The sequence below is a fragment of the Actinoplanes sp. ATCC 53533 genome, assembly GCF_003947245.1.
The window spans coordinates 1-44,714 of the sequence record NZ_QHHV01000220.1; the positions used below are offsets into that span (position 1 = coordinate 1).

Here is a 44,714-nt window from a genome sequence, read left to right on the forward strand (position 1 = left end):
CTGCCGATCGTGACCTCGCTGTCCCGGGAGGTGTTCCAGCAGACCCCGCTGATGAACGAGGAGGCGGCGCTCGCCCTGGGCGCCACCAAGTGGGAGATGATCCGCACGGCCGTGATCCCGTACGGCAAGCCCGGCGTCATCGCCGCGGTCATGCTGGGCCTGGGCCGCGCGCTCGGCGAGACCATCGCGCTGGCGCTGACCCTCGGCATCGTCTTCAACATCTCGTTCAACCTGATCGAGAGCGGCGGCAACAGCATCGCCGCCAACATCGCCAACACCTTCGGCGAGGCCAACGCCACCGGCCGCGGCGCGCTGATCGCCTCCGGCCTGGTGCTCTTCGCCATCACCCTGGTCGTCAACATGGCAGCGCGGGCGATCATCTACCGCCGCCGCGAGTTCCGGGACAGTGCCGCATGAACGAGCTTGCGAGCGAATCATCAACTCTGCGCCTGACGAATGTCATCGCCGGAGCGCCAGCGGAGGCGATGGCATGAGTCTTCTTGAGAGAGAAAGTCCCGGCGTGTTCATGACGCCGGACAACATCCGGTCGAAGACGCTGCCGTGGACGATCAACCTCGGCGTCGCCGTCGCCGCGTTCATCGTGGCCGCCGCGCTCGTGCTCGGCCTCGGGATCGGCAACTGGGTCCTGGTGATCGTCGTCGGCACCGCGTTCTACCTCGGCGGGCTCTTCGCCGCGGCGAGCCGCGTCGAGGGCCGGCGCTCGGCCCGCAACCGGCTCTGGCAGACGCTGATCTACGGCGCCTGCGTCCTGGCGATCCTGCCGCTGGCCTCGGTCGTCTGGACGCTGGTGTCGAAGGGCGCCGCCCGCCTCGACGGCGACTTCTTCGGCAGTTCGATGAACAACATCGGCGCCCGGGACCCCAACGGCGGCGCCTACCACGCGATCATCGGCACCCTGGAGCAGGTCGGCATCGCCACCCTGATGGCCGTGCCGCTCGGCGTGCTCGGCGCGATCTACCTGGTCGAGTACGGCCGCGGCAAGTTCGCCCTGACCGTGCGCTTCTTCGTCGACGTCATGACCGGCATCCCGTCGATCGTGGCCGGCCTGTTCATCCTGGCCTTCTGGGTGCTGATCGTCAGCCCCTGGTTCAACAACGGCACGCCGCGCTTCTCCGGCTTCGCCGCCTCGCTGGCGCTGACGGTGCTGATGTTGCCGACCATCGTGCGATCCACCGAGGAGATGCTGCGGCTCGTGCCCGGGCCGCTGCGCGAGGGCGCGTACGCGCTGGGCGTGCCGCAGTGGAAGACGATCGTCAAGGTCGTCCTGCCGACCGCGCTGCCCGGCATCGTCACCGGCGTCATGCTCGCCGTCGCCCGCGCGGCCGGCGAGACCGCCCCGGTGCTGCTGGTGGCCGGCGGCGCCGCCGCGATCAACTTCGACCCGTTCGCCGGCAACCAGTCGTCGCTCGCGCTCTTCGTCTACGGGCAGGCCGGCGACGCCTCGCGGTATGCCCCGGACCGCGCCTGGACGGCGGCACTGACGCTGGTCGCCCTGGTCCTCATCCTGACGATCGCGGCGAAGCTGCTCGCCCGCCGCAACCGGCTGACCTGAGAAAGAGGTGTCCCCCATGGCCAAGCGCATCGAGGCGAGCAACGTCTCGTCCTACTACGGCTCGTTCAAGGCGATCGACAGCATCTCCATGACCGTGGAGCCGAAGACGATCACCGCCCTGATCGGCCCGTCCGGCTGCGGCAAGTCGACGTTCCTGCGGTCCATCAACCGCATGCACGAGGTGCTGCCGAACGCCCGCATCGAGGGCCGGCTCACCATCGACGACCAGAACATCTACGACGCCGACGTCGACGTCACCGCCGTCCGCCGGATGATCGGCATGGTGTTCCAGCGCCCCAACCCGTTCCCCACGATGTCGATCTACGAGAACGTGGTCGCCGGCCTCAAGCTCAACGGCGTCCGCAAGAAGTCCCTGCTGGACGACGCGGCCGAGAAGTCGCTCAAGTCGGCGAACCTCTGGGACGAGGTCAAGGACCGGCTCGCCCGCCCGGGCGCCGGGCTTTCCGGCGGCCAGCAGCAGCGCCTCTGCATCGCCCGCACCATCGCGGTCCAGCCGCAGGTCGTGCTCATGGACGAGCCCTGCTCGGCGCTCGACCCGATCTCGACGCTGGCGATCGAGGACCTGATGTTCAAGCTGAAGGACCAGTTCACGATCATCATCGTCACGCACAACATGCAGCAGGCGGCCCGGGTCAGCGACAAGACCGGCTTCTTCTCGATCGACAAGACCGGCGAGCCGGGCCGGCTCATCGAATACGACGACACCCAGAAGATCTTCAGCAACCCGGCCGAGAAGAAGACCGAGGACTACATCACCGGCCGCTTCGGCTAGATCACGAGGACGCCGCCGTCTTCCGTCAGCTCCACCCGGGGCATGACGGGATCGGCGGCGTCACGCTCTGCCCGCCAAACCTCCGAAATGCTCCGGTACGCGCACAGATCGTTCAGCATCACCCGCGTAGGTGGGAGCATGGTCAGGCCGTTGGCGTCCGCCGGGCTGATCCAGATGGTCCGGTCGGCCTCACCGGAAACGTCCCGCGCCGTCTGGGCCGGCGGCAGCACAGCCACGAAGAACCAGGTGTCGAAGCGCTTGGGCTCGAACTCCGGCGTGATCCACCGGGCCCACGGCAGCAGCAGATCGTCGCGCAGACGCAGCCCCCGCCGCTCCAGCAGGTCGGTCATGGTCAGCTCCCGCCGCTGCACGGCCACCCGATCGGCCTCCCAGTCAGCACCACTGACATCCCCCACGAGCCCGTCGCCGGCCGCGCCGGCTTCCGGTGGGCCGGCGTCGTCGCCAGGCACCACGACTGCTGCGGGGCCGGCGAGCAGGATGCCGGCTTCCTCGAAGAGCTCGCGGGCCGCCGCGCCGACGATGGCCTTCGCCTCGGCCTCGGGCACGCCCAGCCGCTCCGGCCAGTCCTGCTCGATCGTCTGCGGACGGTCACCGCGGTCGACGCCGCCACCCGGGAAGGCGTAGACGCCACCGAAGACCATCGTCGACGCGCGCCTGAGGACGTACACGTCAAAGGCCTTTTCGTCCGGGCGCAGGAGCACGACGGTGGCCGCCGGGCGCGCCGGGGCCGGGGTGCCGGCGAAGTCGCGGGCTCGTTTCAGCATGGCCGCCGGCAGCGGCATCGATTGACTCACCCGTCGATCCTGCCCCATCCGACCGCCCCACCCACCACCCGGCTGCGGGCTGAGGCGCCAACCCGGCCCGGACGATACGGTGGAGATCATGACCGAGAAGAACGTCCGCTGGGGGATCCTGGGCACCGGCGGCATCGCCAGTACGTTCGCCGCCGACCTGCCGCTCGTGCCCGGCGCCGAGCTCGCCGCCGTCGGCTCCCGCACCAGCGCCGCCGCCGCGGCCTTCGCCGAGCGGCACGGGTTCGCGCGCTCCCACGGCTCCTGGGCCGAGCTGGCCGCCGATCCCGAGGTCGACGTCATCTACGTGGCGACGCCGCACGCCTACCACTTCGCCGCGGCGATGGTCTGCCTCGCCGGCGGCAAGGCCGTGCTGTGTGAGAAGCCGATGACCCTGGACCTGGCGTCCTCCGCCGAGCTGGTGCGGGAGGCCCGGGCCCGCGGCCTGTTCCTGATGGAAGCCATGTGGATGCGCTGCAACCCGGCGGTGCGCCGGATCCTGGAGCTGGTCACGGACGGCGCCATCGGCGAGGTGACGTCGGTGCAGGCCGACTTCGGGCTGCAGGGGCCGTTCGAGGCGACACACCGGCTGCGTGACCCCGCGCTGGGCGGTGGCGCCCTGCTGGACCTGGGTGTCTACCCGCTCAACCTGGCGGAGCTGATCCTCGGCCCGCCCGCGTCGGTGCAGAGCTGGGCGCGGCTCACCCCGGAGGGTGTGGACGACAACACCGGCATGCTGCTGGGCTATGCCTCGGGGGCCGTCGCGGCGCTGACCTGCAGCCTGGTGGGCGAGACCCGCAACGCCGCGTCGATCACCGGCACGCTCGGCCGGATCGACCTGCCGCCGGGCTTCTTCGTGCCGCGCTCGTTCGTGCTCAACCGGGTGGGTGCCGAGGCGGAGGAGGTCGGCTTTGACTTCCCGGGCCACGGCTATCAGTTCGAGGCGATGGAGGTGCAGCGTTGCCTGGCGGAAGGGCTGACGGAGAGCCCGCTGATGCCGCACCAGACAACGCTGGACCTGATGAAGCTGATGGACGAGATCCGCGCCCAGCTCGGCGTCGTCTACCCACCCACCTGACCGGGCTCCCCGCCGCGCCCCTCAGTTGAAGATCGGCCGCACCGCGAAGTAGACGACACAGGAGATCGCCGCCGCCGCCGGGAACGTCGTGATCCACGCGAGCACGATGTTGCCGGCGACGTTCCAGCGGACCGCGCTCAGCCGCTTGGTCGCGCCGACGCCCATGATCGCCGAGGTGATCGTGTGCGTCGTCGAAATGGGTGCGTGCAGCACCAGCGCGTTGAAGAACAGCACCGAGCTGGCCACCGTCTCGGCCGCGAAGCCCTCCGCCGGGCCGAGGTCGATGATCTTGCGACCCAGGGTGCGGATGATCCGCCAGCCACCCGCGTAGGTACCGGCCGCCAGGACCGCCGCCGACGTCCAGAACACCCACCAGGGGATGTGCGTCGCGCTGTCCTGGAAGCCACCGGTGTAGAGCGCCAGCACGATGATGCCCATGGTCTTCGCCGCGTCCTGCATGCCGTGGCCCACCGACATGAACGCGGCCGAGACGGTCTGGGCGACGCGGAAGCCGCGGTTCAGCTTTCCGGGCTGGCCATGGCGGAAGCCCCACATGATCCCGACCATGACGATGAAGCCCAGCAGGAAGCCGACGAAGGGCGAGGCCACCATCGGGATCAGCACCTTCACCACGATGGTGCCCCACTGGACGGTGCCCTCGGTGGCGAACAGTGTCGCGCCGACCAGGCCACCGAAGAGCGCGTGTGACGAGGACGACGGCAGGCCGAAGTACCAGGTGATCAGATTCCAGGCGATCGCGCCGACCACGCCGGCGAAGACGACGCCCAGGCTCGGGATGCCGAGCGGCAGCTTGACCAGGCCGTCGCCGACTGTCTTGGCCACCTCGGCGCCGAAGTGGGCACCGACGAAGTTACCGACCGCCGCCATCGCCAGGGCGACGCGCGGGGTCAGGGCGCGGGTGCTGACGCTGGTGGCGATGGCGTTCGCCGCGTCGTGGAAACCGTTGGTGTAGTCGAAGGCCATCGCGGCCATGATCACCGCGAGGACGGCGATGAGCTCGGGGGACAAGGTCTAGGACTCCTTGACCGTGATGGTCTCGACCGTGTTCGCCACCCGCTCGAAGGCGTCGCACGCGTCCTCCAGCTCGTCGGCGACCTCCTTCATCTTCAGCACCGTGAGGGCGTCGTACTCGCCGGAGAAGAGCCGGACCAGCAGCATCCGGTAGGCCCGGTCGCCGTCGTTCTCCAGCCGGTTGATCTCGATCCAGTACTCCTCGAGATTCTTCATCGTCTTGAGCCGCGGCATCGCGTCAGCGGTGATCTTGGCCTGCTGGTCGAGGACGTTGACCAGCTCGTGCATCTCGCGCGGCAGCGACGGCAGCTCGGTGAGGCCGTACAGGTAGAGCAGGTTGCCGACCGCCTCGAGGTGGTCCATGACGTCGTCGAGCTGCGAGCCCAGCGAGTAGATGTCCTCGCGGTCGAACGGCGTGATGAAGGTCGAGTTGATCTTCTTGTACAGCTCGTGGGTGATCTGGTCGCTGTCGTGCTCGACGTCGGTCAGCCGGTCGCTGACGGACTGCACGTTCACCCCGGGCAGGGCCAGCTCGTTCAGCAGCTCGGTGCCGCGCACGAGGTTCTGCGCTGCTCGGGAGAACAGCTCGTAGAAGGCGCCCTCGGTGGGGCGGAAGGAGAACTTCACGGCGCGAACCTCGTTTGCGGGGTGGACGGGGCCTGGCGAATTCGAGGGAATGCTAGGTAACGCCTCCCCAGGTACAGAGCCCGCCTACCCCTGCTCAACAGCAGTTCAGTGCTCGTTCACCTGTTGTTAACCTGGAACGGTTACTTATCCGGATTATTCAGACTACTGGGGCGATGTCCGGGCGCTGATTGGTGGCCCGCGGGGCCGGGGTGGTGCGGCGGGCCGCGGCCTCGGCCGACACCCGCGTTGGCACCTGCTGCCGAACCGGATGACGGCGCAGATGCCGGGCCAGCCCCACCTGGTCGGCGTCGGCGAGCACGTCCACGCCGGCCTCGCCCAGTTCCGTCCAGACGGCCCGCCGGGCCCGGCGCGAACCGGCCGGCAGCCCGCTGATGCGCACGGTGCGCCCGTCCTCGTGCGCGGAGCGGACCAGCGCGTGCAGCAGGTGCCGCTCCTCGGCGGAGATCGGCTCGCGGCCGTCCCAGCCGAACCGGCGGCTCCACGGCTCGCTGATCATCGGCACCAGGGCGGGCGGGGCCGACGCGGTGCCGATGTCGTCGAAGGAGCCGTCCGCGAACGCGTACCGGCGGCTCTGGGCGGCGAGCAGATCACGCACGTCGACGATGCCGGCGATGGCGACCGTCACCGCACCGGGATCCAGCCGCCCGTCGACGCACCGGCTCAGCAGGGGGGCGTGGTCGCGCAATTGCTGATCAAGCATCCGGTACGCGCGCAGCAACGTCTCCGCGTCCCGGGTCGGCCCGGTGAACTCGACCACCAGCCGGAACGGCACCCGCTGGTCGCGGCAGAGCCGCCCACCGCGCGCCGCGGCCCGCGCGAAGAGCGGGGTGAGCACCATCCGGCGCAGCGTATGGCCGGGTTGCGGCGCCCCGGAGCCGAGGTACAACTCGCCGTGCGGCCCCGGCCGGACGGGGACAGTCAGGCCGGCCAGCCCGCGCCGGAGCACGCCGGGCAGCGGGTCGCCGGCCCGGCTCGCGATCAGCGCGTGCCCGGCGGGCAGGTACGGCCTCGGCCGCCGAAGCACCGCAGCGCCGAGAGTCGCCGCACCGGCGGCTCCCGCCACTCCGGCCAGCCCGCCCAACAGGGTCGCCACGTCGTTCGCCACCGTCCGCCACCGCCCCAGCACCGCGAAATAGGACTAACTACACTTATCGCGCTCACCACTGTGTCACATGGGACACCTGCGATCGGGCAATGTCGCGGAGAATTCCCCCATGCCGCCGGACCCTTTCGAAGCCGAGCGCCCGCACCTGCTGGCGGTCGCCTACCGCATGCTCGGCAGCCGCAGCGAGGCCGAGGACGCGGTTCAGGAGGCCTGGTTGCGTTACCACAAGGCCGTGACCGGCGGTGAGATCCACGACCTGCGCGGGTGGCTGACCACGGTCACCGGCCGGATCTGCCTGGACGTGCTGAAATCGGCCCGGGTCCGCCGCGAGGCCTACCCCGGCCAGTGGCTGCCCGAGCCGGTGGTGTCGTTCCTCGACGACCCGGCGGAGCGGGTGACCCAGCGGCTGGAGGTCAGCCTCGCGCTGCTCGTCGTGCTGGAGAAGCTCACCCCCGAGCAGCGCGTGGCGGTGGTCCTGCACGACGCGTTCGCGGTCCCGTTCGACGAGGTCGCCGCGGTGCTCAACACCAGCGTCGCCGCGGCCCGCCAGCACGCGTCCCGGGGCCGGCGCGCGATCACCGAGGGCCAGTCGCGGCACACCGCGGGCCTCGCCGAGCAGCGCGAGGTGCTGGAGGCGTTCCTGACCGCGGCGGCCTCCGGCGATCTCCAGGCGCTCGCGGCCGTGCTCGCGCCCGAGGTGGTGGCGATCAGCGACGGCGGCGGCGCGGTCAACGCGGGCCGCAACCCGGTCTTCGGGCTGGACCGGGTGGCCCGCTTCTACGCCGGTCTGCTGGGCCGCCGGGTGCGCGACACGCGCGGCGTCACGATCGAGCCGGTCCTGGTCAACGGCGACGCCGGGGTGCTGGTCCGCGGCTACTACCTGGACGGGCGCCGGCTGGTCGCGGTGCTGACCGCCGCCGTCGCGGACGGCCGCGTCACGGCCCTCTACAACCAGCTCAACCCGGCCAAACTGGGGTCGCTAGACGACCGCTGAGAGCCACTTCCGGTAGGCGGAAGCGAACGGCTCCGAGCCGTCGCCCAGGGCCGTGAACAAGCGCCCGGCTGCGGCCCGAGCCTCGGCGACCAGGTCGTCCGGATAGCCGAACCGCACCCGGTGATCGGCGAACTCGTCCTCGTCGCGCAGCTCGATCAGCCCGGTGTCGCGGCGCCGCGACACGTCCAGGTCGAGGTCGACGATGTGCACGGTGTCACCCTCCCAGCGCGCCGGGGTGGTGATGTCGCAGTAGACCTCGCTGGTCCGCGGCGGCGGGTTGAACATGCCTGTCCACCAGGCGTGGTGCGGGATCAGCAACACGAACGGGATCTGCTCGACCGACGGCTGGCCGTGGTAGACGGACTGTGTGCCGCGGATCACACCGACCCAGACGCCCAGGTCGTCCTCGTTGAGCCGACGAGCGGGGTAGTCCCGGTGGGCGGAGCCGTCGTACTTCGTGTAGACGACCCGGACCAACTCGCTCGGCATGACAAGACCCTAACGGTGACATGGTTTCGTCGGTGGTGGCGGGTACGGTCTCCGACGTGACTGCCGCGACCCGCAAGAAGGCCACCGCGTCCCAACTGCTCGCCGCCGCCGTCGGCGCAGTCCCGGGCGGCACATCCCGGCCCGGCCAGGAGGAGATGGCCGCGGCCATCGAGCGGGCCGTCAAGGACCGCGAGCATCTGTTGGTGCAGGCCGGCACGGGCACCGGCAAGTCCCTGGCCTACCTGACCCCGGCGCTGCTGGTCGACGGCCCGGTGGTGGTCTCAACGGCGACCCTGGCCCTGCAAAACCAGCTCGTCGAGCACGACCTCCCCCGGCTCGCTGACGCGGTGGAGCCGGTGCTCGGCCGCCGCCCGACCTTCGCGGTGCTCAAGGGCCGCCACCACTACCTCTGCATGGCCAAGCTGGAGCACGCCGACGAGGAGGCGCCGACCGACACCCTCTTCGACGACGCGCCGCCGCGCGCGACCCAGTGGCTGGGCGAGGCGGGCAAGCTCGGCAAGCAGATCCTGCGCGTGCAGGCCTGGTCGGAGAAGACGAAGACCGGCGACCGCGACGAGCTCGACCCGGGCGTGGACGAGACCGCCTGGCGGCAGGTGTCGATGCCGGCCCGCGACTGCGTGGGCGCGGCCCGCTGCCCCTACGGCGCGGAGTGCTTCGCGGAGGCCTCCCGGGTGCGCGCCCGCGAGGCGGACATCGTGGTGACCAACCACAGCCTGCTCGCGGTCGACATGCTCGCCGACCGCCACATCGTCCCGCCACACAAGCTGCTCATCGTCGACGAGGCGCACGAGCTGGCCGACCGGGTGTCCTCGGCGGCGCAGGCCGAGCTGACCCCGGAGGCGGTCGAGCGGGCGTCCCGGCGCGCCAAGCCACTGGTCTCCGCCGCCGCCGGCGAGGCCCTGGCGGAGGCGGCCGACTCGCTGACCGTCGGCCTCGGCGACGTCCCGGCCGGCCGGCTGACCACCGGCCTGCCCCCGCTGCTGCAGCAGGCCGTGCTGCTGATCGACTCGGCCACCCGGGCCGCCCTGGACGCGATCGGCGACATCAAGAACGACGACCCCGACCCGGTCCGCAAGCAGCAGGCCAAGGCCACCCTGGACGACATCTCGACCACGGCGCAGCGGCTGCTGGAGGGCAACGAGTTCGACGTGGCCTGGGTGGAGAAGTCCGACCTGGGCAACGGCCGCCGCGCCCTGGTGGTGGCCCCGCTCTCGGTCGCCGGCACCCTCGCCACCAACCTCTACGACGAGCGCACGGTGGTCGCCACCTCGGCGACGCTGACCCTGGGCGGCCGCTTCGACACGGTGGCCCGCTCGCTCGGGCTCCCGGCGCCGACCCCGGTCCCGGCCGCCCGCACCGGCGGCCTGACCCCGGAGGCGCCGCCGGTCTCCGGCGACGGGTGGAATTCCCTCGACGTCGGCTCCCCGTTCGACTACCCCCGCCAGGGCATCCTGTATGTCGCCGCGCACCTGCCCCGCCCGGCCGCGTCCGGCCTCCCGGACGCCGCGGGCGAGGAGCTGCTCAAGCTGGTCGAGGCCCTCGGCGGCCGCACGCTGGGCCTGTTCTCGTCGCGCCGGGCGGCGACCCAGGCGGCCGAGCTGCTGCGCGCCCGGACCGACCTGACGGTGCTGCTGCAGGGCGAGGAGTCCCTGCCGATCCTGGTCCGCAAGTTCCGGGAGCAGAAGGAGAGCTGCCTGTTCGGCGTGATGTCGCTGTGGCAGGGCGTGGACGTCCCCGGCGACGCCTGCCAGCTGGTGGTGATCGACCGGCTGCCGTTCCCCCGCCCGGACGAGCCGCTGGCCGCCGCCCGCGCGGCGGCGGTGGACGCGACCGGCGGCTCCGGCTTCGCCGCGGTCAGCGTCCCGATCGCCGCGATCCGGCTGGCGCAGGGCGTGGGCCGGCTGATCCGCTCCACCGGCGACAAGGGCGTGGTCGCGGTCCTGGACTCCCGGCTGGAGACGGCCCGCGGCTACGGCGCCTTCCTGCGCAAGTCCCTGCCCCCGTTCTGGTATACGACCCGCCCGGAGGTGGCGGTCGGCGCCCTGCAGCGCCTGGCGAAGTCCTAATCACCCCTTCCGGACAGCCCGGGACAGACCGTGCCGGGACAACTACTTTCCTCCGACAGACCACCAAAACGCCGTCCCATGCGTCTACGAAGCAGGTGTTGATCGACACCGGCGTGGACGTCGAAGGGACACTGCTCGATGACGGTGGCTGCCGACCCGAAACCGAAATCGCACCGCAAACGGTTCAAGCTGCCGCGATGGTGTCGCCGCTCGGTGGCGGTCCTCGCGGTGGGCGCGGTGGCGATCGGCTGCGGCGCCGCCGGCTACGTCGCCAGCGTCGACCTGCCACCCGATCCGGCGCCGCCGCAGGCCTCGGTCCTCTATTACCGCGACGGCCGCACGGTGCTCACCCGCATCGGCACGACGGATCGCACCGACGTCGGCCTGAGCCAGGTCCCGGTGGCGGTCCAGCGGGCGTTCCTGGCTGCCGAGGACCGCGGCTTCTACGACCACTCCGGGGTTTCCACCCGCGGAGTGCTGCGCGCACTGTGGGCGAACGTCTTCCAGGACGGTGGCCAGGGGGCGTCGACCATCACCCAGCAGTACGTCCGGAACGCCTACCTCACCCAGGACCGGACGGTCAGCCGCAAGACCAAGGAGGCCGCGCTGGCCTGGAAGGTCGAGGATCGCTTCAGCAAGGCCGAGATCCTCGAGCGGTATCTCAACACCATCTACTTCGGCCGCGGCGCGTACGGCATCCAGGCCGGGGCGCACGCCTACTTCGGTACGACGGTCGACCAGCTGACCGGCTTCCAGGGTGCCGTACTCGCCACGCTGATCAAGGACCCGACCCGCGGCGACCCGGCAGTCGACGCCGAGTGGGCGCGGGACCGGTGGAAGTGGATCCTCAAGGCGATGACCGAGCAGGGCTGGCTGCCCGCCGGCGCGGCCGACCGGACGCCGTATCCGGCCGTCGCCGCGGAATCGGTCACGGCGAACGGCGTCGGCGGCGCCGCCGGCCTGATCGCGGACCGGGTCGAGGACGAGTTGGTGCAGGCCGGCGTCACTCGGCAACAGGTCCGCACCGGTGGCTTGCGCATCACGACCACGATCGATGCCACCGCCCAGGACGCCGCCACCCAGAGCGTCAGCGTTGCGCTGCGCAATCAGCCCAAGGAACTGCGGATCGCCCTGGTGGCCGTCGACCCGGCCAGCGGCGGGGTGCGCGCCTACCACGGCGGTGACCGCGGCCGCGGCTATTTCGACGACGCGCTGGCCGCCCGGCCGCCGGCCTCGACCTTCAAACCGGTCGTGCTGGCCGCCGCCGAGGAGCGCGGCATCGGCTACGCGTCGCTGTACAACGGCAGTTCACCCCGTGATTTCCCCGATCGGCGCGGGGTGCCGCTGTACAACCAGCGCAACCTGCAGTGCCCGGTGTGCCCGCTCGACCTCGCGATGGTGCACTCGCTCAACACCCCGTTCTACGCGCTGGCGGAGCAGATCGGCCCGGACGCGGTCCGGCGGCTCGCCCACAAGCTCGGAGTGCCCGAGAAATACGGCAAGCAGGCCACCATGGTGGACGCGGCCGGCGACCCGGCTCCCGGCAAGACCCGATCCGACATCGCTCTGGGCCGCTATCCGGTCGCCCCGGCCGACCTGGCGACCCTCTATGCCACGCTGGCGGACGGCGGACGCCGCCGGGACCGGCACTTCGTCGACTCGGTCGCCACGGCAGACGGCAAGGTGCTGCACCGCTATTCCGGAAAGCCCCGCCGGGTGCTCTCCAGCGCCGTGGCCGCGGACCTGCAGACCGTGCTGGAAAAGGTCGTGGCGCGGGACGGCGAGGTCGCCGGGGTCGCCGCGGCCGCGAAGACCGGCTCACAGCAATGGGGCAACACGACCGACTCCTCCGACGCGTGGACGGCCGGCTGGGCTCCCGGGCTCGCCGCGGTGACGTGGGTGGGCCGGGACAAGCCGGGACCCATCCGAGAGCGGGGCGGCAAGTCCATCAACGGCGACGGCATGCCGTACCGGATCTGGCAGTCGTTCCTCGCCGCCGCCCTGAGCGACCGGCCCGCGCCGGCGAAGACCCCACCCAGCCAGGTGGTGGGCCGGCGGGAAACCGCCGACCTCAAGACTCTCGTCGGTGGCTTCAAGACGCCCGCGGGCATGATCTACCTGGGACCGCAGAAGGGCGACAAGGTCGACAAGTCGAAGGCGACCGGGTCGTGGCAACAGCGAGTCACCCGACTGACCAACGCACTCGACAAATACGCGGCCTCCGTCCCGAAGTTCTCCGTCGCCCTCGAAGACCGCAAGACCGGGCGCCGGTATGCCTATCACGGCGGCCAGCAACAGGAGACCGCCAGCATCATCAAGGTCGAGCTGCTGGCGGCGTTGCTGCTGCGGGCCCAGGACCGCGGTCGCGCACTGACCGCGGCCGAACAGGCCCGGGTGACAAAGATGATCAAAGCTAGCGACAACGACGCCGCGACGGAGGTGTACAACTCCGTGGGCGGCGCTGCCGGACTGCGCGTGGCGGGCCAGCGACTGGGCCTGACCGACACCGACCCCGCCAAGTCCTGGGGCCTGACCCGGACCACGGCGAGCGATCAGGTCAGGATGCTCGTCGCGCTGACCGATCCGGGCAGCCCGCTCAACGAGGGATCCCGGGAGCTGATGCTCCAGCTCATGTCGTCCGTTAACGCCGATCAGAACTGGGGAGTCAGCGCGGCGGCCTTCGAGGGCGACCAGACCTCCCTGAAGAACGGCTGGGTCTACCGCTCGGCCGAGGACGGGCGGTGGATCATCAACAGCATCGGTCGCATCACCGGCACCAACACCGACACGACCGTGGCGGTGCTGTCCCGCGGCCACGGCGACAAACAACGTGGTATCGACGTCGTCGAGCAGGTGACCGCGCTGACCCGCAGCTATCTGGGCTGGTGAGGGCCGCTAAGCGGGGGTGGAGGCTCCCCCGGTCGGCACGACGACGGCGTCCGGCGGGACCTCCGGGCGCTGGCGGGCCAGCCGCCGTATCCCGGTGTTGAGGACCGCGATCAGCGGGACGGCGACCAGCGCGCCGACGATGCCGGCCAGCACCACGCCGGAGGCGATGCCGATGATCACGACCAGCGGGTGGATGGCCACCGCCCGGCCCATGATCAGGGGCTGCAGGACATGGCCCTCGACCTGCTGGACCAGGATCACCGCGCCCAGCACGATCAGCGCGATCACCCAGCCCTGGTCGACCAGCGCGACCAGCACGGCCACCGCGCCCGACACGCTCGCGCCGACGATCGGGATGAACGCGCCCAGGAACACCAGGGCCGCCAGCGGGAACGGGAACTGCACCTTGAGGATCACCAGGGCCAGGCCGATGCCGGTCGCGTCGATGAAGGCCACCAGCACCGTCGCGCGGACGTAGGAGCCCAGCGTCGACCAGGAGGCGTCGCCGGCGTCGGCCAGGCTCCAGCGCGCGTTCACCGGGAAGAGCCGGACCAGGAAGCGCCAGATCTTGCGGCCGTCGCGGAGGAAGAAGAACGTCGCGAAGATCACCAGCAGCGCGCCGGTGAGCACCTCGAACAGGGTCGCCGCGGTGGCCACGCCGGTCGCGGTCAGCGACGACGTGTTCGCGTTGATCCAGTTCTGGCCCGAGTCGATCGCCTGGTCGACCTGGTCGTCCGAGAGGTGCAGCGGGCCGGTGCGCAGCCACTCCTGGATCTGCCGGATGCCGCTGCTCGCCTTGGCGGTGAGATCACCCACCCCCTCGACGAACTGGTTCACCACCAGCGTCAGGGTGCCCGCCACGGCGGCGATGCCGCAGATCAGCACCAGGAAGGTCGCCAGCGACGGTGGCAGCCGGAAGCGGCGCAGCCAGCCCACCGCGGGCGACAGCAGCGCCGACAAAAGCAGGGCGATCGCGAGCGGAACCACCACGATGCTGACCATGCCGATGAAGCGCACCAGCACCCAGCCGACGACCCCGACCACGATCAGCCGCCACGACCACGCGGCCGCGATCCGCAACGAGTGCGGCACCTCGGAATCGTCCCGGCTCGACGTCGACCGATGATCGACCGGCGGATCCGGCGCGGGCAACTCGAAGTCGACCTCGCGGTCGTCCGGCATCGCGTCCTGCATGGCACGGGCCAGCCGGACCGACTCACGCCCGCTGTCGTACGCACGACGCAGATTCGCCCGGACCCGTTGTAAGCGGCTCAACCGCCACCCCCTCGTCCGTAGTCACGCCGGTCCCACCGTAGTCCAGACCCCCTCATCGCCCCGCCCAACCACCCCGGGACTGAAGGCGAAGCTCTTCGGGCGCGGGCGTACCGTCCTGTCGTGAACACCGACACCCGTACCGAGGCCGGGCTGCCCATCCGGATGTTGCATGACCGCGTCCTCGTCCGGCTCGACGGCGGCAACGGCGAACGCCGCTCAAGCGCCGGCATCGTGATCCCCGCCACCGCGTCGATGGGCCGCCGCCTGTCCTGGGCGAAGGCCGTCGGCGTGGGGCCAAACGTCCGCTCCATCGTCGTCGGCGACCGGGTCCTGTTCGACCCGGACGACCGCGCGGAGGTGGAGCTGCACGGCAAGGAATACGTGCTGTTACGCGAGCGCGACGTGCACGCGGTCGCCGCCACCCGCGTCGAGTCGGACGGGACGGGCCTGTACCTCTAGATCCTTGGGTTCGAGATTCTGAACACGAGAGTCGGGTTTCAGGCCGCTGTCGCTACAGCTTCAGCTCAGCTAGCGCTTCAGCAGGGCGAAGACGCCCCAGCCGAGGTACTCGCGCCGGTAGCGGACGTGCGCCACCGGATCCGTGCTGAGCTCCTCGCGGAACGCCGGGGCGAGCTCATCATCCGGGTTGGCGTCCAGCCAACGGCGGATGGTGAGCCAGTGCGCCGCCGCATACCGGTCCCAGCTGTCCTGGTCGGCCAGCACCATCTCGACCAGGTCCCAGCCCAGGTCGTGGAACTGGGCGACCAGGCCGGGCAGATCCCGCCAGTCGTCCCGGCTCTGCGCATGGCAGGCCACGACGGCCTCCTGGCTCGGCGGCTCCCGCCGCCAGTACGGCTCGCCGACGAGCACCATGCCGCCCAGGCGCAGGCTGCGCTCAAGCAGGCTGACAGTGCCGGGCACGCCGTCGCCGATCCAGGTGGCGCCGATGCAGGCGGCAACGTCCACCGGCGCGTCGGAGACAAAGCCGCCGGCGTCGCCGTGCACGAACCGGACCCGATCGGCGACGCCCAACTCGACGGCGCGCTCGCGGGCCTTCTCGGTCGCGACGGTGCTGATGTCGACACCGGTGCCGCTGATCCCATGATCGCGGGCCCAGGTGCAGAGCATCTCGCCGCGGCCGCCGGCGAGATCGAGCAGGGTGTCCCCGGCCCGCAGTCCGATCGCCCGGCCCAGAGTGGCGAGCTTCTCGGCGGTGAAGGGGTTACAAATCCGCTGGTCGCCTTCGCGGATGGGGTGATGACGCGGAAGATCCATGGCTGGTGCTCCAGAAGTCCGAAGGTCGAGGAGGAAAGAGCTGAGACCGGCCGGTACGGACCGGCACACTCGACCGCGGCATCGCGCATCACTCGATTCCTGGCTCGTCGGACTTGCTGGCGGGGTCAGGCTAGGTCGCCAGCCATCCCAGCCCAACCCAATTTCGATTCGGCGGGGGTGTCTGATCCCGATGGTTTCCATCCCTCGGCACCGACCTCGGACTGCGCCGACTGCGTTGAAATCGTGGAAGCCAGTGGCCCTCCTGACGGCCCTCCGGGCGGCCAAAAGCTACCAAGATCTATCAAATTGACCGACGGTTTTTCGGACAAAGACGATTTAGCAGGATTAGACGCCTCTCAGGCCCCGTCTCAGTTCTGCGGGGGAGGCGGGGCGTCCGAAGTCCCGCCCGAGGGGCCGGGATCGGCGGGCGGCGCGGCGGGAGCATCCGGCCCGGTGCCGCCGCTCTGGCCGCTGCCGGGATCCTGACCGTACGACGGTTCGGGGTGGCCCTGCTGCTCGTAGTTGTTGGACGGCTGGGGGTGGGCGGGGTCGTAGCCGTGCGTGGGCTGGACCGTCGGCGGGACGGCGGAGTCGTAGCCCTGCCGGGTGTAGCTGGTCCAGGCATCGCCGCTCGCGGGGATTCCCGGCCTGACGCCCTGGCCTTGGGCCTGCGTCGGCGCGACGCCGTAGCCCGGCGTGTCGCCGGGCTGCTGGCCATAGCCAGGCCCCTGCCCGTGTCCCGGCTGCGGACCGTATCCGGGCTGCGGACTGTACGGCTGCGAACCCCCGGGCTGCGAACCATAACCAGGCTGCGAACCCCCGGGCTGCGAACCATAACCAGGCTGCGAACCGTAGGCCTGTGAACCATAACCAGGCTGCGAACCCCCGGGCTGCGAACCGTAACCAGGCTGCGAACCGTAGGCCTGCGTGCCGTCGGGCTGTGAGCCATAGGGTTGCGTGCCACCGGATTGCGAGCCGTGACCGGGCTGCGAGCCATAAGCCTGCGTGCCGTCGGGCTGTGAGCCATGGCCAGGCTCCGAGCCATGGCCGTAGGCGCTGGGCTGGCCATACGTCCCAGCGCCAGCACCCGGCTGGCCGTAACCGGCGCCGTTGCCAGGTTGCCCAGAGCCGGCCTGCTCATAACCAGGCTGACCATAACCGCCCGCGCCGTAACCGGGCTGGCCATAGCCCTGCTCCGAACCAGGCTGTCCGTAACCAGCCTGGCCAAAGCCGGTCTGGCCAAAGCCGGTCTGGCCGTAACCAGAAGCGCCATAACCAGGCGGGGTGTGACCAGGAGGACCGTAACCAGGAGGACCGTAACCAGGCGGGGCGTAGCCGGGCGGGAAGCCGTAGCCGCCGGCCATGGCAGGAACCGGAGCCGGGGCCGCGGGCAGCCGAACCGGCACCGGGACCACCGGCTCCGCCGGGGCGGTCACCGTGCGGGTCACTCCGTCCGGGAACGCGATCTGGTAGCTCGTCCCGTTCCAGAATGCCTGGGGCATCTGCGGGTCGCGGCCCACGAACACCGACCGATAGCCCGAGATCGCCGTCAGCAACCGCTGTTCCTCGTCCGTGGCCCGCTGCTGGTCCTCCGGGCTGCTGCTGTGCAGGCCGCGCTGCATGCCGTCGCGCAGCAGCGCCAGCTTTGTCGACGTTGCCTGGAAGCCGCGCATCGCCCGGACGCCGGTGTCGCCGGACACGCGTTTCGCCCATTGCCGGGCCGAGTGGCGGCGGCCGAGGCTGCCCAGCGTCGCCACTTCCGGTGGGGACAGCCAGCCGGCGCTCACGTAGCCCGGCAGAATGCGCTCGCTCAGTCGGCCTTCCCAGCTGCGCAGGGCGATGGCGAAGCCGACCACCACGAAGAAGAACGGGACCATGAAGCCGAGGTAGCCGTACAGCATGATCAGGGTCTCGCCGGTGGCCACCGACAGCGTCGGCAGCAGGTTGAACGTGCCGTGCAGGATCATCGCCAGCAGCAGGCCCGCGATCGGCGCCAGCCACTTCACCCGGCGGTCCGCCGAGCGGGCAGCCAGGCCCAGGCCGATGCCGGTCATCGCGGTGAACAGCGGGTGCGCGAAGCCGGTGAACAGGATCCGGACGATGAAGATCAGGAAGAGGTTCTGGATGCCGGTCGCCGGGCCGTACTGGTCGGCGCCCGACGCGTAGCCGTGCCCGCCCAGGTAGAGCACGTTCTCCACCATGGCGAAGCCCAGCGCGGCCATGCCACAGTAGACGATGCCGTCGGTGATGCCGGACCATTCCCGGCGCCGGCGCCAGAGCAGCAGGATCGGGCCGAGGGCCTTCATGGACTCCTCGATGAACGGCGCCACCAGCACCGCCACCAGCGCGTCCGGCAGGCCGATCCGGTCGAAGCCCCAGGCGGCCAGCGAGTTGACGCCGATCGCGACCAGCGTCGCCACCGCCGATCCCCAGGCGAAGCAGAAGATCAGATATCGGCTCGGCTCCGGCTCGTAGCGGTCCAGCCAGAGGAAGCAGCCGACCAGCACCGGCACCGGCAGGATCGCCGCGCCCAGCCCGATCGCCAGGCCCTGCGGACCGTTGCTGACACCGAGGATGACCAGCATCGCGACCGCGCAGGCCGCGATGAAGACGATCACCAGGGTCAGCGGCAGCCAGCGCGGCACCCGCGAACGCCCGTTGGGTGGCACCTCCGGCACGGCCGCCGGGCCGGCAACATCGAGCGGCGCGTCCGGCCCGACGGCGATCGCACTGGCGGTCGCCGGGTCGGCAACGCCGAGCGGCGCGTCCGGCCCGACGGCGATCGCACTGGCGGTCGGATCCTGGGCGCTCCCGGCAGGACCGGAGACCTGCGCAGCGGAATCGGGCGCCGGGGAGGCCGGAGCCGCGGAGGTGGGTGCCGGGTCGGGCGACCCGCCATGAGCTACGTCGGCCATGCCGCCAGCGTAGCCACCCCGCCCCGCCCGGTCAGGCCCGCGGCGTCGGAAAGCGGATCAAGAGCGGAAAACCGCCGGAAATGTCAGGACGGGCCGCGACCGGAGCCGCCCGGCCGGGCCCGGGCGGGCTTACGGGCTGCACGCGCCCGCCCGTCCCAGCCGACCGCCCGCCGCACCAGCCGGGGCGCCTCCGCATACTCGATGCCGGTGGCCCTGAGCAGGTCGGAGACCGTCGTCCGGACCTGCGCGACGACCACCCCGCCGGAGAAGCCGACCCCCTCGGCGTACGCCCGCCCGGACTCGGCCGCCGCCCGCAGCGCCCGTTCCCGGGTGGCGACCGGCTCGACGCCTTTCGCCCACTCCTGGCGCAGCAGGTCCACGGCGTCGCCGAGCAGGCCGATCGAGCTCGGCAGGCATTCCGGGATCTGCTCGCCGTCGTCGAGCGCCGTCATGACCCGCCGGGCCAGCACCCGGACGTTGCGCAGGGCGTACGTCACGTGGTCCGCGCCTTCGACGTACTGGCCCAGCGCACCGCGGGCCCGCCAGCGGGCGGGCGCGAAGGCCACGTTCTCGCTCGCCGCGACCGCGGCCTGGTCGAAGCCGGTGAAGTTCGCCTCGGCGGTGCGTAGCTGGTCGAGGGCGCCGCGCACCACGCCGGAGTCGCCGGACTTCAGGCCGTCCGCGATCGTGCGCAGGCCGTCCGTCAGCGTCTGCAGCGCCGGATTCGCCGCCCGGCGGATCACCGTCAGCGGGTTGAGCGGCAGCAGCACGGTCATCACGACCAGCCCGACCACGCCACCCACGAGCGCGTCGAAGAAGCGGGTGTACGGCAGCCCGGCGCCCGGCGTCGTCAACGTCGCGACCAGCACCGCGGACGAGGCGGACTGCACCACCAGGGGCGTGCCGCCGCCGACCGCCGCCGCGGCCACGATCGCCAGCACCACCACCAGGCCGACCTGCCACGGACCGGTGCCGATCAGCAGGATGATGCCGTCACCGATGCCGATGCCGATGGCCACGCCGACGACGAGCTCGATCGTCCGCTTGGCGCGCTGCCCGACCGACGAGGCGAGGGTGATGACGGCGGCGATCGGCGCGAAGAACGGGCTCGGCCGGCCGATCACGTCGTGCGCGATGAACCAGGCGATCCCGGCGCCCAGCCCGGCCTGCAGCGCGAGCGCGAAGCCACCCCGTACCCGGGACCAGCCGGCGCCGATCCCCGACCGGGACCGGCCGCGCAGCTCGGCGAGGACCGCGGTGAGCCCCCGCTGCGCCTCGGCATCCGTCATGCCGGGCCCACCCTCGGCATGACGGACCGCACCGGAGCGAGCCGGTGAGTGCGGGGGCGGGGCGACATGCCTAAGCACCCTAGCCGGACGGCATGCCAGGATGGCGGCCGTGACGACTCTTGTTGACCGGTGGGTCGCGGCAGCCCGGGGCGCCGGGGCGACCGCCGACGACGCGGACCTCGGCGCCGCCGGCGAATATCTGCTGACCCGCTGGTCGGAACCGCAGCGGCAGTACCACACCGTGGCGCACCTGACCGCCGTCCTCGATGTCATCGACCGGCACGCGGAGCTGGCGCCCGGCACGGACCGGGTGCGGCTCGCGGCCTGGTTGCACGACGCCGTCTACGACCCGCGGGCGCTCGGTGACGCCAACGAACGGGACAGCGCGGAGTTCGCGGCCGGGCTGCTGGCGACGCTGGGGACGCCGGACGAGGTAGCCGCGGAGGTGGCCCGGCTGGTCGGGCTCACGGCCGGGCACGCCACCGAGCAGGACGACCCGGACGGCGAGTTGCTCTGCGACGCCGACCTGGCGATCCTGGCGTCCGGCCCGGACGAGTACGCGGCGTACACGGCCGCGATCCGCCGGGAGTATGCCCACGTGCCGGACGACGCCTTCCGCGGCGGCCGGAGCCAGGTGCTGAAAGCCCTGCTGGAGCTGCCGTCGATCTACCGGCACGCCCCGCTGCGGGCGGCCTGGGAAGACACGGCCAGGGCGAACCTGGCAGCCGAGCTCAAGACCCTGGGCTGACTCAAGACCTGGGCCGACTCAAGACCTGGGCCGACCCGAGACCCTGGGCTGAGGTGCTTGGGCCGGCGCAGCCCGGCCGCGCGCAGCCGGGCGGACAGCTCGCGGGAGCGGACCAGCGTGGCGCCGAGCCACAACGCCATCGGGAAGCGGGCGTCCGGGATGTCGTAGTGGTCACGGTCGAACGCCCGCCGGGGCGCGCCCAGCATCTCCGCGAAGGCGTGCAGCTCCGCATATGACACGTCGCTGACCAGGTGCGACCAGAGCCGGCCGCGGGCCGGCCAGCGCGGCTCGTCGACGAGGATCAAAGTTCCACTTCGAGCAGGTCGATGCCGCGGTCGGCGGCATAGCCCCGAACGTCGGGCACGCCCAGCCGGGCCGCGTCGGCGGTGAGGTCGTCGGGCATCTTCTGCGACTGCCGCTCGGCCTCGACCCGGGCCAGGTAGTGCTCGATCTCCCGGGCTCGCACCGCGGCGTCCCAGCCGAGCGCGTCGCCCATCACCGCGGCGGCGTGCGTGACGGTCTCGGCGCCCCGGTGGGCGGTCTCGATCGAGATCCGGGTGCGCCGGGTGAGCACGTCGTCGAGGTGCAGCGCGCCCTCGGCCTGGGCCGCGTACGCGACCTCGGCGGCCAGATATTCCGGGGCGCCGGCGAGCGGGGTGGCCAGCGCCGGGTCGGCCTCGATCATGGCCAGCAGGTGCACGGTGAGGGTGCCGTACCGCTCCAGCAGATGCTCGATCACCCCGGCGGTGACGCCGTGCCGGCGGGCGATGTCCAGCCGGTCGCGCCAGGCGGCGGCGAAGCCGTCGGCGCCGAGCAGCGGGAGCTGGTCGGTGCGCGACGGCTGGGCGGGCCCGCCGAGCCGGCGCACGGCCCGGTTGATGACGTCGGCGGCCATGACCCGGTATGTCGTGTATTTGCCGCCCGCGACCAGCAGCAGCCCGAGCATCGGCTCGACCACGGCGTGCTCGCGGGACAGCTTCGAGGTGGAGTCGGCCTCGCCGGAGAGCAGCGGCCGCAGCCCGGCGTAGACGCCCTCGATGTCGTCGGCGGTCAGCGGCCTGTCCAGCACCGTGTTGACCTGGTCGAGCAGGTAGCGGATGTCGCGCGCGGAGGCTGCCGGGTGCGAGCGGTCGAGCTGCCAGTCGGTGTCGGTGGTGCCGATGATCCAGTGCCCGCCCCAGGGTATGACGAACAACACCGAGGTGGGCGTGCGCAGGATCAGGCCGGCCTCGCCGGTGATCGCCGACCGCGGCACCACCAGGTGTACGCCCTTGGACGCGCGCACCCGGAAGCCGGGCCGGACGCCGACGTCGCTGAGCATCCGCGACATGTCGTCGCTCCAGACCCCGGTCGCGGCCACGACGGTGCGGGCCCGCACCTCGAACTCCGGCGAGTCGGGCGACTCCAGGTCGCGCACCTTGACGCCGACGACCTCGCGGGCCTCCCGCAGGAACCCGGTGACCCGGGCGCTGGTGACCACGGCCGCGCCCAGGCTGGCGGCGGTGCGGGCCAGGTTGACCACCAGGCGGGCATCGTCGACCTGCCCGTCGAAATACCGGATCGCCCCGACGATCTGGTCGGCGCGCAGGCTGGGGAAGAGCCGCCGGGCGCCGTCGCGGGTGAGGTGCCGGTGCAGCGGCATGCCGCGCCCGCTGCCGAAGACACCGGCGAAGACGTCGTAGGCCGCGACGCCGAGGCCGTAGTAGGCCCGCTGCCAGACCCGGGCGGGCGGCGAGGCGGCGGGCAGCGGCACCAGAATCGGCACCGGCCGCACCAGGTGCGGGGCGAGCCGGCTGGTGAGCAGGCCACGCTCGGTCAGCGCCTCGTGCACCAGGTGCAACTCGAGCTGCTCCAGATAGCGCAGGCCGCCGTGGATGAGCTTGCTGGACCGGCTGGAGGTGCCGGCGGCCAGGTCACGGGCCTCGACCAGGGCGACACTCAGGCCGCGCGACGCGGCGTCCAGGGCGGCGCCGGCGCCGGTGACCCCGCCGCCGATGACGAGCACATCAAACTGCTCGTCCCGCAATCGCCGCAGATCGGCGATGCGACGAATGGGCGAGAGCCGGCCGGCGGCATATCGGGAGACGGAGGGAGAGCGCACAACCCCACGGTAGCGCTGCCGGGAGTCACACCGGCGGGTGAAAAAGGATCGGGTCAGGCCCGGGTGCGGGCCTCGTTGAGCATTTCGGTCACCGAGGCCGCCGGGTCGGTGATGGGGAATTGGACTTTTCGGATTGTCGCCGTCGGGTCGGCCAGCAGCGTGAGGCGCTTGAAGCGGTCGGTGCCGGCGGCCCGGAAGGTCGGTAGGCGCAGGCCCGCCGCCAGCTTGACGTCCTGGTCCGAGAGCAGCGGGAACGGCAGGCCGGCCTGGGCGGCGAAGGCTTCCAATTGGTCGGGGCGCTGGGTGCTGACGCCGCGGATCTGGACGCCCGCCGCCGCGAACTCCGCCGCTCTGGCCGCGTACGTCATCGACTCGAGCGTGCAGCCCGCCGCCCCCGGGATGTCGCCCCAGCCGGGCGGATGGCCCGGCGCGTCCGGCGCGAAGGCGCCGGGGAAGAAGTAGAGGACCGTCCAGGTCTCCAGCCGCAGCGCCGGGATCCGGTGGCCGATCAGGCCGTGCACGCGGTGCGCCTCCGCCGAGGTGGGCGCCGCCGTCGCGGTGAGCGAGCCGTCGCCGAGCACCCACCGGTCGCCCCACTCCTGCAGCGCGATCAGCACCGGCAGTAGCCCTTCGCCCTTCGGCGTGAGCAGGTAGTCGTGGCGGGGCGGGTGCTCCGAATACGGCGCCCGGTGCAGGACGCCGTGCTCGACCAGGGCGGCGAGGCGCTCGGTCAGCGCGCGCCGGCTCATGCCCAGCGAACGCTGCAGCGCCTCGAACCTGGTCACGCCGCCGGCGATGTCGCGCACCACCAGAAACGTCCACCAGTCGGTGACGACGCCCAGCGCCTGCTCGATGCCGCAGTCGGCATCTATGAGTTCGACCCTGCGCACGCCCTTCAGTATAGTCCGTTCCAAAAATGAAACCCACTACACCGGGGGTGATGACCGTGAGCGTGTTCTGGCGCTGGTGGACGGCCGGTACCAGCAGTGATCTGGGTTCGGCGATCGGCGGGGTGGCGCTGCCGCTGACCGCGCTCGCCGTCCTCGACGCGACCCCGTTCGAGATGGGGATGATCGCCGCGGCCGGCTACGTCGCCTGGCTCGTGATCGGGCTGCCGGCCGGGGTCATCGTGCAGCGGCTGCCGCTGCGCGGCACCCAGGTCGGCGCGGATCTCATCCGCGCGCTCGCCGTCGGGTCCATCCCGGCGGCCTGGTGGCTGGGCCGGCTGACCGTCGCCCAGCTGGTCGTCGTCGCCCTGATCATCAGCTTCGCGCACGTGGTCTTCTTCGTCGCCAACTCGACCTTCCTGCCCGAGATCGTCAGCCGGGACCAGCTGCAGTCGCGCAACAGCCTCACCTCCGGCACGCACGCCACCACCCAACTCGCCGGCCCCTCCCTCGGCGGCCTCGCGGTCCAGTTTCTCGGCGCGGTGCCGACCCTGCTGATCGACGCGATCAGCTACCTCGTCTCGGCGGCCCTGCTCCGGACCCTGCCGGCCCGGCGCGGCCACCAGCCCGACCGGCCCACGCCGATGGGCGCGATGATCCGCGAGGGCTGGGCCTACGTGACCCGGCACCCGGTGATGGGCCCGGCCATGTGGTCCGCCACCGCGGTCAACTTCGTCAACGGCGCCCACCACGCGCTTCTCCCGCTCTACCTGATCCGGGAACTGCACGCACCGGCCGCCGTCGCCGGCCTGCTGTTGGCCGTCGACGGCGTCGGCAGCCTGATCGGGGCGGCGCTGACGACGCGGGTCACCAACGCCCTCGGCACCGCCCGCAGCCTGATCATCCTCGGCTTCGTGGGGGCGGCCGGCGCGTTCGTCATCCCCGCGGGCACCGGCTGGACGGCCTACGTGGCCTTCAGCGCCGGCGTCCTGATCTTCGCGGGCAGCGTCGTGGTCCTCAGCGTGACCACCCGTACGTACCGGCAGATCGCCAGCCCGCCCGAGCTGCTCTCCCGGGTGATGGCGACGGTCCGTTTTGTCTCCTGGGGCGCCATTCCGGTCGGCGGCCTGGTGGCGGGTGCGCTCGCCGGGCCGCTCGGCGCCCGGGCCACCCTGCTGATCGTCGCGGCGGCCGCGATACTCGCGCCGCTCGCGCTTCTGCTCTCCCCGGTACGGAATCGGCGCGATCTCCTCGACGCCGCGCCGGAGCCGCAGGCGGTCATTGGGTAGGTTCGGCGGTTGTGGACAGCGAGTTCTGGATCTCCGAACTGACCGACGACGACGTGCCCGCCGTGGTGACCCTCTGCCGGGCCGCCCTGGACCTGCCCGAAGACGCCGCCGAGGCCGCGGAGATCGTGCTGCGCCTGCGCGAGACCACCGGCACCGACGGCTGGTCGGCCAAGCCCCGCAGGGTCGCGGGTTTCATAGCGCTGCGCTCGGCCGGCGGCAGCTCCGCCGCGGCCGGGGCCGCGCTCTCCGGCGAGCCGGTCTCGATGAGTGGCGAGTCCGCCGGAGCCGCCCTCGCCGGCCAGCCGGTCTCGATGAGTGGCGAGTCCGCCGGGGCCGCGCTCGCCGGCGAGCCGGTGTCGGTGAGCGGCGCGCGGGTGATCGGCGTGGTGCTGGGTTCGGTGTCGCACCGGGACCGCTCGATCGGCCACGTCGACCTGATCGCCGTCGACCCGCAGGAGCGGCGCCGAGGGGTGGCGCGGGCGCTGGTGGCCCGGATCGAGGGAGCGCTGGCCGGGCTCGGCGCCGGCGACGTCGTCGTCGCCGGCAACGCGCCGTACTACGCCTGGCCGGGCATCGACGTGCGGTACACGCCGGCGATCTGCGCGGCGATGGCATTCGGCTTCGAGCAGGACCAGCCCGCCTGGAACATGACGGTGGACCTGGCCGGGGACGCGCCGGGAGCCACCGCCGGGGACGAGGCGCGGCTGGCCGAGGAGGGCATCACGGTGCGGCGGGCGACCGCCGAGGACGTTCCGGCGCTGGTCAGATTCACGCTGACCAACTTCGGCGAGGGCTGGGCCGGGGAGATCACCCACTCCGTCGGACGGGACCAGGCCGGCTGCCACCTGGCGCTGGCCAAGGACGGCGCGATCCTGGGCTTCGCGGCCTACGGATCGTCGCGACCGACGTGGTTCGGGCCGATGGGCACCGCCCCGGCCGCCCGCGGGCTGGGCATCGGCGCCCTGCTGCTGCGCCGCTGCCTCGCCGACCAGCGCGCCGCCGGCCACAGCCAGGTGCAGATCGGCTGGGTCGGGCCACTGCCCTTCTACGCGAACGCCGTCGGCGCCCGCGTAGAACGAGTCTTTCTGCTCTACCGCAAACAGCTCTGACATCCGGCACGAGCCGGGCGAGGACAGCGAAAGGGCGGGCCGCCGAGGCGACCCGCCCTTTCGTCGTTACCAGGTGGACTTAGAAGTCCATGTCTCCGCCGCCACCCGGGCCACCGGCCGGGGCCGGGTTCTTCTCGGGCTTGTCCGCCACGACCGCCTCGGTCGTGAGGAACAGTGCGGCGATCGACGCGGCGTTCTGCAGCGCCGAGCGGGTGACCTTGGCCGGGTCGATGATGCCCGCGGCCAGCAGGTCGACGTACTCGCCGTTGGCGGCGTTCAGGCCCCAACCGGCTTCGAGGTTGCGCACCTTCTCCACCACGACGCCGCCCTCGAGGCCGGCGTTGACGGCGATCTGGCGCAGCGGGGCGTCGAGCGCGACCTTCACGATGTTCGCGCCGGTGGCCTCGTCGCCCTGCAGGTCGAGCTTGTCGAACGCGGTCTTGCCGGCCTGCACGAGCGCGACGCCACCACCGGGGACGATGCCCTCCTCGACGGCCGCCTTCGCGTTGCGAACGGCGTCCTCGATGCGGTGCTTGCGCTCCTTGAGCTCGACCTCGGTGGCCGCGCCGACCTTGATGACCGCAACGCCGCCGGCCAGCTTGGCCAGGCGCTCCTGCAGCTTCTCGCGGTCGTAGTCGGAGTCCGACTTCTCGATCTCGGCGCGGATCTGGTTGACCCGGCCCTGGATCTGCTCGGCGTTGCCGGCACCGTCGACGATGGTCGTCTCGTCCTTGGTGATGACCACCTTGCGGGCCTGGCCCAGCAGGCTCAGGTCGGCGGCGTCGAGCTTGAGGCCGACCTCTTCGCTGACGACCGTGGCGCCGGTGAGGATGGCGATGTCGTCCAGCATGGCCTTGCGGCGGTCACCGAAGCCCGGCGCCTTGACGGCGACGGACTTGAAGGTGCCACGGACCTTGTTGACAACCAGGGTCGCCAGGGCCTCGCCCTCGACGTCCTCGGCGATGATGATCAGCGGCTTGCCGCCCTGCATGACCTTCTCGAGGACCGGGAGCAGGTCCTTGACCGCGGAGATCTTGCTGTTCGCGATGAGGATGTACGGGTCGTCGAAGACGGCCTCCATCCGCTCCGCGTCGGTCATGAAGTATGCCGAGATGTAGCCCTTGTCGAAGCGCATGCCCTCGGTGAGCTCCAGCTCGAGCCCGAAGGTGTTGCTCTCCTCGACGGTGATGACGCCTTCCTTGCCGACCTTGTCCATGGCCTCGGCGATGATCTCGCCGACCGTGGAGTCACCGGCGGAGATGGAGGCGGTGGAGGCGATCTGCTCCTTGGTCTCCACGTCCTTGGCGAGCTTGCTCAGCTCGTCGGAGACAGCCGCGACGGCAGCCTCGATGCCCCGCTTGAGGGCCATCGGGTTGGCGCCGGCCGCGACGTTGCGCAGGCCCTCGCGCACCAGAGCCTGGGCCAGCACGGTCGCCGTCGTCGTGCCGTCGCCGGCTACGTCGTCGGTCTTCTTGGCGACCTCCTTGACCAGCTCGGCGCCGATCTTCTCGAAGGTGCCCTCGAGCTCGATCTCCTTGGCGATCGACACACCATCGTTGGTGATGGTGGGAGCGCCCCACTTCTTCTCGAGCACGACGTTGCGGCCCTTGGGGCCGAGCGTCACCTTGACGGCGTCGGCGAGCTGGTTCATACCACTCTCGAGGCCGCGACGAGCTTCCTCGTCAAATGCGATGATCTTGGCCATACGGCTTTGTCCTCCTGGACATTCGCGGCGCCGGGCCGGTCCGGCCCGCTTTCCGCACGTAGGAACCATGCGGACGTCACCACCTGGCGATGTGACGTCCTCAGGTCGAGCCGGATAGCCCGCGACGACCGGTCTCGTGCCCCGGCACCGATGGCGATGCCGCGGCCGTGACCCCACCGCCCCGACCTGCTGGCACTCACGTGGCGCGAGTGCCAATCACTTGTTTAGCACTCTGCTGGGGCGAGTGCAAGCAGAACGGACCGCCCGCGCGGGTGCCCACGGCGGTCGTATATCGGCGTCCCGCTTGCCCCCACCTGGGCGACGAGGTAGGCAGAGCAGCATGACCAGCACCATCGCGCCGGCCCTGACCGTGCACCGGGTCACTCCCGCGGACGCGGGCCGGATGCGCGCCCTGCGGCTGGAGATGCTGGCCGACAGCCCGCTCGCCTTCCTGGAGACGCTCGCCCAGGCCGCGGCCCGGCCGCACGCCGACTTCCGGCGGCGGATCGCGCAGGCGTCGACGGGCGGCCAGCTCGCCCAGTTCGTGGCCGACCCCGGGGGCCGGCTGATCGGCCACGCGGGCGGCACGGTGCTGCCCGAGGCGCCGGGCACGACGGTCGTCTTCGCGGTCTACATCACACCCGCCCGGCGTGGCACCGGCGTGCTGGGCGGGCTCGTCGACGCGGTCGCCGAGTGGTCGGTGGCGATGGGCCGCAGCGAGCTGATGCTGGAGGTCGTGGTCGGCAACGACCGCGCGGTCCGGGCGTACGAGCGGCTGGGCTTCGCCGACACCGGGGTGCGGGTGCCGCACCCGATCGTCCCCGGCCTGCTGGAGCTCCAGATGCGCCGGCGGGCCTGACGATGGGCGCGGCGTGGCACACGGCCCGCACCCTGCTGACCGCCGTCAACGGGACCACCCTGGTCGGCCTTGGCCTGGCCGTGCTGACCGGCGCCAAGGTGCGGCGCGGGCCGGGCGGGATCCTGGTCGCCGAGGGCTACCGGCGCAAGGCGCCGCCCGCGACCTGCTTCACCATCGGTTCGGTGATCATCACCAGGCGCACGGCCGAGTGGCTGCTGCACGAGAGCCGGGCCGACCTGCTCGCCCACGAGAGCCGGCACGCCGGGCAGTATGCGGTGCTCGGCCCGCTGTTCTGGCCGGCGTACTGGGCGCTCTGCGGCTACTCGTGGGCGTTGACCGGCACCTACGGCACCCGGAACGCCTTCGAGCGGCACGCGGGCCTGGAGCGCGGCGGATACCGGGTGGCGCCGCTGCGACCGGGGCTGCGGCGGTTCAGACGGTCAGCTGCCACTGAGTCCACTGGTCCACCGCCCGGAAGCCCATCGTCCGGTTGATCCGGAGCATGTGGTCGTTCGTGGCGGCGTTGAAGGTGTCGATCGCGCGCAGGCCGGGACGGCTGCTGCGGGCGTACCGGAGATTTTGGTTTTTGATCGTCAGGCCGAGACCGTGTCCGCGGTGGCCCGGGTCGACGATGGTGATGCTCTGCCAGGCGTGCCAGGCCGTATCGTCCTGGCCGGCGATCGTCGTCCACGCGATGAGCCGCCCGCTGTCCTCGTGCACGGCGCCGGTGTGGAACGCCGTGCGCCGCCGGACGCGGATGGCCTCCTCGGCCGCGCGGACCCGGGCGGCGTCGACCTTCTCGGCCTCCCAGGCCAGGTCCCCGGTGGGGGCGTCGGCGTTCAGCCGGCTTTCCAGGTAGCCGAGGTCGTCCAGGAACTCCGCGGGCGCCACGTTCGTCCACCGGACCAGCCGGTAGCCGGCCGCCACCGGAGTGTCCGGGGGCTCGGCGGTGGCCAGGTCCAGGCGGCTGCGGACCTCCACCAGGCCGGCCGCCGCGCCCATGGCCCTCGCGAAGGCCGCGCCGTCGTCGGTGGTCGGGCCGATGAGGTGCCGGCGGCCGAGTGCCCGGGTGCGCTCGACCGCGTGCCCGAACAGGGCCCGCCCGATCCCGCGCCGCCGCTGCTCCGGATGCACGAAGAGCTGGACGTTGACGTTGGCCAGATTGTCCAGCAGTGGCAGGCCCAGCTCGAGGTGCCCGGCGGGCACGCCGTCGTGGACCGCCAGATATTGCTCCAGCTCGTTACCCGGCCACGGATGCCGCAGGCGAGCGCGGTAGGCCTCGAAGGTGCCCAGCGGGATGTCGGGGGTGTCCGACTCGGCGGCCGCCCGGTCGATCTCGAAGGCCGTCTGATCATCCGCGAGGGGCGCAATCCGTAGCATCTCGACAGACTGTCCTGCCGGCGATCGCGCCGCGACCGAGATTTGGCCGGGAAGTTTGGTCGGGAGGACGCGCGCACAGCGCCTCCGGCACTGGGTCGTTGGGCCCCTAGGAGATTGTCGCCAAGCTCGAAGGTGGGGCCACGTACGGCGTCGCGTCCTCCCGCGTAGAGCATCCTGCCGAGCCTGAGATCCCCGCGCAAGTCCTCAGCGGAAGGAATCTTGACGTTAGGCAGACTGGTGATTACTCTGCGTCACCCGAGGAGGCCGGCATCCCGGGCCCCGCGCAGCGAGGGCTTGATCCGGTGGGTGGGCCCGACCTGACCGGCGACGGCGTCCAGCGTCTTGAGGCCCTCGCCGGTGTTGAAGACGACCGTCTCCTTCTCCGGGTCGAGCTTGCCGCTGGCCACCAGCTTCTTGAGCACCGCCACGGTGACGCCGCCGGCGGTCTCGGCGAAGACGCCGGTGGTGCGGGCGAGAAGCTGGATGGCGTCGCGGATCTCGTCGTCGTCGGCGTAGTCCATCCAGCCGCCGGTGCGGGTCACGGCCTCGATGGCGTACGCGCCGGCGGCCGGGTCGCCGATGTTCAGCGACTTCGCGATGCCGGTCGGCTTCACCGGGATGATCTGGTCGGTGCCGTTGTGCAGGGCGGTGGCGATGGGGTTGCAGCCGGCCGACTGGGCGCCGAAGACGGCCCAGCCGCCCTCCGGGGCCTCGACCAAGCCGATCTCCACCAGCTCGGTGAACGCCTTGTCAATCTTGGTGAGCAGCTCGCCGCTGGCCATCGGCACCACCACCTGAGCCGGGATCCGCCAGCCGAGCTGCTCGGCCACCTCGTAACCGAGAGTCTTCGAACCCTCCGCGTAAAAAGGCCGCACGTTCACGTTGACGAAGGCGGTGTCCTCGAACTCGTCGGTCTCCACCAACTCGCCGCAGAGCCTGTTCACGTCGTCGTAGGAGCCGTCGATCGCAACCAGCTCGCCGCCGTACACGGCGGTGGTGATGATTTTGCCCTGCTCGAGATCACCCGGGATGAAGACGATCGAGGGCACCCCGGCGCGGGCGGCGTGGGCGGCCACCGAGTTGGCCAGGTTGCCGGTCGAGGCGCAGGCGAAGCGGGTGAAGCCCAGCTCACGGGCGGCGGTGAGGGCGACGGAGACAACCCGGTCCTTGAAGGAGTGGGTCGGGTTGGCGGAGTCGTCCTTCACCCAGAGCGGCGCCCGCAGGCCCAGCTCGGCGGCCAGCGCGGCGGCGCCGACCAGCGGGGTCAGACCCGGGTCGAGGGTGACGCGGGAGGCCGGGTCCTGGCCGGTGGGCAGCAGGGCGGCGTATCGCCAGATGTTCTGCGGGCCGGCCTCGATCTGCGCACGGGTGACCGCGGCGAGCGCGGCGGGGTCATAGGCGACCTCGAGGGGGCCGAAACACTCGTAACAGGCATGCTGCGCGGCGAGCGGGAACTCGGCGCCGCAACCGCGACAGACGAGGGCGCGAGCAGGGCTGATGGACTGGCGGGGGGCGTCGACGGCCGACGTCATGACGAGGCTCCTTCTCATCTTTCCCCGGCGTGACAGCCGCGCACGGGGACGGAATTAGCACCTGCCGCGCGGGGCCTCGCCATCGAGACGTGCGTGGTGGTTGCCGGGGCTTCAACGGGCCGTTCCCTCTGCCCCTCTGGATGAGGTATTCAGTTGTTTCCAACACCTTACGGGGTGGGCGCGGAAAGCGCTGCCAAGCATCCCGAGGTGTGAGCCAGGTCCTCTTCGCCCCCGCCGGCTTTGATTGATGTGGGTCGATGGATTCACAGGATTCTTTGAGGTTGGTTCCAGGGGTTCAGCCCTAGTCTCCATTGAAAGTCATGGATTTGTTGCTTGTCGTTCACCCGGCAGCCACCTGATCAGCCTTGATGGAGGGGCCCCGCCATGCCTCGGCTCGTACTGTTCGCGATCGATCTCGTCGCGGTCTCCGTGCTCGTCTTCGGGCTCTACTTCCCGCGTCATCGCCGCCGCGATCTCGTCGTCGCGTACCTCGGTGTCAATGTCGGCGTGCTGGCCGTGGCCGGCTCGCTCAGCTCGAGCACCGTCGGGGCCGGCCTCGGCCTCGGGCTCTTCGGCGTGCTCTCGATCATCCGGCTCCGCTCGACCGAGCTGGACCAGCACGAGGTGGCCTACTACTTCTCGGCGCTCGCGCTGGGGATCATCGGCCCGCTCGGCGGCGGCGAGGTGTGGCTCCCGCCCACGTTGATGGCGCTGATCCTCGTGGTCATGTTCCTCGGCGACCATCCGCGGCTGTTCCGCAGCTACCGGCGCCAGATCCTGGTGCTCGACTCGGCGATCACCGACGAGGTCGCCCTGCTCGCCAAGCTGGAGCAGGTGCTCGGCGCCCGGGTGCACGCCCTGTCGGTCGAGCGCGTCGACCTGGTCAGCGAGACCACGGTGGTCGAGGTCCGGTACTCCCATCGGGCCCGCTCGGCGGCCGGGGCGCTCGCCGCCGCGACGGCCGGGGCCCGCCCGTGACCGCCGCACCCGCCGCGCCCCCGCGGCTCGAAGGGCTGGACGGGCTCGGGCCGATCGGGCTGGATGAGCTCACCGCGCAGGCCGAGCTCCAGGTCAGGCGGGACCGCAAGTATGTGCTTCCGCTGACCGAGCTGGCCGCGCTGCTGCCCGCGCTCGGCCGGGACACCCGGATCCTCGATATCGACGGTGTCCGGCTCTTCCGCTACGCCTCGGTCTACTTCGACACCGACGACCTGGTCTGCTTCCGGCTCACCGCGCTGCGGCGACGCCGTCGCTTCAAGATCCGGACGCGGACCTACCTCGACTCCGGGTTGTGCCTGCTCGAGGTCAAAACCGAGGGCTTACGCGGCAGCACGGTCAAGACCCGGCTGGCGTACGAGCGGCGGCACCACGCCGACGTCGCACCCGGCCGCTGGTTCGTCGACGCCGTGCTGGCGGACCTGGACGTCGGCGGGCTGATCTTCGCGCCGGTGCTCACCACCGGATACCTGCGCAGCACCTTGTTCCTCCCGGCTTCGCAGAGCCGGGTGACCATCGACATCGACCTGTCCTGGGCCGATCTGGACCGGACCGGCGCCGGCGACCTCAGCCTGCCGGGGATGGCCGTGGTCGAGACCAAGACGCGTGCGGCGGCCTCCGAGGTCGATCGCCTGCTGTGGGCCCGGGGCCACCGCCCGACGTCCATCTCCAAGTACGCGACCGGCCTGGCCGCCCTGCGCCCCGACCTGCCGTCCGTCCCCTGGCGCCGGCTGTTACGCCGGCACTTCCACCCCGCTGTTCCGGCCGGCCCCACGCCGGCCGCCGACCGACAGGACCGAGAGATGCATCGTTCCCCCGTCCTGACCGCCGCCGCCCTCGCCGGCGCCCTGGCCATCGGACCAGGCGCCGCCGCCCGGGCCGCCGATCCGGTCCTGCTCGCCGCGGGCCCCGCCGCGGCGCAGGCGCTGGCCGCCAACGCCGCCGACCATGACGATCCGGCCGACCACGTCTGGAGCGAGTCGGCCGTCGCCGCGGTGACCCTGACCGGCTCCGGTGCCACCTCCACCAGCAGCGGCGTCTCGATCAGCGGCAGCACCGTCACGGTCACCGCCGCCGGCACCTACCGCTTCACCGGTTCGCTGACCAATGGGCGGATCGTCGTCAACAGCGCCGGGACCGGCATCGTGCGGCTGATCCTCAACGGCGTGACCATCGCCAACTCAACCACCGCGCCGCTGTCCGTCGTGGCCGCCGACGAGGTCATGCTGGTGCTGGCCGACGGCACCACGAACCGGCTCACCGACCCGGCCACCTACACCACCGCGGTGAATCCCGCTGCCGCCCTGTCCAGCGCCGCGGATCTGACCATCACCGGCAACGGGTCGCTGGCCGTCACCGGCAGCGCCGCGGACGGCATCGCCAGCGACGACGGCCTGGTCATCGACTCGGGCACGATCACCGTGACCGCCAAGGACGACGGCGTCCGCGGTCAGGACTACGTGGTGCACACCGGCGGCACGCTGGGCGTCACGGCGAGCGGCGACGCGATCAAGTCCGACGAGACCGCCGACGCCACCGAGGGATACGTCTACCTGGCCGGCGGTGCCCGTACCCTCACCGCACCCGCCGGCGACGGCATCAGCGCGACCACCGACGTCATCGTCGCGGGCGGCAGCCTGACCGCGACGACCGGCGGGGGCAGCACGACCGCCCCGGGCACGGCCTCCACCAAGGCCGTCAAGGCCGATGTCAGCGTGGTGGTCAGCGACGGCCAGCTCAACCTGAACGCGTCCGACGACGGGATCAACTCCAACAACCTGATCATCGTCGACGGCGGCACCCTGACGGCGGCCAGCGGTGACGACGCGGTGCACGCCGACATCGCGCTGACCATCTCGGCCGGCACGGTGAACGTGACCAGGTCGTACGAGGGCCTGGAGGCCATGCAGACCACGCTCGCCGGCGGCACGATCACGGTGACCGCGACCGACGACGCCGTGAACGCGGCGGAGGAGGGCGTGAACGAGATGCAGGTCGCGCCCAACGCGTTCATCAGGGTCACCGGCGGGACCGTGACGGTCAACGGCGGCACGGACGGCCTCGACTCCAACGGCACGCTGGCCCTCTCCGGCGGCACGGTCATCGCCAACGGCTCGCCGACCCGCGGCGGCGGCGAGGGCGGCCTCGACTCCAACGGCGCGCTGACCATGACCGGCGGCTCGATCCTCGCCACCGGCCTGACCGCGTCGACCAGCACGCTGCCGACCAGCGGTCAGGCGTGGGTCGCCTACTCGTTCAGCGCCAACCAGCCGGCCGGCACGGTCGTGCACCTGGCCACCGCCTCGGGCACCCAGCTGGCCTCGTTCCAGAGCACCCGGGTGCTCAAGGGTGTGATCTTCGACCTGAGCTCGCTGACCCGGGGCACGTCGTACCGGATCTACACCGGCGGCTCGGTATCGGGCACGGCGGCGGGCGGCGGCCTCTATGTGGGCGGCACGCTCTCCGGCACCCTGGTCGCCTCGGCGACCGCAGGCAGCGGCCGCGCCTGACCTTCTCGATCTGCCGTGACCCCGTTTCCCGGTCCCCCGGGCGGGGTCACGGCCCGTTTTCGTGGTGTCTGCCATGAAATGTACATATGGTGACCGGCGTGAGCGCCGTCCTGGAGATACAGGGGCTGCGGAAGACCTATCGCAGCCGCAAGGGGATCCGCCGGGCCCTCGACGGCTTCGACATGGTCGTCGAGGCCGGTCAGGTGCACGGCTTCCTCGGGCCCAACGGCTCCGGCAAGACCACCACGCTGCGCACGCTGCTCGGCCTGATCAGGCCGAACGACGGCCGGATGACCCTGCTCGGCCGCGAGGTGCCGCGGGCCCTGCCCGAGGTCGCCGGACTGGTCGGCGCGATCGTGGAGAGCCCGCAGTTCTTCGGCAACTTCTCCGCGCGCGACACCCTCTCGTTGCTGGCCGACGCGGGCGGCCTCGACCGGGGGCGGGTCTTCGAGGTGCTCGAACTGGTCGGGTTGCGCGATCGTTCCGCCGACCGGGTCAAGACCTACTCGCTGGGCATGAAGCAGCGGCTCGCGGTCGCGTCCGCCCTGCTCAAGCACCCGAGGCTGCTGATACTGGACGAGCCGGCGAACGGGCTCGACCCGGGCGGCATCCGGGAGATGCGCACGCTGATGCGCAACCTGGCCGGGTCGGGCATGACCGTGGTGCTGTCCAGCCACATCCTCGGCGAGATCCAGCTCATCTGCGACTCCGTCACGATCATCTCCGCCGGGCGCCGGGTGGCCGCCGGCAGCGTCGCCGACGTGCTGTCCCAGCACGCGACCTCATCGGTGCGGGTCCGCCTCGAATCCGTCGCCGACCTGACCAGCGCGGCGGGCGCGCTGCGCGACGTCGGCGCCCAGGTCTACGTCGAGCCGGACCACCTCCTGGTCGGCGGCATCGCCCAGCCCAGCGCGATCACCCGGGCGCTGGCCGCCCGCGGCGTCTACGTCAGCGAGTTGTCGCCGGTCGCGGTCGATCTGGAGAGCGTCTTCCTGGAGCTCACCGGCACCGCGCCGGTCGAGGGTGAGCACCGCCAGGTGGACGCCCCGGCCACTCCGGCCGGCGGCGGGTGGGGGCGGTGAGCCTCTACACGGCGGAGACGCGAAGGCTGATCAAGCGCCGCTTCACCAGGTTCCTCGCGCTCGGCACGCTGCTCGTGCTGGCCGCCGTCGTGGCCGGCGTGTTCCTCAGCCACCACCGGCCGACACCCGAGCGGCTGGCCACGGCGCAGGCCCAGGCGGACCGCGAATACCAGTCCGCCGTGCAGCAGGCGACCAGGGATGCGGCGGAGTGCCGGGCGGCCCAGGGCACCCCGGCGGCGCAGAACTACCCGCCCTGTGACCAGATCAGCCCGCCGGCCCGGAGCGACTTCCCGCCGGAGTGGCATTTGGCGCCGGCGTTCGACTTCCGCGAGCAGTTCCGGTACCTGGTGATCACCCTCGCGGCGCTGCTGGCGGTGATGGCGTTCGTGATCGGCGCGAGCTTCGTGGGCGCCGAGTGGAGCAGCGGCGGCATGATGAACCTGCTGCTGTGGCGGCCGCGGCGGCTGGAGGTGCTGGGCACCAAGCTCGCCGCGCTGCTGGTAAACCTGGCGCTGTTCACCGTTGCCGTCTCGGCGGCCTGGACCGGGCTGTTCGCATTGACGGCCGGCACGCGCGGCACGCTGGCCCGGATGACCTCCGGAGCCTGGCAGTCCATCGTGCTCATGGAGCTGCGCGGGCTGGTGCTGGTGCTGGTGGCGGGCGCGCTCGGTTTCGGGCTGGCCTCGCTGGGCCGGCACACCGCGACGGCGCTGGGCGCGGCGATCGGCGTCGTCATCGTGCTCCAGGTCGGGCTCGGCATCGTGCTGTCGATGGCCGGGGCGCCGTTCGTCGAGGCGTACCTGGCGCCGACCTGGATCCAGGCCTGGCTGGACAAGTCGACGGTGGTCACCCACTGGGACTCGTGCTACTACTCCAGCGTCCAGGGCTGCGCGGCGGAGACGCTCACCATCACCTGGCCGGTGGCCGGTGCTGCGTTCGCGGCGGTGGTCGTCCTCGTTGTGGGGGCGGCAATGTGGACCATGCGTAGTCGAGACATCACTTAAGGTAGTTTCGCTGCATCAGGCACAGACGTACGGCGGGGATCGCCGGCTGCCACTATGCTGACGATCTCCCCTTCGTACATCTGTGCGTGCTCTCCCACCGCCCAGGAGCGCCATGCAGCCCGCCGCCTCTGAAAACCAGCAGCACGTGCCCGCGCCTCGCGAGGAGACGCCGGCCGAGCCGACCGCCGACGCGCCCGCGCTCACCGAGCGAGAGCTGCGGATCCTCGCGTTCGAGAGCAAGTGGTGGAAGCACGCCGGCGCCAAGGAGCAGGCGATCCGCGACGCCTTCGGCCTCTCCTCGACCCGCTACTACCAGCTCCTCAACGGCCTGCTGGACAACCCGGCCGCGTTGGTGCACGACCCGGTCCTGATCGGCCGGCTGCGCCGGCTGCGCTCGACCCGGGCCCGCACCCGCCGGCGCTGACCGAGCCGTCAGCCGGGGGCGTGCGTGGAGGCGTAGGCCTCCAGCCAGGCGACCTGCACCGGGTCGAGCGAGGCCCGCACCCGCTTGCGGGCGGTCGCCACGTGATCGGCGGTGACCGTGGAGGCGTCCAGCGACTCCCGCATCGCCGACAGCGCCGCCTCACGGATCAGTGCGGCGCAGTCCGCGGCCGAGAAGCCCTCCAGCGCGGCGCCCAACTCGTCCAGGTCGACCGCGCCGTCCAGCGGCACGGACTTCGCCGAGGCCCGCAGGATCGCCGAACGCGCCTCGGCGTCCGGCGGCGGCACGAAGACCAGCCGTTCCAGCCGGCCGGGACGCAGCAGCGCCGGGTCGATCAGGTCGGGCCGGTTCGTCGCGCCGATCACGACCACGTTGCGCAGCGATTCCACCCCGTCCAGCTCGGTGAGCAGCGCGGCGACCACCCGGTCGGTCGTGCCGCCGTCGGTGGACTGGCCGCGGGTCGGCGCCAGCGCGTCCACCTCGTCCAGGAAGACCAGGGTCGGCGCGGCCTCCCGGGCCCGCCGGAAGAGCTCGCGGACCGCCCGCTCGCTCTCGCCCACCCACTTGTTGAGCAGCTCGGCGCCCTTGACCGACAGCACGTTGGCCTTGCCGGTGCCGGCGATCGCCTTGACCAGATAGGTCTTGCCGCAGCCGGGCGGGCCGTAGAGCAGCACGCCGCGCGGCGGCTGCACCCCGAGCCGGGCGAACGTGTCCGGGTAGGTCAGCGGCCACAGCACCGACTCGGTCAGCACCTGCTTCACCTCGGCCATGTCGCCGACGTCGTCCAGCGTCACCTGGGCGACCTCGAGGGTCGACTCGGCCATCGAGGTCGGCCGGATCACGTCCAGGGCGGCCTCGAAGTCGGCCATGACCACGGTCGGCGACTCGGCCTCCTTCTGCCGCAGCGCCGCGCGTACCCCGGCCTCGCGGGCCAGCGCGCCCAGGTCGGCGGCGACGAAACCGGGGGTGCGCCCGGCGACATCGTCGAGCCGAACGTCCTCGGCCAGCGGCATCCCCCGGGTCAGCACCCGCAGCTGCTCGCGCCGCATCGCCGCGTCCGGCAACGGCACGGCCAGCTGCACGGCGAGCAGATCCGGCGCGCGCAGCCCGGGATCCACCGCCTCGGGCCGGCTCGTCGTGCACACCACGGCACCGCCGGCCCGCAGCAGCTCACCGAGCACCTGCCGGAACACCGTCGCCAGCGGGCCGGGCTCGGCACGCGGCGCGAGCGCCTCGACGTCGGCGATCAGCAGCACGGCCGGACCGCCCGCCCGCAGGTCGCGGGCCAGCCCGCGCAGCCGGGTCGCGGCGGAGTCGTTGGTCAGCGCCGCCAGCTCCGGGCCCCACACCGCCAGCACGGTCGCGCCGACGTTCGCCGCGACCGCCCGCACCAGCGCCGACTTGCCCGAGCCGGCCGGGCCGGTGACCAGGACGCCGAGCGAGACCGTGGTGCCCAGCCGGCCCAGCACCTCGCCGTGGTGGAAGCCGAGGTCGAGCAGCTCGGTCAGCTCGTGCGCCTGGGCCTTGAGCCCGGGCAGGTCGTCCAGGCTGGGCGGGGGCGTCTCCGGATCGGTGGAGGCCGGCTGCCGGGCCGCTGCGGCCGTGGGCGCCGGCTGGTCCCGTACCGTCGAAAACTGCCCGTCCTGCCAGCCCACCACCGTGTCCATGGTGACCAGCACGGCATCGGCGTCCTCGACCGCGACCACCGTGAGCAGCGTGCTGGTCCAGGCGTAGCCGACCCGGTTGGCCAGGCTGCGCCGGGCGGCCTCGACCAGCGACCTGTTCCCGGCGTCCAGCAGCACGTCCTGCGGCAGCAGCGAGACGTTGTCGCCCGCGGTGACCACCTTGCCGAGCAGCGCCAGCCGCAGCATCTCCGGCGACACCACGGCCACGATCTCGGGTGGACCCGCGAGGGTGACCCGCCGGGCCTCGACGACCGGGATGGGCGTCACGGTCACCTGGCCGCCGTCGCGCAGCCCCAGGTTGCCGATGATCAGGTCGTCGGCGTAGAGCAGGGCCCGGCTCGCCGTCGGCTCGGCCCGCGCGGCGAGACCCGCGGTGGTCCGCCGGCCGGCCAGGCGCAGCGGATCGCCCGGATTGATGGCGAGTGCCGCCATCACCTCGGGGTGCAGGCGGACGATGCCGCGGCGCGCGTCGAGTGCCGCTGTCCGCTGGGTCACGGTCAGCGTGAGGTCGTCTGGCACCGGGGAGGCCTCCGTTTGGGCGAGGGGACTAGGTTGACACGCTAGCCGCCGTTCGCCGCCCGGGGAGGCACCACCGCAATGAGGCTTCGTCACGCCACTTTGGCCATCGCCACGCTGACCCTGCTTGGCGTCGCCGCCTGCGGTGACACCAATGACCCGGCACCGGCCGCGCCGGCGCCGAGCGTTTCGGCCGTCCCCTCCACCGGCGGCGAGCCGGGCGGCCCGGGTGCGTCGGCCGGCCCGGCCTCCTCGGCCGACCCGGGCACGCCGCCCACCGAGGGCACATCGACCGCAAAACCGCCTAAGAAGGGCAGCGAGGCGGTCCAGGGTCCGGCCGGCAAGACCGCTACCACACCCTGACGAACGGTTCACAGCTCTCGCTCAGCGGCGCGCCGCTAGCGTGGGCGCATGCCAGCCCTCACGACCCGGCTTCGCCGCGCCCTGCCCCGAGTGACCCGGCGGCGGGTGGTGGCCGGTTCGGTGGTCGTCGTTCTGCTCGCCGCGCTGGTCGGGTGGGCCGCCATGCCCGAGCGCCACTCCTGGACCGCGGTGGACCAGCGGCTGACCGTGCTCTCCGGCCCCTCGGGCACCGAGCCGGTCGACCTGGACACCCGGCTCTACCTGCCGTCCGGCGATGACAAGGTGCCGGCGGTGCTGCTGGGGCACGGCTTCGGCGGCACCAAGAACTCGGTGAGCGACGACGCCGAGTCGCTGGCCGACCGCGGATATGCCGTCCTCACCTGGACCGCCCGCGGCTTCGGCACCAGCGGCGGCGAGATCCACCTGGACAGCCCCGACTACGAGGTCAAGGACGCGCAGCGGCTGCTCGACTGGCTCGCCGACCAGCCCCGGGTGCGGACGGACGCCACCGGTGACCCCCGGGTCGGCGTGGTCGGCGGCTCGTACGGCGGCGCCCTCGCGCTGCTGCTCGCCGCCCAGGACCCCCGGGTGGACGCGATCGTCCCGCTGATCACCTGGAACGACCTGGGCAAGGCCTTCTTCCCGCAGTCAGCGACGGGGGTCGGCGCCGCGGGCGTGTTCAAGAAGAGCTGGGCGGGCCTGTTCTTCGGCAGCGGTTCGTCCTCCACCGACGCGTTCACCGGCGACGGTCCCGCTCCGGCTGCCGCTCCCGTGCCGCCCACGACCCTGAACCCGGCCTGCGGGCGCTTCGCCGCCGACGTCTGCGCCGCGTACCTGAAGATGGCGACCACCGGCACCCCGGACGCCGCGACCACCGCGCTGCTGCAACGTTCGAGCCCGGCGCCGGTGCTCGGCAAGATCAAGGCGCCGACGCTGCTCGTCCAGGGCGCGGTCGACACGCTGTTCCCGCTGTCGGAGGCGGACGCCAACGCCCGCGGCATCGCGGCGGCGGGCACGCCGGTCCGGGTCGCCTGGTTCACCGGCGGCCACGACGGCGGCTCGGGCCCGCAAACGGACCAGGACCGGACCAAGTTCCTCACCGCGCAGTGGCTCGATCACTACGTGAAGAAGGACGGCGCCGCGCCCGCGAACAGCTTCACCTACTCGCGGGTGGCCGGCTTCAGCGCGCTGGACCGGGGGCTGGTCACCAACGGTTACTCCGATCCGACGTACCCCGGCCTGACCGGGACCGGTCGCACGGAGGTCGCGGTCAGCGGGGAGGCCCAGCAGATCGCCAACCCGCCGAACGGCAACCCGGGCGCGCTCTCCTCGCTGCCCGGGGTGGGCGGACAGCTCAGCTCGCTGCTCGGCAGCGTCGCCGGTGACCTCGCCGGCCAGCACGCCGAGTTCGACTCGGCGCCGGTCGCCGACGCGATCGAGGTGGTCGGCGCGCCGACCCTGCGGCTGCGGGCCGCGTCCCCGACCGGCTCGGCGACGCTGTTCGTCAAGCTCTTCGACGTCGACCCGAACGGCACCGCCACGCTCAGCGGCGGCCTGATCGCCCCGGTCCGGCTCACCGGGCTGCCGGCCGACATCGGCGCGGCCCAGCCGGTCAGCGTGACGCTGCCCGCGATCGTCCGCCGGATCGACGCCGGCCACACCATCCGGATCACCGTGGCGACCTCCGACCAGGCGTTCCTCACGCCGCCGGACCCGGCGACCTACACCGTGGCGGTCGAGCCGGCGGTCAGCCTGCCGACGGTGGTGGGCACGCCGATCGCGAACCCCCAGGTGATCTGGCGGTACGTGCTGCTGGGCGTGGTCGCGACCATCCTGGTCGGGCTCGCGGTGGTCCTGATCGTGCGCCGCCGCCGGCTGCGCCGCCACGAGGCCCCCACGGTCGACGAGTACGCCGAGACGCCGCTGGTCGTCCGCGGCCTGCGCAAGGCGTACGCGGACGGCTTCGTGGCGGTCGAGCGGGTCGACTTCACCGTCGAGCGCGGCCAGGTCGTCGGCCTGCTCGGCCCCAACGGCGCGGGCAAGACCACCACGCTGCGGGTGCTGATGGGCCTGACCATGCCGACCGAGGGCGACGCCCTGGTGTTCGGGCACCGGCTGGAGCCCGGTTCGCCGGTGCTGTCGCGGGTCGGCGCGCTGGTCGAGGGCCCGGGCTTCCTGCCGCACCTGAGCGGGTTGGAAAACCTGAAGGCGTACTGGCAGGCGACGGGCCGGCCGACGGCGGACGCCCGCTTCGACGAGGCGCTGGAGATCGCCGGCCTCGGCGACTCGGTGCACCGCCGGACCAAGAACTACAGCCACGGCATGCGGCAGCGGCTGGCCATCGCCCAGGCGATGCTCGGCCTGCCCGAGCTGCTGGTGCTGGACGAGCCGACGGACGGCCTGGACCCGCCGCAGATCGCCGAGATGCGCCGGGTCCTGAAGCGCTACGCCACCGACGGGCGCGCGGTGCTGGTCTCCAGCCACCTGCTGGCCGAGGTGGAGCAGACCTGCACGCACGCGGTGGTGGTGAACAAGGGCCGGATCGTCGCGGCGGGCCCGGTCGACGACATCGTCGGGGAGTCCCCGTCGGTGCAGATCGAGGTCTCCGACGTGGCCGCCGCCGAGCTGGTGCTGGCCGGGATGAACGTCCGGGCGGTCACCCCGGACGGCAACTCGGGGCTGATCGTCGACATGAACGGCACGCCGCGCACCGAGGTGGTCGCCTCGCTGGTGCGCGCCGGCGTCGGGGTGGACCGGGTGGTGCCCCGGCGGCGCCTGGAGGACGCGTTCCTGGCCCTGGTGGGCGACAACTCGCGAGGAAGTGGAGACCGATGAGCGCGGCTGCGACGGGCTACCGGGCGACGGCGACCATGCCGTTGCTGGCCGAGGTGCGCCGGCAGGCCTCACGCCGCCGGACCCAACTGGCGCTGGGCTTCATGGCCCTGCTGCCGTTGATCATTCTGTTGGCCTTCGAGTTCGGCGGGGACGGCGACGACGACAACGGCGGCGGGGCGTTCGGCAGCCTGGTCGACCTGGCCACCTCGGGCGGGCTGAACTTCGCCCTGTTCAGCATCCTGGTGTCGTCGAGCTTCCTGCTCATCGTGGTGGTCGCGCTGTTCTGCGGCGACACGGTGGCGAGCGAGGCGAGCTGGGGCAGCCTGCGATATCTGCTGGCGGTGCCGGTCCCGCGGGCCCGGCTGCTGGGCGTGAAGCTGACCGTGGCGCTGGGCTACTCACTGCTGGCCCTGCTCACCCTGGCCGGCACGGCCCTGCTGCTCGGCACCCTGCGGTACGGCTGGCACCCGCTCGGCAGCACGGTGGCGGCGGAGATCCCGGCGGGCGAGGGAGTGCTGCGCCTGCTGGGCATCATCGGCTATCTGTCGGTGATCCTGCTGGTGGTGGCCGGCCTGGCGTTCCTGCTGTCGGTCCTGACGGACGCGGCCCTGGGCGCGGTGGGCGGCGCGGTGCTGCTCTGGATCCTGTCCGGCATCCTGGACCAGATCACGGCGCTGGGCTCGATCCGCGACTTCCTGCCGACCCACTACAGCGACGCCTGGCTGGGCCTGCTGTCCACCCCGATGCAGACCGACGACATGGTGAAGGGAGCCATCTCGGCGATCTGCTACGCGACGATCTTCTGGGGGCTGGCGTTCTACCGCTTCACCCGCAAGGACATCACTTCCTAGGCGACTGTTCAGCCTCGAGACTGGGCCCGTCCTCCTCAAAAATGCCCTCATCCTCCTAAGATGCTCCTAACCGAGGAGGACGGGATGGATGTTGAGGAGCTGGAGAGCCAGCTAGTGCTGCTGCGGTCGTATGGCGCCGAGGACGGCAGGATCGAGGCCAAGCGGGCCGAACGTAAGCTGCCCGAGAGCGTCGTCGACACCATGTCCGCCTTCGCCAATACTACTGGAGGCTTGATTCTCCTCGGCGTGGACGAGAACGCCGGCTTCGCTGTGACAGGTGTAGCGGACCCTGCGAAAGTGCTGGCCGATCTATGTTCCGTCGCGCGAGACAGACTCATACCTCCCTTGCAGCCCTCGGCCGGACTAAGCGTCATTGAAGGCAAGACCGTCGTTTGGGCTCAGATCAACGAGCTGCCACGAGCAGAAAAGCCTAGTTATGTGGCCAGCAGAGGACTTCACCGCGGCAGTTACCTACGCCTTGGCGACGGCGACCGGCGACTGACCAGCGAGGAGGTTCAGCAGCTGATCGCCGATCGAGGGCAGCCGCGATTCGATGTCGAAATCGT

Annotated in this window: 38 protein-coding genes and 1 riboswitch; of the genes, 22 read left to right on the forward strand and 16 right to left on the reverse strand. The window is 71.7% G+C overall.

Features of this window, described 5'->3' with window-relative positions; all coding sequences use genetic code 11:
- The 3 genes from DMB66_RS49165 to pstB form a co-directional block, all read left to right on the forward strand.
- Window positions 1-417 (forward strand): PstC family ABC transporter permease (locus DMB66_RS49165; RefSeq protein WP_125811004.1); only part of this gene is annotated, 417 nt, incomplete at its 5' end.
- A gap of 109 nt (window positions 418-526) precedes the next feature.
- Window positions 527-1,573, forward strand: coding sequence for a phosphate ABC transporter permease PstA (gene pstA / locus DMB66_RS49170; RefSeq protein WP_370320791.1), 1,047 nt, complete (start codon window positions 527-529; stop codon window positions 1,571-1,573).
- 16 nt (window positions 1,574-1,589) lie between these two features.
- Complete coding sequence (gene pstB / locus DMB66_RS49175) at window positions 1,590-2,366, forward strand: phosphate ABC transporter ATP-binding protein PstB (RefSeq protein WP_125811006.1); 777 nt, start codon at window positions 1,590-1,592, stop codon at window positions 2,364-2,366.
- Here the strand turns inward: pstB and DMB66_RS49180 are convergent.
- Window positions 2,363-3,169, reverse strand: a complete 807-nt coding sequence (locus DMB66_RS49180) for an NUDIX domain-containing protein (protein ID WP_125811037.1) — start codon at window positions 3,167-3,169, stop codon at window positions 2,363-2,365. The two genes, pstB and DMB66_RS49180, sit on opposite strands and share 4 nt — an antisense overlap.
- 100 nt (window positions 3,170-3,269) lie before the next feature.
- On the opposite strand from DMB66_RS49180, the gene DMB66_RS49185 reads away from it, so the two are divergent.
- Entirely contained in the window at window positions 3,270-4,256 is a 987-nt protein-coding gene (locus DMB66_RS49185; protein ID WP_125811007.1) for a Gfo/Idh/MocA family protein, read from the forward strand.
- A gap of 21 nt (window positions 4,257-4,277) precedes the next feature.
- Here DMB66_RS49185 and DMB66_RS49190 read toward each other — a convergent pair whose 3' ends face one another.
- From DMB66_RS49190 to DMB66_RS49200, 3 genes are all read right to left on the reverse strand, one after another.
- The gene (locus DMB66_RS49190; protein ID WP_125811008.1) at window positions 4,278-5,285 is read right to left on the reverse strand and encodes an inorganic phosphate transporter; all 1,008 of its coding nucleotides are present in this window, start codon (window positions 5,283-5,285) and stop codon (window positions 4,278-4,280) included.
- A 3-nt stretch (window positions 5,286-5,288) separates the two neighbouring features.
- The gene (locus tag DMB66_RS49195; RefSeq protein WP_125811009.1) at window positions 5,289-5,915 is read right to left on the reverse strand and encodes a DUF47 domain-containing protein; all 627 of its coding nucleotides are present in this window, start codon (window positions 5,913-5,915) and stop codon (window positions 5,289-5,291) included.
- Window positions 5,916-6,072: 157 nt separating this feature from the next.
- Window positions 6,073-7,041 carry a hypothetical protein gene (locus DMB66_RS49200; protein ID WP_125811010.1) on the reverse strand — a complete coding sequence of 323 codons (969 nt, stop codon included), beginning with the start codon at window positions 7,039-7,041 and terminating at the stop codon, window positions 6,073-6,075.
- Window positions 7,042-7,150: 109 nt separating this feature from the next.
- Between DMB66_RS49200 and sigJ the strand changes: the two genes are divergently transcribed.
- On the forward strand, window positions 7,151-8,035 hold the full coding sequence (gene sigJ / locus DMB66_RS49205; RefSeq protein WP_125811011.1) for an RNA polymerase sigma factor SigJ: 885 nt from the start codon (window positions 7,151-7,153) through the stop codon (window positions 8,033-8,035).
- On the opposite strand, the gene DMB66_RS49210 is transcribed toward sigJ, so the two are convergent.
- Entirely contained in the window at window positions 8,021-8,524 is a 504-nt protein-coding gene (locus tag DMB66_RS49210) for a DUF402 domain-containing protein (RefSeq protein ID WP_125811012.1), read from the reverse strand. The two genes, sigJ and DMB66_RS49210, sit on opposite strands and share 15 nt — an antisense overlap.
- A 20-nt stretch (window positions 8,525-8,544) precedes the next feature.
- On the opposite strand from DMB66_RS49210, the gene DMB66_RS49215 reads away from it, so the two are divergent.
- Together DMB66_RS49215 and DMB66_RS49220 are read left to right on the forward strand one after the other, a co-directional pair.
- Window positions 8,545-10,611 carry an ATP-dependent DNA helicase gene (locus DMB66_RS49215; protein WP_125811013.1) on the forward strand — a complete coding sequence of 689 codons (2,067 nt, stop codon included), beginning with the start codon at window positions 8,545-8,547 and terminating at the stop codon, window positions 10,609-10,611.
- Window positions 10,612-10,749: 138 nt separating this feature from the next.
- The gene (locus DMB66_RS49220; protein ID WP_125811014.1) at window positions 10,750-13,500 is read left to right on the forward strand and encodes a transglycosylase domain-containing protein; all 2,751 of its coding nucleotides are present in this window, start codon (window positions 10,750-10,752) and stop codon (window positions 13,498-13,500) included.
- A 6-nt stretch (window positions 13,501-13,506) separates the two neighbouring features.
- Here DMB66_RS49220 and DMB66_RS49225 read toward each other — a convergent pair whose 3' ends face one another.
- Window positions 13,507-14,775, reverse strand: a complete 1,269-nt coding sequence (locus DMB66_RS49225; protein WP_125811015.1) for an AI-2E family transporter — start codon at window positions 14,773-14,775, stop codon at window positions 13,507-13,509.
- A 162-nt stretch (window positions 14,776-14,937) separates the two neighbouring features.
- Here DMB66_RS49225 and DMB66_RS49230 point away from each other — a divergent pair, with 162 nt between their 5' ends.
- On the forward strand, window positions 14,938-15,234 hold the full coding sequence (locus DMB66_RS49230) for a co-chaperone GroES (RefSeq protein ID WP_125811038.1): 297 nt from the start codon (window positions 14,938-14,940) through the stop codon (window positions 15,232-15,234).
- 69 nt (window positions 15,235-15,303) lie between these two features.
- Here the strand turns inward: DMB66_RS49230 and DMB66_RS49235 are convergent, their stop codons facing one another.
- The 3 genes from DMB66_RS49235 to DMB66_RS49245 all read right to left on the reverse strand — a co-directional run bounded on the left by DMB66_RS49235 (window position 15,304) and on the right by DMB66_RS49245 (window position 20,254).
- Window positions 15,304-16,050: a cyclopropane-fatty-acyl-phospholipid synthase family protein gene (locus tag DMB66_RS49235; RefSeq protein WP_125811016.1), complete on the reverse strand. Its 747-nt coding sequence runs from the start codon at window positions 16,048-16,050 to the stop codon at window positions 15,304-15,306.
- A gap of 368 nt (window positions 16,051-16,418) precedes the next feature.
- Entirely contained in the window at window positions 16,419-18,965 is a 2,547-nt protein-coding gene (locus DMB66_RS66300) for a PrsW family glutamic-type intramembrane protease (protein ID WP_199753088.1), read from the reverse strand.
- 83 nt (window positions 18,966-19,048) lie between these two features.
- Window positions 19,049-20,254 (reverse strand): FUSC family protein, encoded by a 1,206-nt coding sequence (locus DMB66_RS49245; RefSeq protein ID WP_125811017.1) that lies wholly within the window; start codon window positions 20,252-20,254, stop codon window positions 19,049-19,051.
- Window positions 20,255-20,354: 100 nt separating this feature from the next.
- Here DMB66_RS49245 and DMB66_RS49250 point away from each other — a divergent pair, with 100 nt between their 5' ends.
- On the forward strand, window positions 20,355-21,002 hold the full coding sequence (locus DMB66_RS49250) for a metal-dependent phosphohydrolase (protein ID WP_125811018.1): 648 nt from the start codon (window positions 20,355-20,357) through the stop codon (window positions 21,000-21,002).
- On the opposite strand, the gene DMB66_RS49255 is transcribed toward DMB66_RS49250, so the two are convergent.
- The 3 genes from DMB66_RS49255 to DMB66_RS49265 are packed head-to-tail and all read right to left on the reverse strand — an operon-like array spanning window position 20,921 to window position 23,993.
- On the reverse strand, window positions 20,921-21,307 hold the full coding sequence (locus tag DMB66_RS49255; RefSeq protein ID WP_125811019.1) for a DUF4031 domain-containing protein: 387 nt from the start codon (window positions 21,305-21,307) through the stop codon (window positions 20,921-20,923). The genes DMB66_RS49250 and DMB66_RS49255 overlap by 82 nt on opposite strands.
- Window positions 21,304-23,103 (reverse strand): glycerol-3-phosphate dehydrogenase/oxidase, encoded by a 1,800-nt coding sequence (locus DMB66_RS49260; RefSeq protein ID WP_125811020.1) that lies wholly within the window; start codon window positions 23,101-23,103, stop codon window positions 21,304-21,306. The genes DMB66_RS49255 and DMB66_RS49260 overlap by 4 nt, the downstream gene beginning before the upstream one ends.
- A gap of 53 nt (window positions 23,104-23,156) precedes the next feature.
- Entirely contained in the window at window positions 23,157-23,993 is an 837-nt protein-coding gene (locus tag DMB66_RS49265; protein WP_125811021.1) for a winged helix-turn-helix transcriptional regulator, read from the reverse strand.
- A 50-nt stretch (window positions 23,994-24,043) separates the two neighbouring features.
- Between DMB66_RS49265 and DMB66_RS49270 the strand changes: the two genes are divergently transcribed.
- Both DMB66_RS49270 and DMB66_RS49280 read left to right on the forward strand, forming a co-directional pair.
- Window positions 24,044-25,279 carry an MFS transporter gene (locus DMB66_RS49270; RefSeq protein WP_125811022.1) on the forward strand — a complete coding sequence of 412 codons (1,236 nt, stop codon included), beginning with the start codon at window positions 24,044-24,046 and terminating at the stop codon, window positions 25,277-25,279.
- Window positions 25,280-25,290: 11 nt separating this feature from the next.
- Window positions 25,291-26,388 (forward strand): GNAT family N-acetyltransferase, encoded by a 1,098-nt coding sequence (locus tag DMB66_RS49280; RefSeq protein ID WP_233625387.1) that lies wholly within the window; start codon window positions 25,291-25,293, stop codon window positions 26,386-26,388.
- A 79-nt stretch (window positions 26,389-26,467) separates the two neighbouring features.
- Here DMB66_RS49280 and groL read toward each other — a convergent pair whose 3' ends face one another.
- On the reverse strand, window positions 26,468-28,093 hold the full coding sequence (gene groL, locus DMB66_RS49285) for a chaperonin GroEL (protein WP_125811023.1): 1,626 nt from the start codon (window positions 28,091-28,093) through the stop codon (window positions 26,468-26,470).
- Window positions 28,094-28,433: 340 nt separating this feature from the next.
- Between groL and DMB66_RS49290 the strand changes: the two genes are divergently transcribed.
- Window positions 28,434-28,952: a GNAT family N-acetyltransferase gene (locus DMB66_RS49290; RefSeq protein WP_125811024.1), complete on the forward strand. Its 519-nt coding sequence runs from the start codon at window positions 28,434-28,436 to the stop codon at window positions 28,950-28,952.
- Between the two features lie 2 nt (window positions 28,953-28,954).
- A complete protein-coding gene (locus DMB66_RS49295; protein ID WP_125811025.1) occupies window positions 28,955-29,446 on the forward strand; it encodes a hypothetical protein in 492 nt (163 codons plus the stop codon).
- Here the strand turns inward: DMB66_RS49295 and DMB66_RS49300 are convergent.
- Together DMB66_RS49300 and thrC are read right to left on the reverse strand one after the other, a co-directional pair.
- On the reverse strand, window positions 29,385-30,332 hold the full coding sequence (locus DMB66_RS49300) for a GNAT family N-acetyltransferase (RefSeq protein WP_125811026.1): 948 nt from the start codon (window positions 30,330-30,332) through the stop codon (window positions 29,385-29,387). The genes DMB66_RS49295 and DMB66_RS49300 overlap by 62 nt on opposite strands.
- Window positions 30,333-30,583: 251 nt before the next feature.
- A complete protein-coding gene (thrC, locus tag DMB66_RS49305) occupies window positions 30,584-31,864 on the reverse strand; it encodes a threonine synthase (protein WP_125811027.1) in 1,281 nt (426 codons plus the stop codon).
- An 11-nt stretch (window positions 31,865-31,875) separates the two neighbouring features.
- Window positions 31,876-32,011, reverse strand: a riboswitch (SAM riboswitch).
- A 237-nt stretch (window positions 32,012-32,248) separates the two neighbouring features.
- Between thrC and DMB66_RS49310 the strand changes: the two genes are divergently transcribed.
- The 5 genes from DMB66_RS49310 (at window position 32,249) to DMB66_RS49330 (ending at window position 37,880) form a co-directional block, all read left to right on the forward strand.
- Complete coding sequence (locus DMB66_RS49310) at window positions 32,249-32,842, forward strand: DUF4956 domain-containing protein (protein ID WP_125811028.1); 594 nt, start codon at window positions 32,249-32,251, stop codon at window positions 32,840-32,842.
- The gene (locus DMB66_RS49315) at window positions 32,839-35,370 is read left to right on the forward strand and encodes a carbohydrate-binding domain-containing protein (protein ID WP_125811029.1); all 2,532 of its coding nucleotides are present in this window, start codon (window positions 32,839-32,841) and stop codon (window positions 35,368-35,370) included. The genes DMB66_RS49310 and DMB66_RS49315 overlap by 4 nt, the downstream gene beginning before the upstream one ends.
- 98 nt (window positions 35,371-35,468) lie before the next feature.
- Complete coding sequence (locus DMB66_RS49320; RefSeq protein WP_125811030.1) at window positions 35,469-36,452, forward strand: ATP-binding cassette domain-containing protein; 984 nt, start codon at window positions 35,469-35,471, stop codon at window positions 36,450-36,452.
- On the forward strand, window positions 36,449-37,456 hold the full coding sequence (locus DMB66_RS49325; protein WP_125811031.1) for an ABC transporter permease subunit: 1,008 nt from the start codon (window positions 36,449-36,451) through the stop codon (window positions 37,454-37,456). Before DMB66_RS49320 ends, DMB66_RS49325 begins: the two co-directional genes overlap by 4 nt.
- A 112-nt stretch (window positions 37,457-37,568) precedes the next feature.
- Window positions 37,569-37,880 (forward strand): DUF3263 domain-containing protein, encoded by a 312-nt coding sequence (locus DMB66_RS49330; RefSeq protein WP_125811032.1) that lies wholly within the window; start codon window positions 37,569-37,571, stop codon window positions 37,878-37,880.
- 8 nt (window positions 37,881-37,888) lie between these two features.
- Here the strand turns inward: DMB66_RS49330 and DMB66_RS49335 are convergent, their stop codons facing one another.
- The gene (locus DMB66_RS49335; protein WP_125811033.1) at window positions 37,889-40,102 is read right to left on the reverse strand and encodes an AAA family ATPase; all 2,214 of its coding nucleotides are present in this window, start codon (window positions 40,100-40,102) and stop codon (window positions 37,889-37,891) included.
- A gap of 78 nt (window positions 40,103-40,180) precedes the next feature.
- Between DMB66_RS49335 and DMB66_RS49340 the strand changes: the two genes are divergently transcribed.
- From DMB66_RS49340 to DMB66_RS49355, 4 genes are all read left to right on the forward strand, one after another.
- Window positions 40,181-40,462: a hypothetical protein gene (locus DMB66_RS49340; protein ID WP_125811034.1), complete on the forward strand. Its 282-nt coding sequence runs from the start codon at window positions 40,181-40,183 to the stop codon at window positions 40,460-40,462.
- A 48-nt stretch (window positions 40,463-40,510) separates the two neighbouring features.
- Entirely contained in the window at window positions 40,511-43,297 is a 2,787-nt protein-coding gene (locus DMB66_RS49345; protein WP_125811035.1) for an alpha/beta fold hydrolase, read from the forward strand.
- On the forward strand, window positions 43,294-44,148 hold the full coding sequence (locus DMB66_RS49350; RefSeq protein WP_125811036.1) for an ABC transporter permease: 855 nt from the start codon (window positions 43,294-43,296) through the stop codon (window positions 44,146-44,148). The genes DMB66_RS49345 and DMB66_RS49350 overlap by 4 nt, the downstream gene beginning before the upstream one ends.
- 84 nt (window positions 44,149-44,232) lie before the next feature.
- A partial coding sequence (locus DMB66_RS49355) for a helix-turn-helix domain-containing protein (RefSeq protein ID WP_199753089.1) occupies window positions 44,233-44,714 on the forward strand: 482 nt, incomplete at its 3' end.

What these genes read in the sequence shown, in the direction of transcription:
- DMB66_RS49235 (WP_125811016.1), bottom strand. Translation starts at nt 16,050, where the DNA reads ATGGATCTTCCGCGTCATCACCCCATCCGCGAAGGCGACCAGCGGATT.
- DMB66_RS49215 (WP_125811013.1), top strand. Translation starts at nt 8,545, where the DNA reads ATGGTTTCGTCGGTGGTGGCGGGTACGGTCTCCGACGTGACTGCCGCG.
- DMB66_RS49245 (WP_125811017.1), bottom strand. Translation starts at nt 20,254, where the DNA reads ATGACGGATGCCGAGGCGCAGCGGGGGCTCACCGCGGTCCTCGCCGAG.
- DMB66_RS49300 (WP_125811026.1), bottom strand. Translation starts at nt 30,332, where the DNA reads ATGCTACGGATTGCGCCCCTCGCGGATGATCAGACGGCCTTCGAGATC.
- thrC (WP_125811027.1), bottom strand. Translation starts at nt 31,864, where the DNA reads ATGACGTCGGCCGTCGACGCCCCCCGCCAGTCCATCAGCCCTGCTCGC.
- DMB66_RS49185 (WP_125811007.1), top strand. Translation starts at nt 3,270, where the DNA reads ATGACCGAGAAGAACGTCCGCTGGGGGATCCTGGGCACCGGCGGCATC.
- DMB66_RS49220 (WP_125811014.1), top strand. Translation starts at nt 10,750, where the DNA reads ATGACGGTGGCTGCCGACCCGAAACCGAAATCGCACCGCAAACGGTTC.
- DMB66_RS49270 (WP_125811022.1), top strand. Translation starts at nt 24,044, where the DNA reads ATGACCGTGAGCGTGTTCTGGCGCTGGTGGACGGCCGGTACCAGCAGT.
- groL (WP_125811023.1), bottom strand. Translation starts at nt 28,093, where the DNA reads ATGGCCAAGATCATCGCATTTGACGAGGAAGCTCGTCGCGGCCTCGAG.
- DMB66_RS49295 (WP_125811025.1), top strand. Translation starts at nt 28,955, where the DNA reads ATGGGCGCGGCGTGGCACACGGCCCGCACCCTGCTGACCGCCGTCAAC.
- pstB (WP_125811006.1), top strand. Translation starts at nt 1,590, where the DNA reads ATGGCCAAGCGCATCGAGGCGAGCAACGTCTCGTCCTACTACGGCTCG.
- DMB66_RS49350 (WP_125811036.1), top strand. Translation starts at nt 43,294, where the DNA reads ATGAGCGCGGCTGCGACGGGCTACCGGGCGACGGCGACCATGCCGTTG.
- DMB66_RS49210 (WP_125811012.1), bottom strand. Translation starts at nt 8,524, where the DNA reads ATGCCGAGCGAGTTGGTCCGGGTCGTCTACACGAAGTACGACGGCTCC.
- pstA (WP_370320791.1), top strand. Translation starts at nt 527, where the DNA reads ATGACGCCGGACAACATCCGGTCGAAGACGCTGCCGTGGACGATCAAC.
- DMB66_RS49250 (WP_125811018.1), top strand. Translation starts at nt 20,355, where the DNA reads ATGGCGGCCGTGACGACTCTTGTTGACCGGTGGGTCGCGGCAGCCCGG.
- DMB66_RS49290 (WP_125811024.1), top strand. Translation starts at nt 28,434, where the DNA reads ATGACCAGCACCATCGCGCCGGCCCTGACCGTGCACCGGGTCACTCCC.
- DMB66_RS49340 (WP_125811034.1), top strand. Translation starts at nt 40,181, where the DNA reads ATGAGGCTTCGTCACGCCACTTTGGCCATCGCCACGCTGACCCTGCTT.
- sigJ (WP_125811011.1), top strand. Translation starts at nt 7,151, where the DNA reads ATGCCGCCGGACCCTTTCGAAGCCGAGCGCCCGCACCTGCTGGCGGTC.
- DMB66_RS49230 (WP_125811038.1), top strand. Translation starts at nt 14,938, where the DNA reads ATGTTGCATGACCGCGTCCTCGTCCGGCTCGACGGCGGCAACGGCGAA.
- DMB66_RS49330 (WP_125811032.1), top strand. Translation starts at nt 37,569, where the DNA reads ATGCAGCCCGCCGCCTCTGAAAACCAGCAGCACGTGCCCGCGCCTCGC.
- DMB66_RS49180 (WP_125811037.1), bottom strand. Translation starts at nt 3,169, where the DNA reads ATGCCGCTGCCGGCGGCCATGCTGAAACGAGCCCGCGACTTCGCCGGC.
- DMB66_RS49345 (WP_125811035.1), top strand. Translation starts at nt 40,511, where the DNA reads ATGCCAGCCCTCACGACCCGGCTTCGCCGCGCCCTGCCCCGAGTGACC.
- DMB66_RS49310 (WP_125811028.1), top strand. Translation starts at nt 32,249, where the DNA reads ATGCCTCGGCTCGTACTGTTCGCGATCGATCTCGTCGCGGTCTCCGTG.
- DMB66_RS66300 (WP_199753088.1), bottom strand. Translation starts at nt 18,965, where the DNA reads ATGGCCGACGTAGCTCATGGCGGGTCGCCCGACCCGGCACCCACCTCC.